Genomic DNA, 55134 nt, shown 5'->3' with positions numbered 1-55134 from the left:
CGTCGTGCGGGGGCCGGGTGACACCGGAGGGCCGGCCGGTGACGGACCGCCGGCCGCCGTTCCCGAAGCCCCGGCGGGCCGGACCGTACTGGCCGCAGACGACCTTCTGGCGTACGGCACGGCCGAGCCCGTCCGCCGGGCCCCCGGGGATCTGGCGCATCTGGCGTTCACCGGCGGCACCACCGGCCGGTCGAAGGCCGTCCGCGTGCTGCACCGCAATGTGATCGCCAACGTCGCGCAGACCGTGTGGGTACGGGCCGCCGGGCGGCTGTACGACGACGGCGGAGTGGTCGGCGTACTGCGCGACGAGGCGGCGGCCACACCGCACCACTCCGTGCACGGCGCCGATACGACGCTCTCCGTCGCCCCGCTCTTCCATGCGATGGGCCTGATCGGCATGGCCGCTCACACGGCCATCGGCACCACGGCCGTGCTGCACGACCGCTTCGACCCCGTGCGCTACCTGGACGACATCGAGGCGCACCGGGTGGGTTCGGTGGGTGGCTCACCCACGATGTACCGGGCCTTGCTGGCCTCTCCGGCCAGCGCCGGGCGGCGCCTGAAGTGCGTACGCCACATCAATTCCGGGGCCGCGCCGATGGACCCGGAGACGCGGCGGCGGCTCGCCGGTCTCTTCCCGGAGGCGCTGTTCACCGAGGGGTACGGGCTCACCGAGGCCACCATGGCGCTGGCGATGTGGCCGCTGGACGCCGAGGCCGGGACCCCGCACGGCACGGTCGGCGTCGCGCTCCCCGACACCCGGCTGTCCATCCGCGATCTGCTCGATCCGGCGCGCGAGCTGCCGGTGGGGGAGACCGGCGAGCTGTGGGCGCGCGGCCCGCAGATCACCGACGGGTACGAGGGGCACCCGGAGCTCACCGCAGAGCAGTACGCCGACGGCTGGCTGCGTACCGGTGACATCGGCCGGCTGGACGAGCGGGGTCACCTCTTCCTGTCGGGGCGCGCCAAGGACATGCTCATCTACAAGGGGTACAACGTCTATCCGCTGCATCTGGAGGACGTCCTGGCCGGGCATCCCGCGGTGGCGGCGGCCGCCGTGATCGGCGCGCCGGCGGCGGACGCGGGCGAGATACCGGCCGCCTATGTGGTGCTGCGGAACGGCGCGACGGCCACGGCGGAAGAGCTGATGGCGTACGTCGCCGAGCGGGTCGCGCCGTACCAGCGGGTGCGCGAGGTGCACTTCACCGACGCGCTGCCGGTGTCGGCGGCGGGCAAGGTGCTCAAGACCTCTTTGCGGGAGCGGCATGCCGCCCGGAGCGCCGAGTAGACCCCGTGCCGGACCCCGTGTCGTGAAGATCACGGCAGCTGGTCGGCACCGGTGCGGCGGCGTTGCCCGGCCGCTAGCGTCATGGCGTATGCAGACGACTCTGTACGGCACCGACGTGGTGCTGCGTCCCGCCACACCGGACGACATCCCGGCCCTGGCCGCGATCCGGGCCGAACCCCAGGTGTACGCGTGGTGGCGGGGCGGGAACGATCTGACGGCCGCGGTCGCCGATGATCTCGCCTCGTCCGACGCGTTCGCGTACGCGATCGAGTACGGCGCCCGGATCATTGGCGCGATCCAGTGGTCTCAGGAGTCGGATCCGGACTATCGGCATGCGAATATCGACATCTATCTGACGTCCGCGCTGCACGGCCGGGGGCTGGGGACGGACGCCGTGCGCACGCTCGCACGCCACCTGTTGACGGAGCGTGGTCACCACCGGATCACCATCGACCCGGCGGCGGACAACGGGGCGGCCATCCGCAGTTACCGGAAGGTGGGGTTCCAGCCGGTCGGGATCATGCGCCGGTACGAGCGCGGACCCGACGGCACCTGGCACGACTCGCTTCTGATGGATCTGCTGGCCGACGATCTGACGGACTGAACGGTGTCGTTGATCGTTCGGAGGGGTAGTGCGCCCGAGACCTTTGGCATATGCGGGAAGTCCTCGATCGGCGGTCGGAGGCGGTCGGGATGGCGACAGGGCGTGAAATATGCGCTGTCGACTTCGGTCGGGGAAAGGGGAATTAAGTTCACCATCGATCAGGACGAGCCGTTTCGCGGTGCGCCGAGACAGATATATGCGTAGTTGAATAGAGCGTCACACCGCTCGCCGGGGGGCGCGTCGCCGTCCGGTCGGACCGGCGTGCGCGCGGGGAACCGGAACCCGTCGGGCGGAAGTGACGTGGAGTGGCGCGAGACAACTGCGGCGGTCTGCCCGGTCGTCGGCCAGGCGCGGAGAGGAACGATTTTTCCCATGCATGATGTGACACGTTCGACCCCTTCCGCTGAAACGATTCCCCGCTACGCTCGCTGGTCCCCGGACGCCGTCGGCCCGGCCGTCGGCGCCCAACCGGAATGCCCCCTCGTCCCGTTGACGTCGAGAGAAACGAGCCCCGCGCGATGACGCACACCGCCAGGACCGCCTTCGGCTACTTCGACCAGGCTCTTGCCCTGGAACCCGGCCGCTACGAGAGGGCCCGGCGCCGGCACCGCCAGATCACCGCGGCGCTGAAGAACGCGGGCCTGATCGAGAGCAGCTGCCTGCAGGGCAGCTTCGCCCGCAAGACCCGTATCGCCCCGCTGGACGACGTCGGCATGGTGATGGTCTTCCACCGGCGCTTCGCCCGCCTCGTCAAGCGCCCCGGCGGCGCCGCCGACGCCATGGCGATGCTCTGCGACGCGGTCACCGAGGCGTTCCCCGGCTCCCGGTTCGGCGACGAGGACCGCACCTCCCGCGCCCTCCAGGTCACCTTCCCCGACCTGGACGTGACCTTCGGCCTGACGCCCGCGCTCGCCGACCCGCGCTGCACCGACCTGCTCACCGCCGACTGGGAGCGGGACTCCTGGGAGCGGTCGGCCGTCCGCACGCTCAACCGCGTCATCGGCAGGCACGACCACGCCACCGACGGCCGCTTCGTCCACCAGGTCCGGATGCTGAAGGCATTAAGGAACGGCCACCCGGCGCTGCGCGAGACGCGCGGCCTGCTGTGGGAGGCGCTCGCGTACGAGGCGGTCTCGGGGCCGCGGCAGCACACCGACGCGGTCGCCACGGCGCTCACGCACGGCGCGCAGGCCGTCTCCGGCCCCGTCCTGGACCCCACCGGCTCCACGGACCTGACCGAGGGCTGGTCGCGGGAGCAGCGCCGGGCCCGCGCCGAGGTACTGGCCGCGCTCGCCGCGCAGGCCGCCGAGGCCCGCCGCCGGGAACGGTCCGGTGACCACGAGGGCGCGATCCGCGTCTGGCACGGCGTGTTCGGGTCACCCTTCCCGGCCACGGCCGTCGGCGCCGAGCAGACCGCCGGCACCGGGCACCGCGCAGCGCGCCGGGGCAGCGCGCCGAGCCCGCGCGTCCGTACCTTCGGCCCCTTCACGACCCGCCCGGTGACCTGGTCCGTCTTCGCCGGCGCGACCCGGTCGCCCGTACGGTGAGGCAGGCCGGCGGGGCACCCGCCGGCCTGCCGCGCGCCCGCACGGACAGGGCGGCGGCCGCCGGGGCACCGTTCCTACGGGCCGTCAGGCGGTGTCCCCGGCCGGCAGGTCGCCGGCTTCCTGCAGATGCGCGCACCGGGGTGCCGCCGCGTGGGCGTCCGCGGTGTCCGGGGCCGGGGCCGGCGCGGTGACCAGGGCCAGGTCGTTGGCGTCGGTGAAGTAGGGGCGGACCCGCGCGCGGGCAGCGCCCTCGCCGCGGTACGCCGACGGGTGGGTGTCGATGTCCTTGCGGGCGACGATGTCCCCGCCGATCCGCCCGATCCGTACGGCCATGCCGTCCGGCAGCAGCAGCCGCAGGTCCCAGAACTCCCGGTCCCGCGGCGTCACCCCGGTCACGTGCCCGGTGAAGTCCACGTGCGGCAGCAGACAGCAGAACCGTCCGGCACCCAGCTCCGTCGCGGGCAGCCGCAGCACCATGGGCCGGTCGCCGCGGCGCGTCGCCGTCACCACCGCGCCCGGCGTCAGCACGGCGCCCAGCAGCTCCGCCTCGACGTACGTGACCGAGGGCCCGACCGCGACCCACACCGCCTCCGCGTGCGCGGCACGCCGCCACACGCGCAGCACCAGCCGGCCGCTGTCGGTGGCGTACGGGATCCAGGACCGTACGGCGTCGGCGGTCACCTCCGGGGCCCGGCCGACCAGCGCGGCCCGCTCGACCATCGGCGTGCGCACGTGCCGCTGCACCCCGTCGGCGCGCCGCCGTACCCACACCTCCCAGTACCCCTCGGCGAGTGACATGCGGGGCAGCCGCAAGCGGGTCCGGTACGGGCCGCCACGGCCCTCCCGGGCGGGCGGCGGCAGCGGGACCCGGATCTCCTCGGCGGAGTCGCGGCGGCGCAGTACGAGATCGGCGGGGCCGGCCAGTCCCGCGGCGGGGAAGGTCAGTTCCAGCGCACCGTCGTCGGCCGCCGCGCAGCGCGCCACGGGACGCAGCTTGCGCGCCGTGCCGTCGGCCCGTGCGGCAGCGGCGGGGGAGATCCGCCGCACCATGCCGAGCAGCGGTCCGGCCGTGGCGGGCCGCTGGAGGAGGGGGCGTACCGCGCGCCCGGCGAGCTCCCGGCCGGCGCGCAGCAGCCGGTCGTGCGGCGCCGGCCCGGTGCCTCCCCGCAGCGCGTGCGACCCGTGGGGCTTCTGCCGCGTCTGCGGTGCGCCGCCGCCCTTGCCGGTGCGCGCGGCGAGGTCCTCGAAGAGCTTGACGTAGGCGTGCGCGATCGCCGAGGGCGCGTAGTCCAGCGCCTTGGCGCGGGCGGCCGCGGCCATCGCGGCCCGCCGCTCGTCGTCCGCGATCAGGTCCAGCAGCGCCGCCGCGAAGTCGTCGGCGTTCCCCGGCTCGACGAGCAGCCCGTCCACCCCGTCGGCGATGATCTCGCCGGGTCCGAACGGGCAGTCCGTGGAGACCACCGGCAGCCCCGCGTGCATCGCCTCCACGATCGTCATGCCGAAGGACTCGCCGTCCGAGGTGACGGCCGCGATCGAGCCCTTGGCCCACTCCGGTTCGATCGGCGCGTGCGCGCCCATCATCGTCACCTGCTCGCACAGCCCCAGCTCGTGGATGCGCGCCCGCAGCGCCCGGGCTTCCGGGCCGCGCCCGTACAGCCGCAGCTTCCAGTCCGGCCGGTGCTCCACGACGCGCGCGAAGGCATCGATCAGCAGCCTGTAGTTCTTGATCCGGATGAGCCGGCCGGCCGCGACCACGAGCTTGTTCCGCCCGGAGGAGGGCGAGACGTCCGGCTGCGGCACCGCGTTGGGGATGCAGCGGATCTCGGTGGCGACGTCGGGCAGCGCCTCGCGGTAGATCCGGGCGTCCTGCCGGGAGACGGTGATGAACGCGTCCAGGTGCGCCACCGCCGCGTTCTGTGCCGCGCGCTGGTCCGGCCGGTGCATGTCGTGGGTGAGGTGTTCCTGGCCGACGAGGAGGGCCCGGGCGGGCCCGAAGCGGGCCAGGTAGACGTTGATGCCGGGACGGGTCCCGATGATCACGTCCGCGTCGGTGCGGCCGAGGTGGTTCTCGATCCGCTCGTCGACCAGCGCGCTGCACAGCTTGTACGGGCCGTCGCAGGCGGGATAGACGCGTGAGGGGTTGCCCTTCGGGTCGTGCGCGGGGTCGAAGCCGGGCTGGTCCCTGCGGGCCTCGACCAGCGGCACGACCCGTACCCGCGGGTGGACCGGCAGGGCCGGCGCCGACCGGGTCCGGATCATCGAGACGATCTCGACATCGTGTCCGGCCTCCGCCAGCGCGCCGGAGAGGTTGACGGTGGAGCGGATGGTGCCGCCGATGCCGTAGAGGTTGAAAAGGAGGAAGCACACCTTCAGCCGGCGTGCTGCCCATACGGGGGGCGCTGGACACGCCGCCGCTTCCGGAATCATGCCTGACACGACCACGTCGTCACGCTTCTGCACAGAACTGGAGAATATGACGCTAATTGTTACTCTATGAGTTTTCGCGACCGCGTGTCGCAAAGCGGCCCCCCAAACGGCCTATAAGCATCGGGCCTGGTGGCAGGGGGTGCACGAGGGATCCGCCCGGCCGCTGGGAGAGCCCGGAGGGCGTGGTGCGCACGGTACGGGCGGTCGCGCCGAGGCGCGGCGCGACCGGGATCTCCGGGCCCGCGGCGGCCGGCGCCAGGAACAGCTCCTCGGCCACCCGGGCGCGCCGTCCGGCGTCCGGAAGGCGGCTGCGCAGATCTGCGCCGCGGGCGGAAAACCCGTGGTCACCCTCGCCACGGTGTGCGAAAGTCCGGCCGTGACAGACATCGACGACATCCGGATCACCCCGCTCACGGAGCGCCCGTCGCTGGGCGCCCGGGTTTACGAAATAGCCGAGACCTGGCCGGCGTTCACCGCGCATGAGCCGGTCGTGGGCGCGTTGCTGAGCCGGGTCCTGGTGGAATTCCCCGAGTACTGCGTGGTGGCCACGGACGGCGACCGGATCGTGGCGCGGGGGCTCGCCGTACCGTTCGACGCGGCGGGCGAGGGGCGTACGGCGGCGCCGGAGCAGGGGTGGGACCGCGTGCTGGGGTGGGCCTTCGAGGACCGGCGGCACGGCCGCGCCCCGACGGCTGCCAGCGCTCTGGAGATCACGGTGGACACCGCGTACCTCGGCCGCGGCCTGTCGTACCGGATGCTGGCCGCGCTGCGCGACGCTGCCGTCCGGCAGGGCCATGACGTGCTGATGGCCCCGGTCCGCCCGAATGCCAAGCACCTGGAGCCTCGCGTGCCCATGGCCGAGTACGTCGGCCGGCGGCGTACGGACGGCCTGCCCGCCGACCCGTGGCTGCGCGTCCACGTCAAGGCCGGCGGCACCATCGAGCGGATCGCCCCCGCCTCGATGACCGTCGGCGGCTCGCTGGCCCAGTGGCGGCAGTGGACCGGCCTGCCCTTCGACCGCGATGGCGACGTCGACGTTCCCGGCGCGCTGACCCCCGTCCACTGCGACACCGCGCAGAACCATGCGGTCTATGTCGAACCCAACGTGTGGGTGCGGCACGATCTGCGGCCGCGCCCCGCCGGAGAACGGCGGGCGGCGGGCGGTTGACGGGCCGCCAGAGGGCCGTCGATCGTCCGGACGGGGCGGTGCACGGGTATGGACGCGGCCGGGTTCTATCGTGCTTTGATAGCACCATTGGACGGGTGGTGAGGGGGCGACTCGGCCGCGGCCACCCCGGACCGCGTCGGAAGGACGTCACATGACCGTGCACGACCGGCAGCAGCCCGCAGCAGCCCCGCTCCGCTCCCGCGCCTGGTTCGGCGACGGTGGCAAGAACGGCTTCATCACCCGGCACGCGCTGCGCGGCATGGGGCGCGGCGGGCACAATTTCGACGGCCGGCCGGTCATCGGCATCTGCAACACCTACTCCGAACTGAATCCCTGCAACGGCCACTTGCGGCTCATCGCGGACGCGGTGAAGCGCGGCGTGCTCCAGGCCGGCGGCTTTCCGCTGGAGTTCCCCGCCATGTCGCTGGGCGAGCCGATCATGCGGCCCACCACCATGCTCTACCGCAACCTCGCGGCCATGGAGATCGAGGAGCAGATCCGCGCCAACCCGATGGACGCCGTCGTCCTCCTCACCGGCTGCGACAAGACGACACCCGCGGCGCTCATGGGCGCCGCGAGCGCCGGTGTGCCAGCGATCGTCTTCACCGGCGGCCCGATGCTCAACGGCCGCTTCCGGGGGCGTGACGTGGGCTCCGGTACGGACGTGTGGCGGATGACCGAGGAACTGCGCGCGGGCACCATCACGCAGGAAGAGTTCACCGAGTTCGAGAGTTCGCTGAACCGCAGTGCGGGCCACTGCATGACCATGGGCACCGCCTCCACCATGGCCTGTCTCACCGAAGCGCTCGGCATGATGCTCCCCGGCGGCTCCGGGCTGCCCGCCGTCGACTCCCGCCGGGGCACCCTCGCCGAGGAGACCGGCGTCCGCGCCGTCGCACTGGCCGGCAGCGACCTCACCCCGCGGCGCATCATGACCCGCGCCGCCTTCGAGAACGCCATCCGCGTCAACGCCGCCATCGGCGGCTCCACCAACGCCGTCCTCCACCTCCTCGCCCTCGCCGGACGCCTCGACGTGCCCCTCGCGCTGGACGACTTCGACCGGCTCGGCGCCGAACTCCCGCTGCTCGTGGACCTGATGCCCTCCGGCCGCTTCCTGATGGAGGAATTCGCGTACGCGGGCGGACTGCCGGCCCTCATCAACGACATCGCGGGCCATCTGCACCGCGACACCGTCACCGTCACCGGCCGCGGCCTGCTGGACAACTGTGCCGGCGCCGAGGTGTACGACCGCGAGGTCATCCGCCCGCTCGACCGGCCCGTCCAGCCCGCCGGCAACGGCACGGCCGTACTGCGCGGCAACCTCGCACCCGGCGGCGCCGTCATCAAGCAGTCCGCCGCCGACCCCGAGCTGCTTGCCCACACCGGGCCCGCGCTGGTCTTCGACTCGCTGGAGGACTACCTCGCCGTCGCCGAGGACCCCGCCCTCGACGTCACCGCCGACACCGTCCTCGTCGTCCGCAACAACGGGCCGAAGGGCTACCCGGGCATGCCCGAGGTGGGCAACGTGCAGCTGCCGAAGAAGCTGCTCGACGAGGGCGTGCGCGACATGGTGCGGATCTCCGACGCCCGCATGTCCGGCACCGCGTACGGCACCTGCGTCCTGCACGTCGCCCCCGAGGCGGCCGTCGGCGGCCCGCTCGCCCTCGTCCGCACCGGCGACCCGGTACGCCTGGACGTGCCCGCGCGCCGGCTCGACGTCCTGGTCGAGGACGCCGAGCTGGAGCGCCGCCGCGCCGCCTGGCAGCCGCCGCGCGCGCACGCCGAACGCGGCTGGCGCTACCTCTACGACCGGCACGTCACCCAGGCCGACACCGGCGTCGACCTGGACTTCCTGCGCGGCGCCAGCGAATCGGCGCCGCCCCGCCAGGCGTTCTGACCCCGGCCCGCCGGGAGCCGTGGAAGGTGTGACAATCGGCGGGGCGGCCACCGGCCGTCCCGCGGCGGGGCACACGAGAAGACGGGGAACGGCGTGGAACTTCAGGGCCTGCACGGGCAGGTGGTCGACCGCATCGGCCGGTCCCTCGCCGCGGACGAGATCCGCGCAGGCGAGGTCCTGCGCCTGGAGGACGTACAGGAGCGGTACGGCGTCTCGCGCACGGTGGCGCGCGAAGCTGTCCGCGTCCTGGAGTCCAAGCGCGTGGTCACCAGCCGCCCCCGCGTCGGCATCACCGTACGCCCCCTCGCCGAGTGGAACCTCTACGATCCGCAGATCATCCGCTGGCGGCTGGCCTCGCCCCGGCGCGAGGCCCAGCTGCGCGAACTGGCCGAACTGCGGGCCGCCGTCGAGCCGTCCGCCGCCGCCCTCGCCGCCTCCGGCGCGGCACCCGGCGCCCGCTCCGCGCTGACCGGGCACGCCCGCGCCATGGCGGACGCCGCCCGGACCGGCGACCGCGCGGCCTTCGTCGCCGCCGACGCGGCCTTCCACCGCGCACTGCTCACCGCGTCCGGCAACGGCATGTTCGCCCAACTGGCCGAGGTGACGGAGGAGTTGCTGGTGTCCCGGCGGGAGCTGGCACTGATGCCGACCGCCCCGGACCCGGCCGCCGTGCGCTGCCACCAGGAGGTCGCCGACGCGGTCGCCGAGGGCCGCCCCGCCGACGCCGCACAGGCCGTCATCCGCATCCTCGACGCGGCCCGGGACGAGGTGGAACGGCTGCTGGAGGACGGGGCAGCAGGGGCATGCGCGTACCCGGCCTGAGTCCTGACGCTTCGAGGCGCGGGGGCGTCGCCCGGCAGCAGAAGCTCAGAAGCAACGGTCAGAAGTAGACGATGCGTACGACCGTGACCGTCAGCACGCTCTCGCTCACGTAGTAGCGGATCACGACGCCGGCGACGGTCGCCTCCCGCCGCTCCCGCTCCTTGTCGATCGCCGCGGAGCCGTGCCCGTAGGGATCATCGGCGAGCCGGCGCATCCCCGCGTCGAAGCGGGTGCGTAAGGAGGTGTCCATGGCATCGCGGGCCTGGTCGGCCGGCGGCGCGTACTGCAGGCGACGACGGCTCACGCCACCTCCGGCCGGCTGTCGTCGGCCGGTACGGCACCGATGTCCTCGCCGCGCTCCAGACGCTCGAAGAGCTCCTGGTCCTCCAGGTCGGCGCCGGTGCCCCCCAGGGCCCAGCGAGCCAGGCGGGCGGGCAGCTCGGCAGCCGGAACGTGCGGGATCTCCTGGTCGAACGCGCGTGCCTGCTCCTCGTCGAGAACGGCCCGGATCCCCGCGATGGTGCCGGGCAGCTCCACGACCTCGCCGCCGATCACGGTCTTCAACGTCGCTTCCACGGCCGACCTCCTCGCGCGACCTTCGTCGCGCCGGTGACCACCGTACGCCCATCGGACCCGGTCGTGTCCCGTGTACCGGCAAGACCCGGGGCCCCTGGGCAGCCGTGCGGCGCGGCAGGGCCGTGGACCCGCGGCACGGGTCCACGGCGGGCGGGGGACGGTGCGGGGGAAGGGAGCCGGTCAGCGCTGTGCCGTGATGCTCTGGGTCCAGTCGGCCATCTGGTCGTCCGTGAGGTGACCGGCCAGATCGGCCTCGCTGATCATGCCGACCAGCCGCTTGTTCTCGATCACCGGGAGCCGGCGGATCCGGTGGCCCCGCATCTCGTCCAGCACCTCGGTGACGTCGGCGTCCGCGTCGATCCAGCGGGGTGTGCCCTGCGCCATCTCTCCCGCGGTGACGCGGGTCGGATCGTGGCCCATGGCCACGCAACCGATCACGATGTCGCGGTCGGTGAGGATGCCGCACAGCCGCTCGTCCGCGTCGCTGATCGGCAGGGCGCCCACATCGAGCTCCCGCATCAGCTGCGCCGCGCGGTCCAGGGTCACGTCCTCGGGAATCCACTGGGCGCCGGGATGCATGATGTCTCCGGCAGTGGTCATGGAGGTACCTCCCATGCCGGACGGCCGGCGCGACGCCGGGCGCGCCGCAGGTCCCGACCCTCCCATTCTCATCCTCGGCCGGCGCCCCCGCATGTCCGCACGGGGTGCCCGCGGGCCGTACGGACCGGAACGCCCCGCGGGGCACCCCCGTCGCCGTGACGGTGGTGCCCCGCGGGGTGCTGCGGATGCGATCAGCCGTTTCCGTTGCCGTTCCCGGACAGGATCGGCACGTCGTCCACGATGTGCGACAGCGGCTCGTCGCCCTTGTTCTGCGTGGAGTTCTCGGTGCACTGCTGGTTCTGCGGGTTCGACAGCACGTTGACGTCCTGCACGGCGATCGGCACGAGGCCGACCAGCGCACCGACGTTGGCCTTCGCCGGAAGGCCGATGCACAGGTCGTTCAGCGAGTTCTGCACCAGGCCCGCCTGCGGGCTGAGGTTACCGCCGGTGGCCGAGTTGCCGTACGACGTCGAGGCGCCGTTGCCGCTCGCGTTGGTGGCCCCGTCGTCGTGGCCGAGGGCGACGGCACTGCCCGCACTGGCGGCGAGGCCGGCGGTCGCGAAGGTCAGGGCGGCCAGGGTGGCACGGATGCGCATTTCTCTCCTATGGACAACATAAGGAAGGGAGGAAGGCCCCAGTACATCCCCATCCGCGTACTGTCCTGTCTTATTCACCCGTTCATCGGCGTGTCCGCGTTCGTATCCCTTGGTATGCCGACATGGATACCTGGGCAGTGGTGACACCGTGTCTCACAGTGTCGGCGACACCGGAGACCGGGCCGGCGGGCCGCCGCGCCACCACGCCACCCAGACCCCGTGACCAGGTGGTTCTGCGGCCCGCCGGTCACCCCGCCCCGCCTGCCCGTCAGGTCCCCCTGCCACGGCCGGAATGCGTCGTACGAGCGGGCAGGCATCGGGTACTCTGACCGACGCCGGTGATCATGCCGGCCCAGGACCGAGGAGGTGAGACCCATTACCGCTGCAACAGGACGGGTCCTCCCTGCTCGCGTCCGCACGGTCCCCGCGGCACCCCTGCCGTAGCGACCGGAGGAGGGAGCCCGCCCGGCATCCGCCAGGCACCCGAAAGGCTTCCCGTGTCGCTTCTCGTTTCTCCTCGTATGCGCTCCCTCCGTTCCGCCGCCGTCAGCCGCCTCCGCGAAACCGGCTCGGTCTTCGCCGAGGACGAGGCGGACCTGCTGCTCGCCACCGCCGCCACCCCCGCCGACCTCGACGCCATGGTGGAGCGACGCGCCGCCGGCCTGCCGCTCGAACAGGTGCTGGGCTGGGCGGAGTTCTGCGGCCTGCGAGTGGCCGTGGCCCCCGGCGTCTTCGTGCCCCGCAGACGTACCGAGTTCCTCGCGGACCGGGCCATCGCGCTCGCCACCGCAGCCCCGCCCGGTGCACGCGCGGTCGTGGTCGACCTGTGCTGCGGCTCCGGCGCGGTGGGCGCCGCGCTGGCCGCCACCGTCCCGGCCCCCGGCGCGGAGCTGTACGCGGCCGACATCGACCCGGCCGCGGTCCGCTGCGCCCGCCGCAACATCCCCGCCACCGTGGGCCAGGTGTACGAGGGCGACCTGTACGAAGCGTTGCCGGACACCGTGCGCGGCCGGATCGACGTCCTCGTCGCCAACGTCCCCTACGTCCCCACGGACGAGGTCGGGCTGCTGCCGCCGGAGGCCCGGGACCACGAGCCGCTGGTCGCCCTGGACGGCGGCGCCGACGGGCTGGACATCCTGCGCCGGGTGACGGCCGGGGCGCCGGGCTGGCTGGCGCCGGGCGGCCACCTCCTCGTCGAGACGAGCGCACGCCAGGCGGCGTCGGCGGCCGGGGTGTTCCGCCGCAGCGGCCTGGCACCGCAGGTGGTCACGTCGGCGGAGCAGTACGCGACCGTCGTCATCGGCACCCCCGCCGCCTGACCCCCCGGTGCCCCACGGCGCGCCCGGAGCGGCCGGTCGCGCCACAAGGGCCGATGTGCGGTGAGGATCGGATCATGGCGGGAACCCTCCCCCCAGAGACCGGCCACCCGCACACGGGAAGGAGACGGACCGCGATGACCGCGCACCGTTCCGCCGACGCCAGCACACATCAGGACGACGAAGCACCAGGGAGCGCATCCGACGGCAACACCGAGTACGGCAGGAAGTCCTTCAAGCGGTCCCGGAGCCATTTCGCCGACCGCATCACCGCCGACGGCCGGGACGGCTGGCCCGTCGAGCCCGGCCGCTACCGCCTGGTGGTCAGCCGCGCCTGTCCCTGGGCCAGCCGCGCCCTGGTCTCACGCCGGCTGCTGGGGCTGGAGGACGCACTGTCGCTGGCCGTCACCGACCCGATCCAGGACGACCGCAGCTGGCGCTTCACCCTGGACCCGGACGGCCGCGACCCCGTACTGGGCATCCGCTACCTCAGCGAGGCGTACGACGCGCGCGAGACCGGCTACCCCGGCGGCGTCAGCGTGCCCGCGATCGTGGACGTGCCCAGCGGCAAGCTGGTCACCAACGACTTCCAGCAGATCACCCTCGATCTCGCGACCGAGTGGACCGCGCTGCACCGCCCCGGCGCGCCCGATCTCTACCCGGAGCCGCTGCGCGACGAGATCGACGAGGTCATGGACGGCGTCTACCGGGACGTCAACAACGGCGTGTACCGGGCCGGGTTCGCCACCGGGCAGCGGGAGTACGAGGAGGCGTACGAGGACGTCTTCCGGCGGCTGGAGTGGCTGTCGCAGCGGCTCGCCGACCGCCGCTACCTGGTCGGGGACACCCTCACCGAGGCGGACATCCGGCTCTTCACCACGCTGGTGCGGTTCGACGCCGTCTATCACGGCCACTTCAAGTGCAACCGGTACAAGCTGGCCGAGGACCCGGTGCTCTGGGCGTACGTGCGCGACCTCTACCAGACGCCCGGGTTCGGCGACACCGTCGACTTCGACCACATCAAGCGGCACTACTACCAGGTGCACACGGGGATCAACCCGACGCAGGTCGTGCCCCGCGGCCCCGACCTCGCAGGCTGGCTCACCCCGCACCACCGCGAGCAGCTGGGCGGCCGCCCCTTCGGCGACGGCACCCCGCCGGGACCGGTACCGCCCGGCGAGGAGGTGCCGCCCGCCGGGCGCCCCTGACGTCTCCGGGACGCATGGTCCTCAGGCGTCGTCGGCCGCGTGCACGCGGACGCCGCCGACGTACGTCTGAAGGACCCGGGCCGCCGCGATGTCCGCCGGGTCCTCGAAGGGATCGCGGTCGAGGACGGCGAGATCGGCGAGGTTGCCGGCGCGGATCGTGCCGGTGTCGTCGAGGTGGTTCACGTAGGCGCTGCCGGCGGTGTACGCGGCGAGCGCGGCCCCGAGGCCGAGGCGCTGCTCGGGGAGGAACGCCGGGGCCTCGGGCCCGGCGCCCGGCTGGCGGCGGTGGACGGCGGTGTGCAGCGCCGCCATCGGGGCGGGGCTGCTGACCGGCCAGTCGCTGCCGGCGGCGAGCGTCGCGCCGGAGCGGTGCAGGTCGCCGAAGGGGTACTGCAGGGCGGCCCGCTCCGCGCCCAGGAACGGGATGGTCAGGACGTCCATCTGCGGTTCGTGGGCGGCCCGCAAGGTAGCGGCGCGGAGGTGATTGACTGGGCCGCGCACCCGGGCACCGCCCGGCTCCGACGACGAAGGGCTGACCGACCGTGGCACCACCCGACCGCGTCACACCCGACCGCGTGACCGCCGAGCGCCGGCGGCGGCGCCCCACCAAGAGCGGTGTGGTCCTGTCGGCGGAGATGATCCTCGACAAGGCGCGGGAACTCCTCGACGAACACGGCGCGGAAGCCCTCACCATCCGCAGGCTCGGCACCGCCCTCGGCGCCGACCCCAGCGCGGTCTACCGCTACTACCGCGGCGCCGAGGACCTGCTGCTGGCCCTGGGGGACCGGCTCATCGGCGAGGCCCTCGACGCCTTCCGGCCCGACAACCACGAGGACTGGGCCGAAGCACTGCGGGAGTTCGGCCGGTGCGCCTACCGCGCGGCGCTGCGCCACCCACGCGTAGCCGCCCTCAGCACCTACCGCGTCACCCGCCGCCCCAACGAACAGCGCGCGGTGGAGACGGGCATCGGCCTACTGCGCCGAGCCGGCTTCGACGACGCCACCGCCGTACGCCACTACCACGCCTTCATCGACACCGTGCTGGGCCACGCGGCACTGGACGCCGCGGTACTGCGCCTCCCGGAGAACCAGCGTGCGGGCGACGCACAAGCCTGGAGCGAGGCCTACGCCGAACTCCCAGCCGACGACTTCCCCCACCTCCACGCGGTACGCACCCACCTCCCCACCATGGCGACCCCCGCCGTCGAACACACCATGGACCTACTACTGACAGCCCTACGAGCACAGGCCCCGGCCTAGCCGACCGACCACCCGTTCAGACATTCCATTCCAACAACTCCAATGCGAGCAGTGAGGGCACGGATGTGCGGGGCACCATCAGGCAATTCGCCCGAGGAGACATGGAAGACTCCACCGGCGCCACCGCCGCTCCACGGCCATGAGCCCTTCGCGGGGCTGGACGGCGCGACAATCGCCGACTTCTGGCGCTTCGCGCTGCCCGACTTCAAGATGAACAACGCCCGCGGCTACCTGGCCGAGTTCCTGGTCCATCGGGCCATGGGATCCTCGCACTCCCGGGTGGAGTGGCACAGCCACGACGTGGAGACCGAGAACGGGCTGCGCATCGAGGTGAAGACGAGCGCCTGCCTCCAGGCATGGGAGCAACGCCGACTCTCGCCCATCAAATTCACCGGCCTCCGCAGCAAGCGCTGGAACCCCCGCACCGGCTACGCCGACGAGGAGACGTACAACGCCCACGTGTACGTCTTCGCCGTACAGACGGCGCGCACTCACGAAGAGTACGACCCACCGGACATCACCCAGTGGGAGTTCTCCGTCCTCGGCCGCCCGCTGATGGAGCGCCTGGCCCAGAAAAGCATGAGCTATTCGACGGTACGCCGCCATGCCGGCGACAGCGTTCCGTACAGCGGACTGGCGGACCGCATACGCGCTGCCGATCCTCGTGAGCAAACTGCTTGACGGCCCGCGTGACTCGGCGGTGGTGACTGGCACTCAGGGCTGTAACCGGTTACCCGCGAGAGCTCCGATGCCGTGATCAAACCCAGCCAGTACCGCTGAACGATGGACTCAACAGACTCGGATCTATCAGTAACCGCCCGGCGGAGCAGTGTGCGGGCCCGCCTGTCAGCCCCTCAGCCCTTCAGTGCTGCGCGCAGTGCTGAGTACGCCGCGTCGTTTGCCTTCGTGGCGGCTGTGAGGTGGCCTGGCATGCCGAAGAAGCCGTGGAAGACGCCGTTGTAGCGGTGGATGTCCACCGGCACGCCGGCCTGTCGGAGGCGTAGTGCGTATGTTTCGCCCTCGTCGCGCAGGGGGTCGTACTCGGCGGTGAGGATGTGGGCCGGGGGGAGGGCGGTGAGGTCGGGGGCGGCGAGGGGGGAGGCATAGGGGTGGGTGGTGTCGTCGGGCTGGTCGCCGAGGTATTGCTGCCAGTACCAGCGGAGGTGGTCGGCGGTGACGAAGTAGCCGTGGGCGTTGTCGCGGTAGGACGGGGTGTTCTGCGCGGGGTCGAGCATCGGGTAGATGAGGAGTTGGAAGACGGGCATCGGGCCGCCGCGGTCGCGGGCCATGAGCGGGAGCACGGCGGCGAGGTTGCCGCCGGCGCTGTCACCGGCCACGGCGATGCGGGTGGGGTCGCCGCCCAGGTCCGCGGCGTGCGCGGCGGTCCAGCTCAGCACCGCGTACGCGTCCTCGGCCGCTGCTGGGAAGCGGTCTTCGGGCGCCCGTCGGTAGTCCACGGAGATGACGAGCGCGCCCGTCGCGTTGGCCATCTCCCGGCACATCCGGTCGTGCGAGTCCAGGTCGCAGATCACGAAGCCGCCGCCTTGGCAGAACACCACCACGGGCAGGGGGGCGTCGTCCGCCGCCCGTGGCCAGTACAGGCGTACCGGGACGTCGGGGGCGCCGGCCGGGCCGGGCAGCCGCCGGTTCTCGACGCGCGCGACCGGTACGGGCTCGGCCTGTGGGGCCGGCTGGGCGGCGAGGATGCGGCGTGCCTCGGCAGCGTCGAGCACCTCGGTGCCCAGGCGCGGGAAACGCGCCTCGGTCAGGTCGATGATTGCCTTGGCCACGGGATCCAACGGCACGTGCGCTCTCACCTCGTCGTGTGGTCGAGCCGGAAGCAGTATCCGGAAGCGGTACCTGGAAACGGTACTTAGGAGCGGTACTTAGAAGAAGTGTTTCGATTGGAAATAGTGCTGATCGAGATGGCAATGCTTCCGTGACCACGCCGCACGGAGCCCAACACCCTTCGGCAGGCGTCAGTCCGTCTTCTTGCCGCGTCTGCGCGGGCCCGATCCGGACGCGGGTTCCTCGGCCGCGCGTACCGTCGCCGCCACCTCGTCGAGGTCGCGCAGCGCCGACTCGGCGAACTCCCGCTCCGCTTCGTAGTACTTCTCCGACCACCGCAGGACCAGCTCGGTGTACGCCCAGGACGGCTCCTTGGCCGAGCCCTCGGCCGTGGCGCGGGCCCGGTGCGTCATCTTCTCGGCGTACGCGCGGTGCTGTTCGAGGATGTCCCGCAGCTGCTCGGGCTCCGTCATGTGGCCGAGCCACAGCCGCAGCATCACCCCGTGCTTGAGCACCGGCGGCTCGACCGGCGCTTCGCTCACCCAGCGGGCGGCGGCCTCCTTGCCGCTCGCGGTGATGCTGTACATGCGCTTGCCGCGCACGCCGTCGTCCTGGGACACCGTCCGCGAGGTGACGTAACCGTGCTTCTCCAGGCGCTTGAGCTCGCCGTAGACCTGGCTGGCCGACGGGCTCCAGTAGAAGAAGTGCAGGCTCGCGTCGGCCCACTTCTTCAGGTCGTAGCCGGACAGCTCCTCCCCGAAGGAGAGCAGCCCCAGTACCGCCCAGCTGGTGGGCGGCAGTCCGGCGGGGTCGAAGGGTGCGGTGGACTCGGTCACGGGCGCGAGTATAGGACCGATGCCGCAGGTGAGCGGCGGTGCGTCAGCCGGAACCGGGATCGTCCCGCAGCTCCTCCCGGGCCGCCCGGCGCAGTTCGGTCTTCAGGACCTTGCCGCTCGCGTTGCGCGGGAGTTCCGGTACGAGGTGGAAGCGGCGCGGGACCTTGAAGTTGGCGAGGCGCTCGCGGGCCCAGGCCGTGAGCGCTTCCGGGGCGGGCGGTCGCTGTGCGGGATCGGGGACGACGAAGGCGACGCCGACCTCGCCCAGCCGCTCGTCCGGCGCCCCGACGACGGCCACCTCGGCGATGCCGGGATGGGTGCCGAGGATGTTCTCCACCTCCGCCGGGTAGGCGTTGAAGCCCCCGACGACGTACATGTCCTTGAGGCGGTCGGTGAGGGCCAGATAGCCGTGCGCGTCCAGTACGCCGATGTCGCCGGTGTGCAGCCAGCCGTCGGCGTCGACGGTGCGCGCGGTGGCCTCCGGGTCGTCGAGGTAGCCGGCCATGACGTGGTAGCCGCGGGTGACCACCTCGCCGGGCCGGCCGGGCGGCAGCACCCGCCCGTCCGGGGCGACGACGCGCAGCTCGGTGCCGGGCAGTGCGACGCCTACCGTCCGGGCCACCGTCGCGGCGTCGGCGTCAGCGGGACAGATCGCGGTCACCCCGGTCGACTCGCTGAGCCCGTACGCGGTGAAGACGTCCGTGGCGCCGAGGTCCCGGCGGATCTCCTCGATGAGCGTGGTGGGGATCATGGCGGCGCCCGTACCGGCCAGCCGCAGTGCCGACAGGTCGTACCGTTCGCGCTCGGGGTGCCGTACGAGGCTGTGGAAGACGGTCGGCGGGCCGAGCAGCACGCTCACCCGCTCCGCCGCCATCCGGCGCAGGACGCGGTCGGTGTCGAAGACCGGCTCGGGGAGCATCGTCACGCCCCGCAGGAGGCAGCCGAGCACCCCCGCCTTGTAACCCATCGTGTGGAAGAAGGGGTTGACCAGCAGATAGCGGTCGCCGGGGCGCAGCGTCACGGTGCGGGACCAGGTCTCGTAGACCCGGACGGTCTGCCCGTGCGTGATCATCACACCCTTGGGCCGGCCCGTCGTGCCGGAGGTGTAGAGGATGTCGGAGAGGTCATCCGGGCGTACGGCGGCGGTGCGGGCGGCCCGTTCGGCGTCCGGTACCGCCGCGCCCGCGGTGAGGTAGGCGTCCCAGGGCACCGCGCCGTAGGACGGACCGGTGGACGCGGCGCCCTCGCGCAGTACGACGGTGTGCCGCAGTGCGCCGAGGTCCGCGCCCGAGCCGTGCAGCATCGCCACGTAGTCCGTGCCGAGGAAGTCCCGCTCGGTGAAGAGGAGTCGGGCACCGCTTCGGCGAATGATGTCGGCGGCCTCGGCCGCCTTGTAGCGGGTGTTCACCGGCACCAGCACGGCCCCCGCCGCGACCGCGCCGAGCGCCGCCACGATCCACTGCCGGCTGTTCGGCGCCCAGACGGCCACCCGGTCGCCGGGCGTCACACCGTGGGCCATGGCGGCCCGCGCGGCCGCGTGCACCTCGTCCCGCAGCCGCGTGAAGCTCCACCGCACCTCGCCGTCCGCCAGCGCCTCGGCCGCGCCGAACGCGTCCGCCGCACGGTCCACCAGCTGCGCGACCGTGCCGTGCCGCACCGGGTCCGGCTGTCGTCCTCGGGGGCTGTCCGCCTCGACCTCGACCTCGACCACGCTCACGCCCTCCCGCTCCGCCGCGTTCCGCGGCGTCCGCCGCTGTCGTGCGGGCCATCACACACGGCGCCCGCCGGCTGTGGCTATGACGAAGTCCCGTCCAGTGGGAGAAGCGGGACGTCCGCTCCCTAGACTGCCGGAGTGGCGGAAGAGCGAAGCACTGCCGGGGTGGCGGAAGAGCGGAACACTGCCGGGGTGGCGGAAGAGCGGGACGGCGGCCTGGCGCGGCGGCTCCCGGCGACGAGCTGGGCGGTGCTCGGACTGCTCTCGTTCGGCGAGGAGCTCTCCGGCTATGACATGAAGAAGTGGTCGGACTGGTCGCTGGGGTTCTTCTACTGGAGCCCGTCGTACAGCCAGATCTACGGTGAGCTCAAGCGGTTGGAGAAGGCCGGTTACGCGGCCTCGCGCACGGTGGTGCCGGAGAACGGCGGGCGCGGCAAGCGCGTGTACCGGATCACCGAGGAGGGCAGCGCGGCGGTCAGCGCCTGGACACGGGAGGCACCGGTCGAGCCGCCCGTACTGAAGCACGGCGTCATGCTGCGCCTCTGGCTCGGGCACCTGACGGGCCCGGACCGGCTGCGCGAGGTGCTCGGCCGGCACAAGGAGTACGCGGAGACCATGCGGCGGCGGGCCGCGGCCGACGCCGAGGGCGCCGGCACGGAGGACGCCTGGGCGTACACCGCGCTCACCCTGAAGTGGGCCGAGCGGTACTACGCCGCCGAGCGCGACCGGACCGCCGCGATGCTCGCCGACCTGGCGGAGCTGGGGGAGCGGCAGGACCGGGAACTGCCGGAACGGCGGGACCGGGAAGAGGGCGGCGGGGCCTGAATCATTCGGCGGGCCAATCCGGCCGGTCAATCAGGCCGGTCAATCAGGCCGGTCAATCCGGCAGGCCGATCCGGCAGGCCCTGAGAAAACTCCCGCGGACAGCTACCCCGCTCGGTCTCAGGAGGCTGCGCGAGCATGGCGTTGAGGCGCTGCAACACGTCGAGTTGTGCGGGGCTGTACAGGTCCCTCAGGCCCTTTCCGGCCGTCTTCTTGGCGAAGGCCTTGCCCCGAGGGGCGTCGGCGTGCGGTGTGTTCAGGTGCGGGTGCTCCGCGAACAGTTCCCGGACGCCGGGCAGCATCCGCTGCCGGGCAGCATCCGCTCGGCGAGTCCTGGCGGTCCGCTCGTCGGCATCGGCGGGCAGGGCGTCGAACTCCCTGTTCATCTCGTCGTCGGCATCCGCATCAGCGCGGCGTAGGTCCGCCGCGGGGCGGGCCCGGCGACGCGCGTCAGCACGGTGTACAGGGAGCGGTCGGCCTCGGACAGCCGCGCCCGGCCGGCGCGAACTCGGGCGGCAGGTCGGCCGGCAGGGCAGCTGGGGTGCCGAAGCGGTGAACGCGGCCGTCCTGCGCACCATGGCGGCGGTCTCCGCGGGAACCGCCGCCGCTGTCACCGATTAACCCCACAGCCCCAGTTCGGCGGCGAGCCGGGCGCGGTGCTCGGCCGGCGGGCCGAAGAGCTGTCCGGTGGCGTGCGCGCGCTTGAAGTACCGGTGCGCTTCGTGTTCCCAGGTGATGCCGATGCCGCCGTGCAGCTGGATCATCTCGGCCGCCACCACAGAGAAAGCCTCCGAGCAGACCGACTTCGCGACGGCCGCGGCCCGGCCCGCCTCCGGCGCCCCCGCGTCCGCCGCGAACGCCGCCCCCAGCGCGGCCGACCGGGCCGACTCCACCAGCACGTACGCGTCCGCCAGCCGGTGCTTGACCGCCTGGAAGGAACCGATGGGACGGCCGAACTGCACGCGGTCCTTGGCGTGCGCGACGGTCAGTTCCAGGCAGCGCTCGGATGCGCCGACCTGCTCGGCGGCCAGTGCCGTACAGGCCGCGTCCCGTACCTGCCGCAGGACCCGTTCGCCGTCGCCCGCCGTACCGAGCAGCCGTCCCCGCGCACCGTCGAGGACCACCCGCGCCAGCGCCCGCGACTGATCCATCGTCACGGCTGCCTCGCGCAGCACGCCCGCGCCGTCCGCCGCCACCTCGAAGAGCGACACCCCGGCATCGGTACGCGCCGCCACGAGCAGCACCTCGGCCGCGGCGCCGTCCAGCGCGTACTCCTTGGTCCCGGTGAGGGCCCACGCCCCGTCCGGTCCCCGCTCGGCCCGTGCCCGGACCGCCGCCGGATCCCAGGACCCCCGCTCGGCCCACGCCAGCGCCCCGACGGCCCGGCCCTCGGCCAGCCGCGGCAGCAGTTCCTTGCAGGCCGCCCGGTCGCCCGAGGCCAGCAGGGCCTGAACGGTGAGCACCGCCGACCCGAGATACGGCACGGGGGACAGCGCCCGGCCCAGCTCGGCCATGACGACATGGACCTCGCGCGCCCCGCACCCGGCCCCGCCGTACTCCTCGGGAACGGCGAGCCCCGCGACGCCGATCTGCGCCGTCAGCGGGTGCCAGGCCGCCGCGCCCTCGTGGCGCGCGAGCAGCGCCCGTACCGCGGACCGCAGCTCCTCCTGTTCCTCCGTCGGTGTCAGTTCCCGCATTCCCCGGCCCCTTCCGGCGTGTGCTCCGGTCCGGCGGCCGCGGTGGCGAGGACCCGGGCGCGGCAGGCGGCGGGGGTGCCCCAGGCCGAGCGCAGGGCCCTGGCCTTGCGGATCCAGAGGGAGAGGTCGAGTTCCTCGGTGTAGCCGACCGCTCCGTGCAACTGGAGGGCGGTGCGGGCCGCGGCGTACGCGGCTTCGCAGGCGGCGACCTTCGCCGCGGGCACGTCCGCCGGGGCGCCCGCGGCCATGCCCAGCGCCGCCCCGTACAGCAGCGGCTCGGCGAACTCCACGCCGATGAGGGTGTCGGCCAGCCGGTGCTTCACCGCCTGGAACGACCCGACGGCGACTCCGAACTGGGTGCGCTGCCGGACGTAGGCGACGGTGTGCGCCAGCAGCGCGCGGGCCAGGCCCAGCGCCTGTGCCGCCGTGGCGAGCGCGGCGACATCGGTGGCGTACGCGGCCGCCGCGGTCACCTCGGGCCCGTGCGCCAGTACGGTCCCGCCGACCGGCTCGGCCAGCCGGCGCGCCGGATCGGTGGACGGCTGGACGGGGCCCGTGCTCCCGGCCCGCCGTACGGTCTCCCCGGACACGGCGAGCACCAGGTCAGCGGCGTCGGCGTCCAGCGCGTACGGGCCGCCGCCGATGCCGCCGGCGGGGGAGAGCAGGCAGAACGAGGCGACGGTCGCGCCCGAGGCGACGCCGGGCAGCAGCTCCGCTGCCGTCGGCTCGTCCCCGAGCCGGTCCAGGAAGGCCGCAGCGGCCACCGTCTCCACGACCGGGCCGGGCACCGCATGACGGCCCAATTCGATGAAAGATACGACCAGTTCGACTGGCAGAGGGCCCATGCCGCCGTGCTTCTCCGGTACGGAGAGGGCGAAGACGCCGGCGTCGGCGAGCCGGGACCACAGTGCGCGGCCGGGCCCGGTGTCCCCGGCCGACCAGGACCGGACCACCGCGGGCGTGCCGGCCGCGGTGAGCAGGGCGTCCAGGGAACGGGCGAAGTCCCGTTGCGTTTCGTCGAGGAGGAACCGCATCACCGGCGTCCTTTCGGCAGACCGAGCAGCCGCTCGGCGATGATGTCGCGCTGGATCTCGTTGGTGCCGGCGTAGACCGGCCCGGCCAGCGCGAAGGTGTACCCCTCGGCCCAGCCTCCGTGCCCCGGCGCGTCACCTGCGGTGTCCGCCAGTTCGCCGTACGGGCCGAGCAGGTCGAGCGCTGTCTCGTGCAGCGCGATGTCGTACTCGGACCAGAAGACCTTGTTCAGGCTGGACTCCGCCCCCAGGTCCCCTCCGGCCGCGATACGGGACGCGTTGCGGTACGTGAAGAGCTGGTAGGCACGGGCACCGATCACCGCGTCGGCCACCCGGTCGCCGAGCGCGGTGTCGGCCGGGTCGGCCCGCTCGCGCCACAGCGCCACCAGCCGGTCGGCCGCCGCGCTGAAGCGGCCCGGACTGCGCAGCGTCAGCCCGCGCTCGTTGCCCGCGGTGCTCATTGCCACCCGCCAGCCCTGCCCCGGCTCCCCGATCACGTCCGCGTCCGGCACGAACACCTCGTCGAGGAAGAGTTCGGCGAAGGCGGGCTTGCCGTCGAGCCGCCCGATGGGGCGCATGGTCACCCCCGGCGTGTCCAGCGGGAACATCAGGTACGTCAGTCCCCGGTGCGGCTTGCCCTCGGCGGCGCCGGACGGGTCGCTGCGGAAGAGGCCGAAGGCCCGGTCGGCGAAGGCGGCCCGGGACGACCAGGTCTTCTGGCCGCTGAGCAGCCACCCCCCGTCGGTCCGCACCGCCGTCGAGCGCAGCGACGCCAGGTCCGAGCCCGCCTCCGGCTCGGACCACGCCTGGGCCCAGACGGTCCCGCCGCTCGCCATGGCCGGCAGGATGCGGGCGAGCTGTTCCGGGGTGCCGTGCTCGAAGAGGGTGGGGGCCAGCAGGTTGATGCCGTTCTGGCTGACACGGCCGGGCGCACCGGCCGCGTAGTACTCCTCCTCGAAGAGCAGCCAGCGCAGCAGGGACGCGCCCCGGCCGCCGTACTCCTCGGGCCAGGAGACCACCGACCAGCGCCCGTCGGACAGTTCGCGCTCCCATTCCCGGTGGGCGGCGAAGCCCTCCGCCGTCTCCAGGGAGGGCAGCGGGGTGCGCGGCACGTGTGCGGCGAGCCAGGCGCGGGCCTCCGCCCGGAACGCCTCGTCCGCGGGGGAGAGGTCCAGGTCCATCAGGAGGACGCCTCCTTCATGCCCCGGATGTCCATGCCGCCGAGGGAGTCCCGCGCGGTCTCGGCGTTGTGTGCGTGGGCGAGGTGGTGCAGGCCGAAGACGGAGTCGAGTCCGGTGTGCAGGCCCTGGAGGTCCTCCGCCTGGTTGACCGCGCGCTTGGTGAGGGCGAGCCCCATGCGCGGCATCTCGGCGATCCGGTGGGCCAACTGCTGTGTTTTGTCGGCCAGTTCCTCGCGCGGCACGACACGGTTGATCATGCCGATCTCGTACGCGCGCTGTGCCGTCATCCGGTCACCGGTGTAGAGGAATTCCTTGGCGATGCGGGGCGGCATGACCCAGGGGTGGGCGAAGTACTCCACGCCCGGTATGCCCATGCGGACCACGGGATCGGCGAAGAACGCGTCCTCGGAGGCCACGATCAGGTCGCAGATCCAGGCGAGCATCAGGCCGCCCGCCACGCAGGCGCCCTGCACACTCGCGATCACCGGCTTGGGCAGTTCGCGCCAGCGGCGGCACATCCCGAGGTAGACCTCGGACTCGCGGGCGAAGCGGCTCTCCGCGCCCTCCTTGTCGCTGTGGTCCCACCACAGGCCGGCCTTGCGGTCGAAGGGCAGGTGCGCGTCGCGTTCGGGGGTGCCGATGTCGTGGCCCGCGGAGAAGTGCTTGCCGTCGCCCGCGAGGACCACGGCCTTGACCTCGTCGTCGTCGGCCGCGCGGTAGAAGGCGCGGTCCAGGGCGTACGTCATCGCGGAGTTCTGGGCGTTGCGGTAGGCGGGGCGGTTCATGGTGACCGTCGCCACCGGTCCCTGCCGCTCGTAGCGTACGGGCTCGTCGTCGGGCACAGCGGGCATCTGCGACTCCTTCCCTAACAAGTGTTTGGTAGGTTAACTTAGCGGCATGAGCAGCGTCGAGGAGTTCCGCACCGAGGTCCGCACCTGGCTGCGGGATCATCTGGCGGGCGAATTCGCGGAGTTGCGTGGCCGTGGCGGACCGGGCCGGGAGCACGAGGCCTTCGCCGAACGTCTCGCCTGGGAACGGCACATGGCGGCCGAGGGCTGGACCTGCGTCGGCTGGCCCGAGGAGTACGGCGGCCGCGGCGCGACCCTCGCCCAGCAGGTCGCCTTCCATGAGGAGTACGCCCTCGCCGACGCCCCCGCACGCGTCAACCACATCGGCGAGCAGCTGCTCGGCCCCACCCTCATCGCCTTCGGCACCCCCGCGCAGCGGGACCGCTTCCTCCCGCGGATCGTCTCGGTCGAGGAGCTGTGGTGCCAGGGCTACAGCGAGCCGGACGCCGGCTCGGACCTGGCCAACGTACGGACCCGGGCCGAGCGGGACGACAAGGGCTGGGCCGTCACCGGGCAGAAGATCTGGACCTCGCTCGCGCACGAGTCCGACTGGTGCTTCGTCATCGCCCGCACCGAGCCCGGCTCGACCCGCCACCACGGCCTGTCCTACCTGCTGGTGCCGCTCGACCAGCCGGGCGTCGAGGTCCGGCCCATCACCCAGCTCACCGGCACCTCGGAGTTCAACGAGGTCTTCTTCGACGGAGCGCGCACCGACGCGGCGAACATCGTCGGCGAACCGGGCGACGGCTGGCGCGTCGCCATGGCCACCCTCGGCTTCGAGCGCGGCGTCTCCACCCTCGGCCAGCAGGTCGGCTTCCGCCGCGAACTGACGGCCGTCACCGAACTGGCCAAGGCCAACGGCGCCGCCGCCGACCCGCTCATCCGCGACCGGATCGCCCGCGCCTGGACCGGACTGGAGACCATCCGCTGCAACGCACTGCGGATGCTCGACGGCGTTGCTTCCGGGGCGCCCGGACCCGAGGCCTCCATAGGAAAGATCGTCTGGGCGACCTGGCACCGTGAGCTGGGCGAACTCGCCATGGACATCTGCGGCGCCGACGGCATGCTGGCCGCCGGCGAACCGTACGACCTCACCGACTGGCAGCGGCTGTTCCTCTTCTCCCGCGCCGACACCCTCTACGCCGGCTCCAACGAGATCCAGCGCAACGTCATCGCCGAGCGCGTCCTCGGCCTGCCCAAGGAGGCACGCCCGTGACCCCGCCGCCCTCGTACGTACCCGGCCACGCACTCCTCGCCGGCCGCACCGCCGTGGTCACCGCCGCGGCGGGTGCGGGCATCGGCGGTGCCACGGCCCGCCGCCTCCTGGAGGAGGGCGCCGGCATCGTCGTCTCCGACGCGCACGTCCGCCGGCTCAAGGAGTCCGAGGCGGCGCTCGCCGCGGAGTTCGGCGCGGACCGGGTCGCCGCGCTGCCCTGCGACGTCACCGACGAGGACCAGGTCACCGCGCTCCTCGACCTCGCCGAGGAACGCCACGGCCGTCTCGACATCGTGGTGAACAACGCCGGGCTCGGCGGCACCGCGGACCTGGTCGACATGGCCGACGAGCAGTGGGACCGGGTCCTCGACGTCACCCTCAACGGCACCTTCCGCTGCACCCGCGCCGCACTGCGCCGCATGAAGGCCGCAGGACAAGGCGGTGCCGTCGTCAACAACGCCTCGGTCGTCGGCTGGCGCGCCCAGCGCGGCCAGGCCCACTACGCCGCCGCCAAGGCCGGCGTGATGGCCCTGACCCGCTGCGCCGCGGTGGAGGCGGCCGAGTACGGCGTCCGGGTCAACGCCGTGTCGCCGAGCCTGGCCATGCACCCGCACCTGGCGAAGGTCACCACCCCCGAACTGCTGGCGGAGCTGACCGAGCGCGAGGCGTTCGGCCGGTACGCGGAGCCCTGGGAGGTGGCCAACGTCATCGTCTTCCTCGCCAGCGACTACGCGTCGTACATGACCGGCGAGGTCGTGCCGGTCAGCAGCCAGCGCGCGTGAGGGGCGGGCGACAATGGTGCGGTGCCAACCGCCAAGAAGAAGTCGAACGTGAGCCCGTCCCCCGAGCGCCGCCGCGAGCTGCTGGACACCGCCGCCGAGGTGTTCGCCGAGCAGGGCTACAACGCCACCACCGTACGGAAGATCGCGGACGCGGCCGGCATGCTGGCCGGCAGCCTCTACTACCACTTCGATTCCAAGGAATCGATGCTGGACGAGATCCTCGCCACCTTCCTGGACGAGCTGTGGGCCGGCTACGACACCGTGCTCGACGCCGGCCTCGGCCCCCGGGAAACCATCGAGGCCCTGGTCACCGAGTCCTTCCGGGAAATCGACCGGCACCGCGCCGCGGTCGCCATCTACCAGAAGGAGGCCCGGGCCCTCGCCGCGCAGCAGCGCTTCTCCTACCTCGCCGATTCACAGGTGAAGTTCGAGAAGGCGTGGCTGGGCACGCTGGAGCGGGGGGTGGCCGCGGGAGTGTTCCGCGCCGACCTCGACATCCGGCTCACCTACCGCTTCATCCGCGACACCGTCTGGGTCGCGGTGAGCTGGTACCGCCCGGGCGGACAGCACAGCCCGGAGGAGATCGCCCGCCAGTACCTGTCCATGGTCCTGGACGGCGTCGCCGTACGCACGTAATCCCACGCGCCCCTGCGAACCGACCGAGGAGCAGCAGCCATGGCCGAGGCCTACATCATCGACGCGATACGCACGCCCGTCGGACGGCGGAACGGCGGGCTCGCCGCCGTCCACCCGGCCGACCTCGGGGCCCATGTGCTCAAGGCGCTCATGACGCGCACCGGCATCGACCCGGCCGCCGTCGAGGACGTGGTCTTCGGGTGCCTGGACACCGTCGGGCCGCAGGCCGGTGACATCGCCCGCACATGCTGGCTGGCGGCCGGGCTCCCCGAAGAGGTGCCCGGTGTCACCGTCGACCGGCAGTGCGGTTCCTCCCAGCAGGCGATCCACTTCGCCGCGCAGGGGGTGCTCTCCGGCACGCAGGACCTGGTCGTCGCGGGCGGCACGCAGAACATGTCGATGATCCCGATCGCCTTCGCCAGCCGGCAGGCAGCCGAGCCGCTCGGGCTGACCGAAGGGCCCTACGCGGGCAGCGAGGGCTGGCGGGCCCGCTACAGCGACGCGCCGGTCAACCAGTTCCACGGCGCCGAACTGATCGCCGAGAAGTGGGGCATCACCCGCGAGGCCATGGAGGAGTTCGCGTTCCGCTCCCACCAGCGGGCCGTCCGCGCCATCGACGAGGGCCGCTTCGAACGCGAACTCGTCCCGTACGGGGACGTCACCGCCGACGAAGGGCCGCGCCGGGACACCTCGCTGGAGAAGATGGCCGGGCTCAAGCCGGTGGTCGAGGGCGGCCGGCTGACCGCGGCCGTCTCCTCGCAGGTGTCCGACGGCGCCTCGGCGATGCTCCTCGCCTCCGAACGGGCCGTACGGGAACACGGCCTGACCCCGCGCGCCCGCGTCCACCACCTCTCCGTACGCGGCGAGGACCCGATCCGGATGCTGTCCGCGCCGATCCCGGCCACCGCGCACGCCCTGAAGAAGACCGGCCTGACCATCGACGACATCGACCTGGTCGAGATCAACGAGGCATTCGCGCCGGTCGTACTGGCCTGGCTGAAGGAGACCGGCGCCGACCCGGACAAGGTCAACGCCAACGGCGGCGCCATCGCCCTCGGCCACCCCCTCGGTGCCACCGGCACCAAGCTCATGACCACCCTCCTGCACGAACTGGAGCGCACCGGCGGCCGCTACGGCCTCCAGACCATGTGCGAGGGCGGTGGCCAGGCCAACGTGACCGTCGTCGAACGGCTCTGACCGCGGCCGGTGCGGGCTCGCTCCTCTCCGGCCGCCACGACCTCGCGGGCCGGCGCCAGCAGGTCCGCGACGGCCGGATGGCCCGGGCCTTCGCGGCGGGCGAAGACGACGGGGACCGGCGGGGCGTCCGAGAGCGGGCGGTGGACCACCGACGGACGGGTGTGGTTGCGCGGGGTGGCCGTCGTGGAGATCCCCACGGCACGGCCCGCTGCGCCGCAGCAGCGGCACGGTGTGGTCGCCGAACGCCTCGCCGGTCTGCTGTGGGCGGGACTCGCACTCGCCGGTGTCTACCTGCTGAGCGACGGCGGCTTCCACGGGCTCGCCCCTTCGGGCGTGCCCTACGCCCTGGAGCCGCTCGCCCTGCGCCGGCTGCCTGCCGCCACGTTCGCGGTGCTCACCAGCCTGGCGCCGGCCGTCGGGGCGGCGGCCGGCTACTTCGTACTGGGCCAGGGACTGACGCTGCCGCAGTGCGCCGCGATCGGGACGGTGATCGCGGCGAGCGCGGGAGCGGTACGGACGGGCCGGCGCTGAGCCCTCTCAGCCGCGCGGTTCAGTCCACCAGGCGGGAGCGGAGCCTCGCCAGGGTGCGGGAGTCCAGGTCCAGCCCCTCGGTGAGGTAGCCGTCGAGGCCGCCGTAGTCCCGCTCGGCCTGGTCGACGGCGGCCCGGAGGTAGTCCTTGCGGACGGCCAGCAGCGGGGTGAGCAGGTCCGCGTCGCGCATCTGTCCGCTCTTCTCCAGCCCCGCGCGGGTCCGGCGGTCGGCCGCGGCCCGCAGGTCGTTGGAGAGGAGGTAGTCACCGGTCGCGGTGGCGTCCGGTACGCCGACGGCGCGGAGCAGTACGTAGCTCAGCCAGCCGGTGCGGTCCTTGCCCGCGGTGCAGTGGAAGAGCAGCGGAGTGCCTCTGCCGTCCGCGAGGTCGCGCACGGTCGCCGCGAACTGGCGGCGGCTCTGCGCGGCGGTGACGAACGACCGGTACGTGGCGCGCATCAGCCGCTCCGCCCGGCCGCCCCCGAGCAGCCGCCGCTGCGTGTCCGGATCCTTGCTGCCCAGTGCCTCGTTGGTCGTGTCGTTCAGCCGGCGGTCCTGCACGGGCCGGGAGACCAGCTTCAGGCCGCGCGGCAGCCGGTCGGCGCCGTCGCGCGCGGTCTCGGCGGGGACGCGCAGGTCCACGACGGTGCGCAGGCCCAGACCGGTGAGTTTCTTGCCGTCCGCGGGGCTCAGTTTTCCGAGCCCGTCGGCGCGGAAGACCCGGCCGTACCGGACGTGATGGCCGTCGCGGGTGCGGTAGCCGCCGAGGTCGCGCACGTTGACCGCGCCCCGCAGCTCGACGCGGTGGACGGTCTCGGCGGCGGGGCCGGGTGAGGAGGTGGGCGAGGAGGCGGGCCGGTCGGGGGCCGGGTCCGCCGCACAGGCGGGGAGGAAGCCGAGGGCGGTGGCGAGCAGCACTGCCGCCGTACGGCGGAGGTGAGTGGCGCGCATGGGTCACTCCAAGGGGGGGAGGGGATGTCCGGGGTGCGGTGTGCCGGAAGTTCCTTGGGAGGGGGAAGCGCGGGGCCGCCCCGGGCCATGGCGCGCCGGAGTCGGCCCGTGGCGGGCAAACGGAGCGGACCGGGGTCAGTCCGCTGCGGGCAGGGCGCGGAGTGTGGCGTGAGCCTCCGCCATGACGCGGTCGACCAGCTCGGCGCAGGACGGCAGGTCGTCGATGAGCCCCGCGACCTGCCCGGCCGCCATCACGCCCAGGTCCGTACGGCCGTCCACCATCGACCCCTTGAGCAGCATGGGCGTATTGGCGGCCAGCAGCACCTGACTCCAGGTCAGGTCCCTGCCGTGCTTCATGGCCAGGCCGTCGCGGACCATCCGGCGCCAGCTCATGCCGGACTCGCGCTTGAAGGCCGCGGCGTGGCGCACCGCGCGCAGCAGCGATGCGGCCCGGCCGGAGCGCTCCAGCGCGTCGACCAGTTCGCTGCGCAGCATCCGGTGGGGAAGGCCGTCGACGGCGGTGGTGACGGTGACGTCCTTGACGGTCGCGGCGAGGTACCGGGCCTTGACCGCGTCCGGGACGGTGCTGTCGGAGGTGAGGAGGAAGCGGGTGCCCATGGCGATGCCGGCGGCGCCGTATGCCAGCGCCGCCACCAGCCCCCGCCCGTCCCGGAACCCGCCGGCCGCCACCACCGGGATGTCCACCGCGTCCACGACCTGCGGCAGCAGTACGCCGGTGGCGACCTCCCCGGTGTGGCCGCCGCCCTCGCCACCCTGCACGATCACGGCGTCGGCACCCCAGGCGGCCACCTTCTCCGCGTGCCGCCGGGCGCCGACGGACGGCATGACGATGACGCCGGCGTCCTTGAGCCGGGCGATCAGCTCTTGGGAGGGGGCGAGGGCGAAGGAGGCGACCCGTACGCCCTCCTCGATGATGATCCGGACGCGGTCGGCCGCGTCGCCCGCGTCCGCACGCAGGTTCACCCCGAACGGCGCTTCCGTACGCGCGGCGACCTCCCGGACGGCAGCGCGCAGCTGGTCCACGGTCATGGTGGCCGACGCCAGAATGCCCAGCGCGCCCGCGTTCGCCGCGGCCGAGACGAGCCGGGGGCCCGCGACCCAGCCCATGCCGGTCTGCACGACGGGGTGCCGCACACCGACCAGCCGTGTCAACGGCGTGGCGAGCGTGGCCTCCGCCGTGCGGGGGCGCTCCGGTGCCGTCATGCGGGGACCTCCCGGTCCCGCAGCCCGTCGGGGTCGATGACCTCACGGATCAGGCGCAGCTCTGCGGCCGTGGGTTCGCGGGTGTACGGCACCGGGGCGGGGACGTCGAGCGGGAAACCGGTGGCCTCGCGGACCTGCTCGACCGTGACACCGGGGTGCAGCGAGCGCAGCCGCAGGGTGCGGTCCGGGGTCTCGAAGTCGAAGACGCCCAGGTCGGTGACGACCTCCGGGATGCGGTGGTACCGGGTGGCGGAAGGGCCGGCCGCGGCAGCCCGGTCGTACCCGACCCCGCTCACCATGTCGACCCGCTCCACGAACACCCGGCGCGAATGCCGCGGAACCCAGTAACTGGTGGGATTATTAAGGGTATTGACCGGCGCTCCCCGCACTCCGAGCAACTGGCGCTTCGGCCGGCCCCAGTCGCCGATGCAGCTGATGTTCTGATTGCCGTACCGGTCGAGCTGGCTCGCGCCCATCATCACGTGCCGCCGCCCGGTGGCCACCAGCGCCAGGTGCTGCCGATAGGGCAGCCAGCCCTCGGTCACCTCGGACCGCGCCCCGACCGCCGGCACGTCCGCCATCAGCAGTGCCTCCCCGTCCGTCAGCAGCAGGTCGGGGGAGAAGGTGCGCTTCGCCAGCCGGGCACCGATCGACGGGACGGTACCCATCGGACTGGCCAGCACCTCGCCCGCGTCGCGCCAGACCTCCGCGCAGGCCAGTACGCAGTACTCGGCCCTGGTCGCCTTCACCGTGGTCATGCGGACCCCTCCTCGTGGAACGCCGCGACCGCGGCCTGGTACGTCTGCTCGTCACCGGACAGGAACCGCCGGACGAAGGCCTCCCAGGCCTCCGGGTCCTTGGCGGCCCGCACGTACGCCCGCTGGAACGCCTCGTCGCGTCCGTGGTCGGGCTCGCAGGAGGTGAAGTGCGCACCGTTCGGGGTCTCGGTCACCCCGGTCACGAACGCCCGCTTGACCAGCAGTGACTGTGGTCCGGCGGCCTTGAGCAGCTCCGCGGTGTCGACGATGCGCTCGCAGGACAGGTACGCGGCGTCCGCCGCCTGGCAGAACAGGTCGTCGAAGTACGGGTCGGGGCCGAGGTACTGGCCGTTGCCGCGCGCGTCGGCCCGGTCGAGGTGCACCAGCGCGGCGTCCAGCCGCAGCGCCGGCACGGCGACCAGCTCCTCGCCGTCCTCGTACGGCGAGGTGACCGTGCGCAGGGACGGGTTGACCGTCATCACGTCCGAGCCGAGCCCCGCCCGGATCGGCATGAACGGCAGCCGGTGCGCGGCGGCGGTGAGCCCCCACATGACCATCGCCTCGTCCAGCTCGGTCAGTTCGAGGCCGCCACCCTGCCGGGCCGCGCAGAAGTGCGGCTCCAGCGGGACGGAGTCCAGCGTGCCGAAGGCGGTGACCAGTCTGCGGATCCTCCCGGCGGCCGCGAGCAGCCCGACGTCCGGGCCGCCGTAGGACACCACGGTCAGGTCGGTGACGTCCGAGCGCAGCAGTGCACGCACCAGCGCCATCGGCTTGCGCCGCGAACCCCACCCGCCGATGCCGAGCGTCATGCCGCTGGAGAGGCGGCCGACCACCTCGTCGGCGGTCATCGTCTTGTCCGCGCTCATGACGGCTGCTCCTTTGCTGTGCTGGTTCCGGTGTTGGTGCTGTCGCCCTCGCCGTCGCTGCTGCTGCCGCTGCCGCTGCCGCTGCCGCTGCCGAAGGTGTCGCGTACGCGGTCGGCGATGCCACTGAGGTTGGCCTCGAAGGTGAAGCCCTGCTCGAAGCGGTAGCTGCGGCGTACGTCGACCGGATCGATGCCGTTGATGGCGGCCTTGGCGAGACGGATCAGAGTCCCGTCCTTGGCGGCGATCTCGCCCGCCAACTCACGTGCCGCGCCGTCCAGTTGTCCACGTGGTACGACGCGCCAAACGGAGCCGTACTGCCGCAGCTGCTCGGCGGTGACGGTGCGCGAGGTGTAGTAGAGCGTCCGCATCACGTGCTGCGGGACCAGCCGGGCGAGATGGGTGGCCGCACCCAGCGCGCCGCGGTCCAGCTCGGGCAGGCCGAACGTCGCGTCGTCGCTCGCCACGATGGCGTCCGCGTTGCCCACCAGCCCGATGCCGCCGCCCAGACAGAAACCCTGCACAGCGGCGACCACCGGCACTTCGCAGTCGTACACGGCGGCGAACGCTTCGTAACAGCCTCGGTTGGCGCCGAGCAGCGCGTCGTGACCGGGCGTGCGCTGCATCTCCTTGATGTCCACACCGGCGTTGAAGCCGCGCCCGGCGGCGGCAAGGACGACACAGCGCACCTTCGGATCGGCCCCGGCGGCGCGTACCGCTGCGGCCAGGTCGTACCAGCCCTGCACGGGAAGGGCGTTCACCGGTGGGAAGTCCACGGTGACGACCGCGATGCCCTCTTCGGGTGTGGAGGTGGAGACACTCATGAGCAGATCAGCTACCTTTCCACCAAACGTTTGTTAGGGCGCGTGCAGGCAAGGTAGCAGCGGTCGGCGCGCCGCGGGAGGTGCTCAATGCCAGCGATCATCGATCTCACCGGGTCCGTCGCCGTCGTGACGGGCGGGACGCGGGGCGTCGGCGCGGGAATCGGCCGCGCCCTGCTGGAGGCCGGGGCCGAGGTGGTGACCTGCGCTCGGCGGCCCCCCGACGAGCCGGTGCGGGCGGCCGGGCGCACCGCCCGCTTCCTCCCCGTCGACCTGCGCGACCCCGATGCCGTCGGCGCCTTCTTCCGGCGGGTCGGGGACGAGTACGGCCGCTTGGACACCCTGGTGAACAACGCCGGGGGCACCCCGTTCCGTACCCTCGCCGACGGCGGTGCCCGGCCTGCCGCCCGGGTCGTCGAACTGAACCTGCTCGCCCCGCTGACCGCCTCGCTCGCCGCGTACGACGTGATGCGCGCGACGGGGACGGACGGCTCGATCACCATGATCGGCAGCGTCAGCGGTACCCGACCCTCACCGGGCACCGCGGCCTACGGCGCCGCCAAGGCGGGCCTGGAGAACCTGGCCCGCTCCATGGCCGTGGAGTGGGCCCCGGCGGTACGGGTCAACACCGTCGTCGTCGGCATGGTCCGCACCGAACTGTCCCACCTGCACTACGGGGACGAGGCCGGCGTGGCCGCGGTCGGCCGCACCGTCCCGCTCGGCAGGCTCGCCGAACCCACCGAGATCGGCGACGCCTGCGTCTTCCTCGCCTCGCACCGGGCCGCGTACATCAGCGGCGCGAGCCTGCACGCACACGGCGGCGGCGAACGCCCGGCATTCCTGGACGCCGCCACTGTCAACAACTGACTGGGCTGTTACGGGTCGACCCGCGGCTGGTACGGACCGACTCGCACCCGTTGTTCCGAAAACCCCGCCCCCGCCTCGAAAGGCAGGATCACCATGACCGGACTGTGCACCGGACGCGTCGCCGTCGTCACCGGAGCGGGCCGCGGCCTGGGCCGTGCGCACGCCCTCGCCCTGGCCGCCGAGGGCGCCCGGGTCGTCGTCAACGACCTCGGTGTCGGCCTGGACGGCAGCGGCGGCGCCGCCGGCCCCGCCCAGGAGGTCGTCGACGAGATCCGGGCCCGCGGCGGCGAGGCGGTCGCGCACGGCGGCGACATCGCCACCACGGACGGAGCCGCCTCACTCGTCGCCGCCGCGCTCGACACGTACGGCCGGCTCGACACCCTCGTCAACAACGCCGGGTTCCTCCGCGACCGGATGCTGATCAACCTCGACGAGGACGACTGGGACGCCGTGATGCGGGTCCATCTCAAGGGCCACTTCCTGACGCTGCGGCACGCCGCGGCGCACTGGCGCGCGGAGGCCAAGGCCGGCCGTACGCCCACAGCCCGGGTGATCAACACCAGTTCGGGCGCCGGCCTGCTCGGCAGCGTCGGCCAGGGAAACTACGCGGCCGCCAAGGCCGGCATCGTCGGGCTCACCCTGGTCGCCGCCGCGGAGATGGCCCGGTACGGCGTCCAGGTCAACGCGATCGCCCCAGCTGCCCGTACCCGGATGACCGAGCAGGCCTTCGCCGAGACCATGGCCGCGCCGGGCGAGGGCGCCTTCGACGCGATGGCCCCGGAAAACGTCTCCCCGCTCGTGGTTTGGCTCGGCTCCGCCGACTCCGCCGGGGTGACCGGCCGGGTCTTCGAAGCGGAGGGCGGACGCATCACCGTCATGGAAGGCTGGCACCCCGGCCCCACCGCCGACAAGAACGCCCGCTGGACCCCGACAGAAGCAGGCGAAGCAACCCGCAAGCTCCTCGCCGAGGCCGAACCTCCGCAGTCGGTGTACGGGGCACAGTGACGCGGTGGACGGGGCGCGGGCTCGACCGCCGAGCGGGTCGCGGAGGGGCAACGCGATCATTCATGGATGTACACAAGATTTGATAGAGGATCTTGAGGACTCGCTGGCGATCGCCGAGCGCGAGCGGCGCGAGGCCGAGGGAACTCAGCCGGAGGAGCGGCCGAGGCGAGTGAGCAGAATGCGGACCGCCGCCTCAGGGTTGGCAGCCACCGGGCACTGTACGTCATCGACGACGACGCGATCAGCACATCGCGAAGCCCCGGGCCGTACGCGAACCCATGTCAGGGGCGCGCCGCGGCAGGCTGGGCAGAGGCAAGCCCGGCTGGACGGGGGAGACCAGCCGGGCTTGGTTCGTGGTGTCTGCGCAGCAGGGCGCGTGGGGGTTTGTCAGTGGCGTCCGTGGGCGGAGCTTGCGGCGCCGCTGAACAGTCGGGCCACGGCCCGGAACGGCAGGGTGACGACGGTGGCGATGGCCCCGCCGATGGATCGAAGAACGTCTGCGATTGCGCTCAGCATGGTGGACCTCCGTCCTCCTCAGCGCGGTGCGCCGGGTCAGGGCTTGCCGCTGCACGGCCGATCACTGGGGCAGGTGCCCGGTGATCGGCCGAGGAAACGTAGCCGGTGACCATGTACAGAACACCGTCGGAATGACCTGCGAAAAAACCTGATGGGCCGATCGGCAGGGAAGCGGCGAGCACTGTCAGTGACTGCCCATACTCTGTCGTCCATAGAAGATCCACATGGAAAGCAGATCGGCAAGAAGGCCTTGAACATCCGCGCCGTCCGAGATGGGCACGGCCAAACGCTCGGCGTCGGACTCGCTCTTGCCCGGCGCATGCTCCAGTTCCTGAACTACGCGGTCTTCGGGCTGGGCTGGTGGTGGGCCATCTGGGACGCCAAGAGCCAGACGTTCGCCGACAAGCTCACCAACGTGGTCTCGTCCAGGCCGAGACCCCTGCCGCCTCTCACGTCCCCGGCCCCGGCTCCTGGTAGTACCCCCCTGTCAGAACACGGACTCCAACAACCGTCGCCCCCGCGGCCCGCTATGACGTGGGGACGGGAGCTGGCCGGCCTCAGCGTCATGGTGCGGGAGACCACGTAGATGCGCCGACAGGCAGTGGGTGGTTAGCACCCGGCCCGGTTTCCCGCTCACTGGGAAAAGCGTCTCCCGTGGTGGGTCCGGGGCGGCCTAGCCTCGCCGGACAGGCCGTCGCCGTGCAGGAGGACGAGAAGATGACTGCTCCCCATGACGAGGTCCGCGTCATCGACGCGGGTCGCCCGCCCGCCCGCTTCGCTCGCGGCTGGCACTGTCTCGGTCTCGCCGACGCCTTCAAGGACGGTGTGCCGCACGAGGTCGAGGCGTTCGGTACCAGGCTGGTGGTGTTCCAGGGGGAGAGCGACGGGGCGCTGCATGTGCTCAATGCTTACTGCCCGCACATGGGCGGCAATCTTGCCCATGGTTCGGTGAAGGGTGACGCCGTTGCCTGTCCGTTTCACGACTGGCGATGGTCCGGCAATGGGCGGTGCGCCGGTGTGCCGTATGCCCGTCGGGTGCCGCCGCGGGCCCGTACCCGCGCGTGGACCACGCTGGAGGAGAACCGCCAGCTGTTCGTCTGGTACGACCCCGAGGGCAATCCGCCGCCGCCCGAGGTGACCATCCCGCGTATCGAGGGCGCCTTCAGCGACGAGTGGAGCGGCTGGACCTGGCACACGATCCGGGTGGAGGGCGCCAACTGCCGCGAGATCGTGGACAACATCGTGGACATGGCGCACTTCTACTACGTGCACTACTCCTTTCCCACGTACTTCAAGAACGTCTTCGAGGGGCACATCGCCACCCAGTACATGGAGAGCTCCCCGCGCGAGGACGTCGATCTCGGCGGGCTCAGTGCCCCGCTGCGCTCCGACGCCTCCTACTACGGCCCCTCCTACATGATCGACTACCTCTGGACGCCGGTGGCCGAGGGTGTCGAGACGGAGATGGTGCTGATCAACTGCCACTATCCGATCGACGCGGACAGCTTCCTGCTGCAATACGGCGCCATTGTGAAGAAGCTGCCGGGGATGACGGACGCGGAGGCCGCGGAGGCCGCCCGGCTCACCGCCGAGGGGTTGGCGACCGGGTTCGAGCAGGATGTCGAGATCTGGCGTAACAAGACCCGGATCGACAATCCGTTGCTGACCGAGGAGGACGGCCCGGTGTACCAGCTGCGCCGCTGGTACGAACAGTTCTACGTGGACGCCGGGGAGGTGCGGGACGAGATGGTCCAGCGGTTCGAGTTCGAGGTCGACACCGAACGGGCCAACAAGGCCTGGCGCGCCGAGGTCGACGAGAACCTGGCGCGCCGGGCGGCGACCGTGCCCGACGCCTCGGAAACACGGACCGTGCCCGATGATGCCAAGGAAACGCGGGCCGTGCCCGACGCCGCGGAATCGCGGACCGCGAGCGGTGCCTGACGTGCAGCCGGTGGAGTGCGCGGCCTGCGGCAACCAGGTCCGCTGCGAGAAGTTCAGCCATGCGCACACGTCCGTGCAGTGGACGGCCGAAGCGGCCGCCGTCTGCCCGGAGTTCGGCAGCCGCGTCGCGGCGGGCGAGACCGGCGCCCGGATCCGGACGTGCCCGGCGCTGCGCGACAGCATCGGCAGAGCGGTGGCGGCGGGCGTTCTGACGGTCACCCGCCGGGACGACGCCGGTCCGGAGGCCGCCGATGCCTGAGCCGCGTACGTACCGGCTGCGCGTCACCGAGGTGATCGACGAGACGGCCGACGCTCGTTCTTTCGTGCTCCAGCCGCCGGACGGGGCGGCGGACCGGTTCGCCTACCGTCCCGGGCAGTTCCTGACGGTGCGGTTGCCGGGGTCCGGCGGCGACGGGGCGGCGGCCGTGGCGCGGTGCTACTCCCTCGCCAGTTCACCGGATACCGGTGAGCCGCTGAGGATCACTGTCAAGCGCGTGACCGGGGGGTACGGGTCGCACTGGCTCTGCGACCGGGTCGCGGCCGGGGACGAGCTGGAGGTGTTTCCTCCGGCCGGCACCTTCACGCCGGACTCCCTCGACTGCGACCTGCTGCTGGTCGCGGGTGGGAGCGGCATTACGCCGGTCCTCTCCATCGCCAAGTCGGCTCTGGTGCGGGGGCGGGGCCGGGTGGCGCTGTTGTACGCCAACCGGGACGAGGCTGCCGTCGTCTTCCGGAACGAACTGCGGGAGCTGGGTGAGGACTTCCCGAGCCGGCTGGTGGTGATCCACTGGCTGGAGACGCTCCAGGGGCTGCCCACGGCCGATCGGCTGGCGGCGGTGGTTGCGCCGTACGCCGGACGGGACACCTACGTCTGCGGGCCCGAGCCCCTGATGGACGCGGTGCAAGCCGCGCTGGACGGTACCCGCGTGCACCGGGAGCGGTTCTTCTCCCTCGGCGCCGATGTCTTTGCCGCACCGGCCGCACCGGCCGCCCCGACCGCCGCGGGGCCCGTACCGGCGGTCGACGGGGAGCCCGTACCGGCGGTCGACGGGGAGCCCGTGGCCGAGGTGGAACTGGACGGTGTGACGCATGTCGTCGGCTGGCCCGAGCGGACGACACTGCTCGACGCCCTGCTCGCCGCCGGCGTCGACGCGCCGTACTCCTGCCGGGAGGCGGCCTGCGGCGCCTGTGCCTGCCGGGTCGTTTCCGGCGAGGTGAAGATGGCCGGCAATGACGTGCTCGACGAGCAGGACCTCACCGAGGGCTATGTCCTGGCCTGCCAGGCCCTGCCCGTCACCGACCGGGTCGGGATCAGCTACTCCTGACCACTGACCCCTGCCCCGCAGCGTCGGCGTCGGCACCCGCCTCAAGGCACCCGCCTCAAGTCACCCGTCCCGAGGCACCCGCCCCGAGGTTCACCTCCACGCGGTTCACTTCAACACCGCTCACCTGCACACCGCTCACCTGCACACCGTTCACATCCACTCGGCGAATCGCAGCCACGACATCAGTGTGTCCATCTGGCCCGGTTCCAGGGGCGGGGCCACCTCCTGGGCCGCGCGCGGCTGCACCGCGCGCCCCGGCCCGTACAGGGCTCCCCACACCGACCGCGCGGTCCCGAGCACCATGGGCGCCAGCCGCTCCAGTTCGCGGTGGATGCCGTTGCCGCACACCGAGATCGCGGCGACCGCGCGCCCGGCGCCCCGCAGCGGTGCCGCCACGCACGACACGCCGCGGAAGGCCTCCTCCCGGTCGTAGGCCACGCCGCGTTCGCGGACACGCGTCAGCTCCGCGCGGAGGGACCGCGGCCGGACGAGCGTGTACGGCGTACGCGGCCGCAGCCCGGCCCGCAGCACCTCGGCGACCAGCGCCTCCTCGCTGAAGGCCAGGATCGCCTTGCCGGTCCCCGTGCAGTACGCCGGCTGCCGGCCGCCGATCCGGGACGGTACCGAGGCGTCCGCCGTGCCGCCGAGCCGCTCCAGGTACACCACTTCGGGGCCGTCGAGAACCGCGAGGTGCACCACGTGCCCGGCCCTCTCGTGCAGCGCGTGCAGATGCGGCAGCGCGGCCCGGCGCAGCCGGTTGTGGTGCGCGGCCGACGCGCCCAGCTCCAGCATCCCCATGCCCAGCCGGTAGTCCCGGCCGTCGCGTTCCAGCCAGCCCAGCCGCACCAGTTGGTCCAGTATCCGGTGCACGGAGGAGCGGGGAAGCCCGGAGCGGCGTACCACCTCGGTGAGTGTCAGCCGGGGCGTGGCGCCCTTGAAGGCGCCCAGGACGAGTGCGGCCTTCTCCAGAAGCGACGGCGCTTGCACGGTCATCGGCGACTCCTGTGAGGAGCGGGGGAGGGGTGCCGTGAGCCTGCCACGGTTCCCGCTGAGCGGGAACCCACTATTTCTAAAAGAAATAGTCAGCCGTAGATTCGCCGCACCTTCGCACCTTCGCACCTTCGCACCTCCGCATCGCACGGCCGCATTCACGGCTTGAGACACGACTTGAGAGGGGACGCCATGAGCGAAGACGCCATGAGCGCGCACGCGGTCCTCGCCGCCGTCCGGGAACTCGCCCCTGTGCTCCGGGAGCGCGCCCCCGAGGCCGAGCAGCTCTGCCGGGTGCCCGACGCCTCGATCAAGGAACTGGAGGAGACCGGCTTCTTCCGGCTGCTCCAGCCGCGGGCGTACGGCGGCCACGCGGCGAACCCGGCGCTCTTCTACGAGGCGGTCAAGGAGATCGCCAAGGCGTGCGGCTCCACCGGATGGGTCGCCTCCGTACTCGGCGTCCACCCCTGGCACGTCGGCCTGTACGACCCCAGGGCCCAGGAAGAGGTCTGGGGCGTCGGCCGCGGCACCCGCATCGCCTCCTCCTACGCCCCCACCGGCAAGGTCACCGTCGCCGACGGCGGCTTCCGGATCTCCGGCCGCTGGCACTTCTCCTCCGGCTGCGACCACGCCGACTGGGCGCTGCTCGGCGGGCTGATCCTCGGCGAGGACGGCACGCCCGTCGACATGCGGACCTTCCTCGTGCCGCGTACCCAGTACACCGTCGACCGGGTCTGGGACACCGTGGGCCTGCGCGGCACCGGCAGCAACGACATCGTCATCGAGGACGCCTTCGTGCCCGAGCACCGGGCGCTCAGCTTCGGCCCGGTCAGCGCGCTGCGGACACCGGGCCAGGCACTGAACCCCGAGCCGCTGTTCCGGCTGCCGTACGCCTCCGTCTTCACCACCGCGATCTCCACCCCGCTCGTCGGCATCGCCGAGGGCGCGTACGAGGCGTACGCGGCGGTCACCCGGGAACGCATCCGGGTCTCCTACGGCCAGAAGGTCGCCGAGGACCCCTTCGCGCAGGTCCGGATCGCCCGCGCGGCCGGCGACATCGACGCGGCCTGGCTGCAACTGCGCCGCAACATGAGCGAGCTGTACGGGTGTGCCGAGCGCGGCGAGGACCCGACGCCGGAGCTGCGCGCCCGCGTCCGCCGCGACCAGGTGATGGCCACCGAACGGGCCGTTTCGGCGGTGGACCTGCTGGTGGAGAACGCCGGCGGCAGCGCGATGCGCAACGGCCCGAGCCCCGTGCAGCGCGCCTGGCGCGATGTCCACACCGGCCGGGGGCACGCCGCCAACGACCCCGAGCGGGCGCTGGTCCTCTTCGGGCAGGCGGCGCTCGGCATCGAGATCCAGGACACGATGCTCTGATGGGGGAGCAGATGACCGCGCAGCTCACGTACGAGTCGACGTCGCGGACGGCCAAGGCGGCCGGGATCGCGCTGCACTACCACGAGGCGGGGCCCGCCGACCGCCCGGACGCACCGGTCGTGATCATGCTGCACGGCGGCGGCCCCGGCGCCTCCGGCTGGAGCAACTTCGGAGCGAACCTGCCCGTCTTCGCCCGTACCTTCCGTACTCTCCTGGTCGACCAGCCCTGCTTCGGCCGCTCCGCCAAGCCCGAGCTCGACCGGGACTACTTCAGCTACAGTGCGGGCGCCGTTGCCGCCCTGATGGACGAACTGGGCATCGAACGGGCGCACTTCATCGGCAACTCGCTCGGCGGCGGCACCTCCGTCCGCATGGCGCTGAACCACCCGGACAAGGTCGGCAAGCTGCTGCTGATGGGCCCGGGCGGGATCTCCCTCAACCTCTTCGCGCCCGACCCGACCGAAGGCATCAAGCGGCTCTTCGAGTTCCAGTCGGCACCCGAGCCGACCAAGGAACAGCTGCGCGCCTTCCTGAGCGTCATGGCGTACGACCAGTCCATCGTCACCGACGAGCTGGTCGAGGAGCGCTGGGCCTCGGCCACCGACCCCGAGACGAAGCTCGGCAACGCCCGGATGGCCGCCGCATTCGCCAACCCCGCCTGGGCGCAGGACTGGATGCTCTGGCGCGAGGCCCACCGCATCACTCAGCCTGTCCTCCTCACCTGGGGCCGCGAGGACCGCACCAATCCGCTCGACGGGGCGCTGGTGGCCCTCAAGACCATCCCCGACGCCCGGCTGCACGTCTTCCCGCACTGCGGCCACTGGGCGCAGACCGAGCAGGCGGATGAGTTCAACCGGCTCGCCGCCGCCTTCTTTTCCCAATGAACAGCAGCTTCTCGCACTGACCACCCCACCGACAGAGAGGTGTTCCCCATGGACATCCGTGCCCTGGGCTATCTGCGGGTGGAGACCACCCGGTTCGAGGAGTGGCGCACCTACGCGCTGGACCTCCTCGGCATGGTGGCGGCCACCGGCACCGACGACGACACGCTCTACCTGCGGATGGACGACCGCGCCCACCGCATCGCCGTCGTCCGTTCCACCACCGACCGGCTGCAGGCGGCCGGCTGGGAGGTCGCCAACGCCGCCGCGCTCGCGGCGGCGGCGCGGGAGCTGGAGGAGGCCGGCGTCACCGTGAAGCACGCCGATGACGCACTGCTGGCCGAACGCCGCGTGCAGGGCCTGATCCAGTGCGCCGACCCCTGCGGCAACCCCCTGGAGATCTTCTGGGGGCAGGCGCAGGACCACACCCCGCTCGGCACTCCGTACGGCAACCGTTTCGTCACCGGTGGCCTCGGCCTGGGCCACGTCGTCCTGCCGGTACCGGACATCGAGGCGGCGCTGGACTTCTACGAGAACCTGCTCGGCTTCCAGCTGCGCGACTCGATGCGGCTGCCGCCGGAGGGCGTACCCACCGCCACCGAGCAGCGGGACTTCCACTGGATGCACTTCCTGAGCCCCAACCGCCGCCACCACAGCCTGGGCCTGTACCCCGGCGCGCTGCCCCCGGGCATCGTGCACTTCATGGTGGAGCTGGAGACCCTGGACGACGTGGGCCGCGGCCTGGACCGTATGCACGTCGCCGACATCCCCATCGCCTCCACCCTCGGCCGGCACACCAACGACCGGATGGTCTCCTTCTACGCCCAGGCGCCCGGCGGCTTCCAGGTCGAGTACGGCTGGGACGGCCTGATCGTGGACCCGGCCACCTGGGTGGCCAAGGAGATCACCGCCGACAGCTTCTGGGGACACCGATGGAACGGCTGAGCGAGCGTGCCGTGGATGCGGCCGACTTCCGGGACGTCCTGGGGCGCTTCGCGACCGGGATCACGATCGTGGCGGGGCTCGGCGCCGACGGGCGGCCCGCGGGCTTCGCCTGCCAGTCCTTCGCCTCGCTCTCCCTCGACCCGCCGCTGGTCATGCTGGCGGTGGGCAGGGCGTCCACCAGCTGGCCGCTGATCGAGCGGACCGGCCGGTTCTGCGTCAACATCCTCGCCGAGCACCAGCGCGAGACCTGCGCGGCGTTCGGCCGCAGCGGCCCCGACAAGTTCGCCGGCGTGCCCTGGAGCACCGGCGAGCACGGCACCGTACGCATCGACGGCGCGCTCGCCTTCGTGGAGTGCGAGCTGGAGGCCGTGTACGAGGCGGGCGACCACCACCTGGTCACCGCGCGCGTCCTGGCGCTCGACGCCCGGGAGGACGGCCGGCCGCTCCTGTACTTCCGCAGCCGCTACGCCGTGGGAGCCTTCTGATGACGAGCGATGCTTCCGCTTCCTGGGGCCACACCTACGACGTGGTGGTGATCGGGTCCGGTGCCGCGGGCCTGGCAGCGGCGCTCACCGCCCGGCTGCGCGGCCTCACCGTGCTGGTGGCCGAGAAGACCGACCGGTACGGCGGGTCCACGGCACTGTCCGGCGGGGCCGTCTGGATACCGGGCAACTTCCATCTGGACGCCGCGGGACTCGGCGACACGAGGGAGAAGGCGCGCGCGTACCTCGACGTGACCGTCGGGGACCGGGTGCCCGCCGAGCGCAAGGAGGCGTACCTGGAGTACGGCCCGGCGATGCTGCGCGAGTTCCACGACCGCACCGCGGTCCGGTTCCGGTACACCCCTGGCTACAGCGACTACTACCCGGAGCGGCTCGGCGGCGCCTCGCAGGGCCGCTCCGTCGAACCGGAGGTCTTCGACCTCAAGCGGCTGAATTCGGAACAGCTCCGCACCTTGCGGCGCGCCGGGCTGCCCACCTACGGCCTCACCATCACCTCCTACGACTTCCGCTTCCTGAACATGGCGGCCCGCACCTGGGCGGGCCGGCGCACCTCGCTGAAGGTGGGCCTTCAGGCGCTGCGGGACCGTGCCACGGGCCGCAAGCCGGTCGCGCTCGGGGAGGCGCTGATCGCCCGCATGCGCCACTCGCTCGACCGGCTCGGCGCTGACCTGTGGCTCTCCGCGCCGCTCACCTCCCTGGTGACCGAGGACGGCCGGGTGACGGGCGTACGTCTCGACCGTGGCGGGGGCGAGGTCACCGTACGGGCCGCCGGCGGTGTCGTCCTGGCCTCCGGCGGCTTCTCGCACAGCACCCGGCTGCGGGAGAAGTACCTCCCGGCGCCGACCTCCCCGGAGTGGTCGGCGGCGGCCGAGGGCCAGACCGGGGACGCGCTCGAAGCGGCCGTCGCGGTGGGCGCGGCGACCGACCTGATGGACAAGGTGTGGGGCGCGCCGTCCGTGGTGGCGCCGGGCGAGAAGCCGTTCTTCCTGGTCGCGGACCGCGGCATCCCCGGCATGGTGATCGTGGACCAGGCGGGCGAGCGGTACGCCAACGAGGCCGCGCCGTACCACGAGTTCGTGGACGCCATGTACGCGCACCACCGGCCGGGCGCCTCCACCGTGCCGTCCTGGCTGATCCTCGACGCCACCTCCAAGGCCCGCTACGTCATCATGGGCCTGCTGCCGGGACAGCCGTTCCCCAGGAAGTGGCTCGCGAGCGGCTTTGTGAAGAAGGCCGGCACGGTGGCGGAACTCGCCGCGCAGACCGCACTCCCCGCCGAGCGGCTGCGGGCCACGCTCGACCGCTTCAACGGCTTCGCCCGCGCGGGCCACGACGCCGACTTCCGGCGCGGCGCGAGCGTGTACGACCGCTACTACGGCGACCCCACCCTGCCCAACCCCAACCTGGCGCCGCTCGAAAAGCCCCCGTACTACGCGATCCCCGTCCACCCCGGGGACATCGGTACCAAGGGCGGCCCGGTCACCGACGCGTCGGCTCGCGTGCTGCGCGCCGACGGCTCGGTCATCGAGGGCCTGTACGCCTCCGGCAACGCCTCGGCGGCGGTGATGGGGGAGACCTATCCGGGGCCGGGCGCGACCATCGGGCCCGCGATGACGTTCAGCTGGATCGCGGTCAACGACATCGCGGAGGCGATGGACTCGCGCTGAGCACCGTATGACGTACGAAGCCGTACGACGCATGAGGAAGCCCGCCGGTCGCCGCCGGCGGGCTTCCTCGTGTGCTGCCTACTGGGCGGTGAGCCCGCCGTCGACGGCGAACTCGGCGCCGGTCACGTACGCCGAGGCGTCCGACACCAGGTACAGCACCAGCTCCGCCACCTCCTCCGGGCGGCCCATCCGGCGCAGCGGCACGTTCGGCCACTCCTGCTTCCCGGCGTCCGCACCGAGCGCGCCGGCGACCATCGGGGTGTCCACCATGCCCGGGTGCACCGAGTTGACCCGGATGCGGTGCCGGGCCAGGTCGAGCGCGGCGGACTTGCTGAGCCCGCGCAGCCCGAACTTCGTCGCCCCGTACGAAGCATGGCCCTGGATGCCGACCAGGCCCGCGGTGGAGGAGATGTTGACGATCGAGCCGCCGTCGCCGGTCGCGCGCATCGCCGGCACCACCGCCTGGATGCCGAGGAACGGGCCGACCAGATTGACCTGGAGGAGCCGCTGGAGATTCGCCTCGGTCTCCTCCTCGATCGGCGCGGTGCGCCACAGGGCCGCGTTGTTCACCAGCGCGTCGATCCGCCCGAAGGCGTCCAGTGCTGCCGTGACGACCCGCTGCCAGCCGGCCGCGTCGGTCACGTCGTGCGGGACGAACAGCCCCTGGCCCCCGAGCTGCGCTGCGGTCTCCCGGCCCGCCTCCTCCGTGATGTCCGTGAGCACGACGCGCGCGCCGTGCTCCGCGAACAGCCGTGCCTCGGCGGCGCCCTGCCCGCGGCCCGCTCCCGTGACGAGGACGGTCCGGCCCGCCAGCCGCGCGGACATCAGCCCGCCGCCGCTTCGAGGGCGCGGAAGTGCGGGATGACCTTCTCGCCCCACTGCCGGATGGTCTCCATGCACGCCTCCTGCGGCACGGTGCCCATCTGGATCAGGCACATCACCTCGTCGACGCCGATCCTGCGCAGCTGCTCGACGTAGTCGATCGCGGTCCCGGCGGTGCCGTAGGCGTGCTCGGCGTTGTAGGTGCCGGTGTCGGCGGGCCGCGCGGGGATGTCGGCCTCGTGCAGTTTGGCGACCAGTTCGTCCCGTCGGCGGGACATCGCCGCTGCGTGGTCCTCGTCGTCCTCGTAGACCACGGTGGGCTTCGGGCCGTTGCCGTACCAGTGGGCGATGGACTCGGCGAAGAAGCGCTGCCCCCGGGTGCCGATGCGGTAGGCCGCCTCGGGGTCGTCCAGGACGATCGTCGGGCAGAGCGCCGAGAAGTGGTTGTTGACCTCGGTGGAGACGAAGCGCTCGGTGCCCCGTACGGCGATGGCCTCGTCGTAGACCTTGCGCATCTCGCGGATGTCGTCGGCACCCGCGAAACCCAGCACCAGCGCGCCGATGCCCAGTTCGGCGGCGAGCTTGAGCGTGTCGTGCTTGCTGCACGCCATGAACAGCGGCGGGTGCGGGGCCTGTACGGGGCGGGGCAGCACCGCGCCGGGGCCGATGTCGAGCGAACCGTGCCACTCGAAGGCCTCCTCGCGCCAGGCGTTGCTGACGATGCGCAGCGCCTCCTCCATCTGCGGATAGGTGTCCTCCGGCCGCACGCCGTACATGGACATCTCCTGCTTGGTGGCGCCGCGTCCGGAGCCGATGTCGACGCGGCCGCCGGAGAGGACGTCGAGCATGGCGGCGCGTTCGGCCACCCGTATCGGGTGCTGGTAGCCGAACGGCATGGTGACCACGCCGTGGCCGATCCGGATGCGGGAGGTCTTCGCCGCCACCCAGGAGAGGAAGACCTCGGACGCGCTCATGTGTGCGTACTGCGTCAGGGAGTGGTGTTCGACCGCCCAGATCCGGTCAAAGCCCATCTCCTCGGCGTACACGGCTTGTTCGACGCAGTCGTGGATCACCTGGCGCTCGTGCGCGGGGGACGGGTCGGCCATCTGGGCCTCGAAGATCATCGAGAACTTCACGACGGGCTCCTCCTCATCGAGTGTCTCCGAAGTAGTTCTAATAGAAATACTCCTATCAGAACTATCGAGGTGGAGGAAGGGAGTCGGAGATGCGGTGAGGGGTACCGGAGGGTGCCAGAAAACGCCGACGGGCCACGGCCGTTGGTGTCGGCCGTGACCCGTGTGTGGTGGGGAGGGGGAGTTGCGGGCTCAGATCCCGCAGGGGCAGGAGCACTCGCACCCGCAGTCGCTCCGCTCCGGTTGGAGCAACCGGGCGAGGCCGGCGCGGAGATGGGTGTGGAGCGAGGCTTCCGAAGCGGAGTCCAGCGCCGGGGTGCGGAAGGCCTTGCGCATCAGGCTCGTGCCGAGGAGCCAGGCGGCCAGCAGTTCGGCGCGGAGCGGGGCGTCCGGCCCCTCCAGGCGCTCGGCGAAGTTGCGGGAGAACACCTCCGCCACCCCCTCGCGGAACTGCTCCACCGCCTCTCCGCGGCTGGAGGAGCGGAGCACCGACAGCACCGGGTGCGGCACCTCCTCGTCCGTCGGCCCGTTGGTGACGAAGTCGCATACCCAGGCCGCGACCTCGTCGAGCGGCACCCGCAGCAGCGGGTCGAATATCGCGGTGTCGATGGAGACCGCGGCGAACAGGGCTTCCTTGGAGCCGAAATAGCGGTACACCAGGGCCGCGTCCACCCCGGCGTCCTTGGCGATGTCCCGGATGCTGGCGCCGTCGTAGCCGTACCTCCCGAAGCGCAGCGCCGCCGCCTCCAGCAGGGCACCGCGGGTGGCGGTGGCGCAGTGTTTGCGCGTTCGCGCGGGCCGCCCGCCGGTCTCGTCCGTTGCCTTCGCTGTCGATCCGTCCACGTGTTCGTACCTTCTTCGGCTCGTCGTTCAGGAGCACATGGTCCAGGTTCCGGCGCGTGTCCGGAAGTCATCGTTCGTTGTCATCAATCGTTGACCGCTGCGGGCCTGTGTGTCGTAGGGTCGAACCGCCGACGATCATGCGAAAAGGTGATTATCAGTGAGTGAGAGGCGTGTCGCGGTCATCGGGACCGGATATGTGGGGCTGACCACCGGGGCCTGTCTGGCCTCGCTCGGGCACCGGGTGGTGTGCGCGGACGCCGACCCGGGGAAGGTCGAACGGCTCCGGCGGGCCGAGGTCGACATCCTGGAGCCGGGTCTGCCGGAACTCGTCCAGGACGGGCTGAAATCGGACCGTCTCGGCTTCGTCGGGGACACCCCCGCGGCGGTGCGCGACGCCGATGTGGTGTTCCTCTGCCTGCCGACGCCGATGGGCGCGGGCGGCGCCGCCGACCTGGCCGCCGTCGAGGCCGTCGCGGCGGAGATCCGTACCGAACTGCCGCACCGCGCGGTCGTCGTCAACAAGTCGACGGTACCGGTCGGGACTTCCGAGCGGGTCGCCGCGCTGCTCGCCCGGCCGGACGTGGCCGTGGTCAGCAACCCGGAGTTCCTCCGCGAGGGACGCGCCGTGCACGACTTCCTGCACCCGGACCGCATCGTGGTCGGGAGCGCGCACGCCGAGGCAGCGCGGCGGGTGGCGGAGCTGTACGCCGACCTCGCGGCCCCGCTGGTGGTCACCGACGCCGCCAGCGCCGAACTCACCAAGTACGCGGCCAACTTCTTCCTCGCGATGAAGCTGTCCTTCGCCAACAACCTGGCGACGCTCTGCGAGCGCTTCGGCGCCGACATCGGCGACGTGACCGCGGGCATCGGCCACGACCCGCGGATCGGCGCCGCCTTCCTCCAGCCCGGGCCCGGCTGGGGCGGCTCCTGCCTGCCCAAGGACACCCACGCGCTGCTCTCCGTCTGCGAGGCCGCCGGCATCGACTTCCCGCTGCTGCGCGCCACCATCGAGACCAACGTCGAGCACCAGCGCCGCCTCGTGGAGCGCGTCGCGGCACAGTCCGGCGCGGGCGACGGTTCGCTCGACGGCGTACGGCTGGCCCTGTACGGCCTGGCGTTCAAGGCCGGCACCTCCGACCTGCGCGACTCGCCCGCCCTGGCCATCGCGCGGCAGCTGCGCGAACGCGGCGCCGAGCTGTACGCCTACGACCCGGCGCTGTGCGAGACCCGGCCCGACCTCAGCGACCTGCTCACCCTCACCGACGACCCGCTGAAGGCGGCCGAGGGTGCCGCGGCCTGCCTCGTGCTCACCGAATGGCCGGACTTCCTCGAACTCGACTGGGACGCGGTCGCCGCCCGCCTCGACGGCCGGATCGTCCACGACTTCCGCAACTTCCTCGACCACGACCGGCTGGACCGCGCCGGGCTCGTCCGGCAGAGCATCGGCAGCCCGTACACGCTGGCGGGCTGACCGCCGCCGCGCGCCCGGCCCCACCCCACGACAGACCGACCCGAAAGGTCTCTTGATGCGAGTCCTGTGCACCACCATCGGCAGCCCCTCGCACGGGCGCGCCCAGCTCCCGCTGCTCCGGGCTCTCGCGGCCGCCGGACACGAGGTACGGGTGGCGACCACCGAGGAGGTGGCGCCGCTCTTCGCCCACGACGACCTCACCGTCGTGACCTGTATGCCGTCCTTCACGCCGCAGCTGTTCATGGATGAGGAGTTCGACCTGGGCGACGACGCGCCCGGTGCCGGGGCCGGGGAGCCCGATCCGGAGCAGCAGCAGGCCGCCATGATGCGCTTCATGGTCCGGCTGCTCTCGGGCCCGATGGCCAGGAAGCTGCGGGAAATCATGCTCCCCCTGGCGCGCGACTTCCGCCCCCACCTCATCCTGCGTGACGGCATGGATCTCGGCTCCGTGCTCATCGCCGAGGAACTGGGCCTCCCCCAGCTGCCCACCCCCTCCGGATCCAGCAACATGCTGAACCCGGAGGAGATCCACCCCGGTCTCACCGCTCTGCGCGCGGAGTTCGGGCTGCCCGCGCAGCAGGATCCGCTGTCGGTCGTCCCGCACGGGCGCGTCGACTACGTGCCGGCGGACTTCTCCTTCGCCCGTTACCTGCCCGGCTCGCTGTCGTACCGCCAGACGGTGCAGGTGGAACGCGACTCCACACTGCCGGAGTGGGTTGCCGAACTGCCCACCGACCGGCCGTTGGTGTGGGCGGCCATCGGTACGGCGCTGCCCATGATCCAGCAGCGCAAGGAGCAGGGCGAGCAGCAGCCCCCGGAGATGCCGTTCGAGTTCCCCGACCCCGTCAAGACGCTGCAGAGCATCATCGAGGCGGCGGCGAAACTGTCGGAGTGCACCGTCGTCGTCGCCACCGGGGGCGTACCGGTGGACACCACCGGGCTGCCCTCGCACGTCCACCTCACCGAGCGGCTGCCGCAGCCGCTGCTGCTGGAGTCCGTCGACCTGTTCCTCACCCACGGCGGCTTCAACAGCATCCGTGAGGCGATGCGTACCGGTACGCCGCTGGCGGTGCTGCCGCAGTTCGGCGACCAGGGCCCCAACGCGCAGCGCGTCGAGGAACTGGGGCTCGGCCGGGAGATCACCGACCGCACCCCGGACGGCATCGCCGCGGTCTGCCGCGCGGTGCTGGCCGACGCCGGCGCCGCCGCCACCGCCCGCCGGGCGCGACTGCGGATGCTGACCCTGCCGGCGGTCGAGCACGCGGTGGCCGACCTGGAGAGGCTCGTCGGAGACCACGCGTGACCTCTTCCGACGCGCTCCGCAAGGGGGAGCCGCAGCCCGTGGGCGGACCGGCCGAGCAGGCCGGGCCGCCCGCGCGGCTGTCGCACCGCGAGGTCGTCACCGTCCTGTCCGGCCTGATGCTCGGGATGTTCCTCGGCGCCCTGGACCAGACCGTGGTCTCCTCAGCGCTCCGCACCATCGCCGACGATCTGCACGGACTGACCGCCCAGGCCTGGGTGACCACCGCGTACCTCGTCACCGGCACCATCGCCACCCCGCTGTACGGCAAGCTGTCCGACATCCACGGCCGCCGGCCGGTCTACCTCGTCGCGATCGTGCTCTTCGCCGTCGGGTCGCTGCTGTGCGGATGCGCCGCGTCCATCCACCAGCTCGCGGTGTTCCGCGCGGTCCAGGGGCTGGGCGGCGGCGGGCTGATGTCGCTCGCCATGACCGTCATCGCCGACATCACCTCGCCGCGCGAACGGGGCCGCTACCAGGGCTGGTTCATGGCCGTCTTCGCCGGGGCCAGCATCGTCGGGCCCGTCGTCGGCGGTGTCCTCGCGGGCAGCGGCAATGTGCTCGGCATCACCGGCTGGCGCTGGATATTCCTGGTCAACGTGCCGCTGGCGGCGCTGGCCCTGGCCGTCATCATGCGCGTACTGCGCCGGGTGCCGCACCTGCCCGTACGGCACCGCCTGGACTACGGCGGCGCCCTCACCCTGGCCGTCGGCGTCGTACCGCTGCTCGTCGTCGCCGAACAGGGCCGCGGCTGGGGCTGGGTCTCGCCCCCGGCGCTCGTCCTGTACGCGACCGGCGCCGCCGGACTCGTGGCCTTCGTGCTGATCGAACGGCGCATGGGTGAGGCGGCGCTGCTGCCGCTCCGCCTCTTCCGGGTCCGCAGCTTCCGGCTCGGCACGCTGCTGCACTTCATCGTCGGCATCGGCATGTTCGGAGCGATGACGACGCTGCCGCTGTACCTCCAGCTGGCCCAGGGCATGAGCCCGATGGCGGCGGGCCTCGCGATGCTGCCCACCACGGTCGCGAACGTCGCGGTCACCCTCACCGTCGGCCGGCTGATATCCCGTACCGGACGCCTGAAGGTGCACCTGGTGACCGGCGTCGGCTGCTTCACCGCCGCCATGCTCGTCTATGCCACGCTGCGGGCCGACAGCCCGCTCTGGTACGTGGCCATCGGCATGCTTTTCATGGGCGCGGGCCTGGGCGCGGCGATGCAGACCATGACGACGCTGGCCCAGTCCGAGGTGCCGCGCACGGACATGGGCGCGGCGACCGCCTCGGTGAACTTCTTCCGTTCCAACGGCGGCACGGTCGGCGCCGCCGCCTTCCTCTCGATCCTCTTCTCCCTGGCCGGCTCGCGCATCGGGGAACGGCTCGGCGCGGCGTTCCACGACCCGTCGCTGCGCCGGCTGGCGGCGGAGCCCGAGAACGCGCGGGCCCTGAGCGGCGTACTGCGCCCGCACGGCGGCCTGAACCTGGAGGACTCCGCCTTCCTGCACACCCTCGACCCGCGCCTGGCCGCGCCCTTCCTGGAGGGCTACGTCGCCGCCATGCGCACGGTCTTCCTGACCGGCGCCGCGGTGACCCTGCTGGCCTTCGTCATCGCGGCCTGGCGCGTGCCGAACATCAAACTCTCGGACGAGTAGGGAGCGCCGCTGTAGCCTCGCACGGTGCCCGGCCGGGGCGGCCGGGCACCGGAAACGGGGGAGACGATGACAGCGCCGTTCGCCGTGGACATCACCGTCCGCGGCCACGAGACCGACGCGCAGGGGCACCTCAACTCCAGCGTGTACATGCAGTACGCCGAGCACGCCCGGTGGTCCCTGCTCCAGGCGGCCGGCATCCGCCAGTCCGACCTGCTCGACCGGGGCATCGGACCGGTGAACCTGGAGACCACCGTGCGGTTCCGGCGTGAGCTGCGCGCCGGGGACCGGATCTCGGTGAACTGCCTCTTCGAGTGGGGAGAGGGGAAGACCTACCGGACCGAGCAGCGCATGGTGCGCGCGGACGGCGAGGTCGCCGCCGAGGTGGGCAGCGCGTGCGGGCTGCTGGACCTCACGACCCGGCGGCTCGTGAGCGATCCGGCGCGGTTCTTCCGTGCGGCTGCCGAGGACGCGGGTCTGTTCAACCTCTGACACGCCGCGGCCGCTTCCGTCGCACCTCTTGACCCGCCCGTCACTAGATTTTAACGTCCATTCACCTTCTGAATTCAGGGCGGGCGATGAGGCCTGCCCATTGCCGAAGAGGTGAACCCATGCAGGGGATGCGACGACGCACGCTTCTGAGTGCGGCCGGTGGTACGGCCGTTGCCGGCGGGCTGCTCGGGGCGGGGAGCGCGCAGGCCGCCGCCCCGGCCGCCGGAGGAACGGCCATGGCCACGGACGCGGCACAGGGCGCTGCGGCGGACGGCCCCCGGGCGTCCGGGCCGTACGACCGGAAGATCCGGAAACTGCTGGGCCGGATGACGGTCGACGAGAAGTTCGGCCAGCTCCAGCAGCTGCCGTGGACCTGGGACACCGGCCCCGGCGGCGGCGAGACCAAGGCAGTCGAGGACGCCGCACGGAAGGGCATGCTCGGCTCCGTCTTCAGCATCTTCGGCGCGAAGACCACCAACGCCCTGCAGAAGATCGCCGTCGAGGAGTCCCGGCTCGGCATCCCGCTGGTCTTCGGCCTGGACGTGATCCATGGCATGTGGACCAACTTCCCGATCCCGCTCGCCCAGGCGGCGAGCTTTGACCCCGAGGTCACCGCCGCCGACGCCGAGGTGTCCGCGAAGGAGGCCCGCTCCAGCGGCGTGCACTGGACGTTCGCGCCCATGATGGACGTCACCCACGAGCCGCGCTGGGGCCGCATCGCGGAGGGCAACGGCGAGGACCCGTATCTCACCTCCGCGTTCGCCGCCGCCAAGGTACGCGGGTACCAGGGCGAGGACGCCAAGAGCCTCAAGGACAAGGACCGGCTGGCCGCCTGCGCCAAGCACTTCGTCGCGTACGGCGGCGCGGAGGGCGGCCGCGACTACAACACGGTCGACGTCTCCGAGTCCCGGCTGCGCAACCTCTACCTGCCGCCCTTCAAGGCCGCGCTCGACGCGGGCGCCGTGACCGTCATGGCCTCGTTCAACACCATCAGTGGCGTCCCGGCGCACGGCAACCCCCACACCCTCACCGACATCCTCAAGCAGGAGTGGGGCTTCGACGGCCTGGTGGTCAGCGACTTCACCGGCATCCAGGAACTCATCCCGCACGGCTTCGCCGAGGACGGCGCGGACGCCGCGCGGCTCTCCCTGAACGCCGGCGTCGACATGGAGATGACCAGCACGCACTTCGTCGACAACGGCAAGAAGCTG

At 72.3% G+C, this 55134-nt stretch carries 55 protein-coding genes and 1 pseudogene (2 of these 56 only partly in view); 32 read left to right on the top strand and 24 right to left on the bottom strand.

Annotated elements, in window-relative coordinates; genetic code table 11:
• The 3 genes from ACIGQF_RS09765 to ACIGQF_RS09755 all read left to right on the top strand — a co-directional run.
• A protein-coding gene (locus ACIGQF_RS09765) for a class I adenylate-forming enzyme family protein (protein ID WP_399707593.1) crosses the window boundary here: on the top strand, positions 1–1288 show its 3' portion. It extends 401 nt beyond the left edge of the window; only the last 1288 of its 1689 coding nucleotides appear in the window; its start codon lies off the left edge, out of view; its stop codon occupies positions 1286–1288.
• Between the two features lie 88 nt (positions 1289–1376).
• Positions 1377–1892, top strand: a complete 516-nt coding sequence (locus ACIGQF_RS09760; RefSeq protein ID WP_399707591.1) for a GNAT family N-acetyltransferase — start codon at positions 1377–1379, stop codon at positions 1890–1892.
• Between the two features lie 518 nt (positions 1893–2410).
• On the top strand, positions 2411–3439 hold the full coding sequence (locus ACIGQF_RS09755) for a hypothetical protein (RefSeq protein ID WP_399707589.1): 1029 nt from the start codon (positions 2411–2413) through the stop codon (positions 3437–3439).
• Between the two features lie 84 nt (positions 3440–3523).
• On the opposite strand, the gene ACIGQF_RS09750 is transcribed toward ACIGQF_RS09755, so the two are convergent.
• Positions 3524–5899: a glycosyltransferase family 4 protein gene (locus ACIGQF_RS09750; RefSeq protein ID WP_399707587.1), complete on the bottom strand. Its 2376-nt coding sequence runs from the start codon at positions 5897–5899 to the stop codon at positions 3524–3526.
• 343 nt (positions 5900–6242) lie between these two features.
• Between ACIGQF_RS09750 and ACIGQF_RS09745 the strand changes: the two genes are divergently transcribed.
• The 3 genes from ACIGQF_RS09745 (at position 6243) to ACIGQF_RS09735 (ending at position 9753) form a co-directional block, all read left to right on the top strand.
• Entirely contained in the window at positions 6243–7034 is a 792-nt protein-coding gene (locus tag ACIGQF_RS09745) for an N-acetyltransferase (RefSeq protein ID WP_399707586.1), read from the top strand.
• Between the two features lie 151 nt (positions 7035–7185).
• Entirely contained in the window at positions 7186–8931 is a 1746-nt protein-coding gene (locus ACIGQF_RS09740) for an IlvD/Edd family dehydratase (RefSeq protein WP_399707584.1), read from the top strand.
• Positions 8932–9024: 93 nt separating this feature from the next.
• Positions 9025–9753, top strand: coding sequence for a FadR/GntR family transcriptional regulator (locus ACIGQF_RS09735; RefSeq protein ID WP_399707582.1), 729 nt, complete (start codon positions 9025–9027; stop codon positions 9751–9753).
• A 58-nt stretch (positions 9754–9811) separates the two neighbouring features.
• Here ACIGQF_RS09735 and ACIGQF_RS09730 read toward each other — a convergent pair whose 3' ends face one another.
• The 4 genes from ACIGQF_RS09730 to ACIGQF_RS09715 form a co-directional block, all read right to left on the bottom strand.
• Positions 9812–10003 carry a hypothetical protein gene (locus tag ACIGQF_RS09730; protein ID WP_052864541.1) on the bottom strand — a complete coding sequence of 64 codons (192 nt, stop codon included), beginning with the start codon at positions 10001–10003 and terminating at the stop codon, positions 9812–9814.
• A gap of 50 nt (positions 10004–10053) precedes the next feature.
• On the bottom strand, positions 10054–10329 hold the full coding sequence (locus ACIGQF_RS09725; protein WP_399707580.1) for a hypothetical protein: 276 nt from the start codon (positions 10327–10329) through the stop codon (positions 10054–10056).
• Positions 10330–10509: 180 nt separating this feature from the next.
• Complete coding sequence (locus tag ACIGQF_RS09720; protein ID WP_399707578.1) at positions 10510–10929, bottom strand: CBS domain-containing protein; 420 nt, start codon at positions 10927–10929, stop codon at positions 10510–10512.
• Between the two features lie 191 nt (positions 10930–11120).
• Positions 11121–11525, bottom strand: coding sequence for a rodlin (locus ACIGQF_RS09715; protein WP_399707576.1), 405 nt, complete (start codon positions 11523–11525; stop codon positions 11121–11123).
• Positions 11526–12046: 521 nt separating this feature from the next.
• Here ACIGQF_RS09715 and ACIGQF_RS09710 point away from each other — a divergent pair.
• The gene (locus tag ACIGQF_RS09710; protein ID WP_399707574.1) at positions 12047–12844 is read left to right on the top strand and encodes a putative protein N(5)-glutamine methyltransferase; all 798 of its coding nucleotides are present in this window, start codon (positions 12047–12049) and stop codon (positions 12842–12844) included.
• A gap of 134 nt (positions 12845–12978) precedes the next feature.
• Positions 12979–14049, top strand: coding sequence for a glutathione S-transferase family protein (locus ACIGQF_RS09705; RefSeq protein ID WP_399707572.1), 1071 nt, complete (start codon positions 12979–12981; stop codon positions 14047–14049).
• A 21-nt stretch (positions 14050–14070) separates the two neighbouring features.
• Here the strand turns inward: ACIGQF_RS09705 and ACIGQF_RS09700 are convergent, their stop codons facing one another.
• Complete coding sequence (locus ACIGQF_RS09700; RefSeq protein ID WP_399707570.1) at positions 14071–14598, bottom strand: amidohydrolase family protein; 528 nt, start codon at positions 14596–14598, stop codon at positions 14071–14073.
• On the opposite strand from ACIGQF_RS09700, the gene ACIGQF_RS09695 reads away from it, so the two are divergent.
• Complete coding sequence (locus tag ACIGQF_RS09695; RefSeq protein WP_399707568.1) at positions 14592–15308, top strand: TetR/AcrR family transcriptional regulator; 717 nt, start codon at positions 14592–14594, stop codon at positions 15306–15308. The genes ACIGQF_RS09700 and ACIGQF_RS09695 overlap by 7 nt on opposite strands.
• Before the next feature lie 51 nt (positions 15309–15359).
• Positions 15360–15989 carry a hypothetical protein gene (locus tag ACIGQF_RS09690; RefSeq protein WP_399707566.1) on the top strand — a complete coding sequence of 210 codons (630 nt, stop codon included), beginning with the start codon at positions 15360–15362 and terminating at the stop codon, positions 15987–15989.
• 173 nt (positions 15990–16162) lie between these two features.
• On the opposite strand, the gene ACIGQF_RS09685 is transcribed toward ACIGQF_RS09690, so the two are convergent.
• The 3 genes from ACIGQF_RS09685 to ACIGQF_RS09675 form a co-directional block, all read right to left on the bottom strand.
• Complete coding sequence (locus ACIGQF_RS09685; protein WP_399707564.1) at positions 16163–17113, bottom strand: alpha/beta hydrolase; 951 nt, start codon at positions 17111–17113, stop codon at positions 16163–16165.
• A gap of 174 nt (positions 17114–17287) precedes the next feature.
• A complete protein-coding gene (locus tag ACIGQF_RS09680; protein ID WP_399707562.1) occupies positions 17288–17932 on the bottom strand; it encodes a PadR family transcriptional regulator in 645 nt (214 codons plus the stop codon).
• A gap of 43 nt (positions 17933–17975) precedes the next feature.
• On the bottom strand, positions 17976–19649 hold the full coding sequence (locus ACIGQF_RS09675) for a FadD3 family acyl-CoA ligase (RefSeq protein ID WP_399707560.1): 1674 nt from the start codon (positions 19647–19649) through the stop codon (positions 17976–17978).
• Positions 19650–19784: 135 nt separating this feature from the next.
• Between ACIGQF_RS09675 and ACIGQF_RS09670 the strand changes: the two genes are divergently transcribed.
• A complete protein-coding gene (locus ACIGQF_RS09670) occupies positions 19785–20471 on the top strand; it encodes a PadR family transcriptional regulator (RefSeq protein ID WP_399707558.1) in 687 nt (228 codons plus the stop codon).
• A gap of 26 nt (positions 20472–20497) precedes the next feature.
• On the opposite strand, the gene ACIGQF_RS09665 is transcribed toward ACIGQF_RS09670, so the two are convergent.
• The 5 genes from ACIGQF_RS09665 to ACIGQF_RS09645 all read right to left on the bottom strand — a co-directional run bounded on the left by ACIGQF_RS09665 (position 20498) and on the right by ACIGQF_RS09645 (position 25228).
• The gene (locus ACIGQF_RS09665; RefSeq protein ID WP_399707556.1) at positions 20498–20854 is read right to left on the bottom strand and encodes a hypothetical protein; all 357 of its coding nucleotides are present in this window, start codon (positions 20852–20854) and stop codon (positions 20498–20500) included.
• Between the two features lie 231 nt (positions 20855–21085).
• Positions 21086–22156: an acyl-CoA dehydrogenase family protein gene (locus ACIGQF_RS09660; protein WP_399707646.1), complete on the bottom strand. Its 1071-nt coding sequence runs from the start codon at positions 22154–22156 to the stop codon at positions 21086–21088.
• Positions 22153–23199, bottom strand: a complete 1047-nt coding sequence (locus ACIGQF_RS09655) for an acyl-CoA dehydrogenase family protein (protein WP_399707554.1) — start codon at positions 23197–23199, stop codon at positions 22153–22155. The genes ACIGQF_RS09660 and ACIGQF_RS09655 overlap by 4 nt, the downstream gene beginning before the upstream one ends.
• Positions 23199–24377 carry an acyl-CoA dehydrogenase family protein gene (locus tag ACIGQF_RS09650; RefSeq protein ID WP_399707552.1) on the bottom strand — a complete coding sequence of 393 codons (1179 nt, stop codon included), beginning with the start codon at positions 24375–24377 and terminating at the stop codon, positions 23199–23201. The genes ACIGQF_RS09655 and ACIGQF_RS09650 overlap by 1 nt, the downstream gene beginning before the upstream one ends.
• The gene (locus ACIGQF_RS09645) at positions 24377–25228 is read right to left on the bottom strand and encodes an enoyl-CoA hydratase (RefSeq protein ID WP_399707550.1); all 852 of its coding nucleotides are present in this window, start codon (positions 25226–25228) and stop codon (positions 24377–24379) included. Before ACIGQF_RS09645 ends, ACIGQF_RS09650 begins: the two co-directional genes overlap by 1 nt.
• A gap of 46 nt (positions 25229–25274) precedes the next feature.
• Between ACIGQF_RS09645 and ACIGQF_RS09640 the strand changes: the two genes are divergently transcribed.
• The 5 genes and pseudogenes from ACIGQF_RS09640 to ACIGQF_RS09620 all read left to right on the top strand — a co-directional run.
• Complete coding sequence (locus ACIGQF_RS09640) at positions 25275–26441, top strand: acyl-CoA dehydrogenase family protein (protein ID WP_399707548.1); 1167 nt, start codon at positions 25275–25277, stop codon at positions 26439–26441.
• Complete coding sequence (locus ACIGQF_RS09635) at positions 26438–27223, top strand: SDR family oxidoreductase (RefSeq protein ID WP_399707546.1); 786 nt, start codon at positions 26438–26440, stop codon at positions 27221–27223. Before ACIGQF_RS09640 ends, ACIGQF_RS09635 begins: the two co-directional genes overlap by 4 nt.
• A gap of 21 nt (positions 27224–27244) precedes the next feature.
• Positions 27245–27859, top strand: coding sequence for a TetR/AcrR family transcriptional regulator (locus tag ACIGQF_RS09630; RefSeq protein WP_399707544.1), 615 nt, complete (start codon positions 27245–27247; stop codon positions 27857–27859).
• Positions 27860–27898: 39 nt separating this feature from the next.
• Complete coding sequence (locus ACIGQF_RS09625; protein WP_399707542.1) at positions 27899–29056, top strand: acetyl-CoA C-acetyltransferase; 1158 nt, start codon at positions 27899–27901, stop codon at positions 29054–29056.
• Positions 29057–29287: 231 nt separating this feature from the next.
• Positions 29288–29587, top strand: a pseudogene (locus ACIGQF_RS09620) (EamA family transporter); the annotation flags it as partial.
• Between the two features lie 19 nt (positions 29588–29606).
• On the opposite strand, the gene ACIGQF_RS09615 reads toward ACIGQF_RS09620, so the two are convergent.
• The 5 genes from ACIGQF_RS09615 to ACIGQF_RS09595 form a co-directional block, all read right to left on the bottom strand.
• Positions 29607–30536 (bottom strand): tyrosine-protein phosphatase, encoded by a 930-nt coding sequence (locus ACIGQF_RS09615; protein WP_399707539.1) that lies wholly within the window; start codon positions 30534–30536, stop codon positions 29607–29609.
• 135 nt (positions 30537–30671) lie between these two features.
• Positions 30672–31760 (bottom strand): NAD(P)H-dependent flavin oxidoreductase, encoded by a 1089-nt coding sequence (locus ACIGQF_RS09610; protein ID WP_399707537.1) that lies wholly within the window; start codon positions 31758–31760, stop codon positions 30672–30674.
• On the bottom strand, positions 31757–32518 hold the full coding sequence (locus ACIGQF_RS09605; protein ID WP_399707535.1) for a CoA-transferase subunit beta: 762 nt from the start codon (positions 32516–32518) through the stop codon (positions 31757–31759). Before ACIGQF_RS09605 ends, ACIGQF_RS09610 begins: the two co-directional genes overlap by 4 nt.
• Complete coding sequence (locus ACIGQF_RS09600; RefSeq protein WP_399707533.1) at positions 32515–33384, bottom strand: CoA transferase subunit A; 870 nt, start codon at positions 33382–33384, stop codon at positions 32515–32517. Before ACIGQF_RS09600 ends, ACIGQF_RS09605 begins: the two co-directional genes overlap by 4 nt.
• Entirely contained in the window at positions 33381–34205 is an 825-nt protein-coding gene (locus ACIGQF_RS09595) for an enoyl-CoA hydratase family protein (protein ID WP_399707531.1), read from the bottom strand. The genes ACIGQF_RS09600 and ACIGQF_RS09595 overlap by 4 nt, the downstream gene beginning before the upstream one ends.
• 87 nt (positions 34206–34292) lie before the next feature.
• On the opposite strand from ACIGQF_RS09595, the gene ACIGQF_RS09590 reads away from it, so the two are divergent.
• Both ACIGQF_RS09590 and ACIGQF_RS09585 read left to right on the top strand, forming a co-directional pair.
• Entirely contained in the window at positions 34293–35069 is a 777-nt protein-coding gene (locus tag ACIGQF_RS09590) for an SDR family oxidoreductase (RefSeq protein ID WP_399707529.1), read from the top strand.
• A 93-nt stretch (positions 35070–35162) separates the two neighbouring features.
• Positions 35163–36074: an SDR family oxidoreductase gene (locus ACIGQF_RS09585; RefSeq protein WP_399707527.1), complete on the top strand. Its 912-nt coding sequence runs from the start codon at positions 35163–35165 to the stop codon at positions 36072–36074.
• Between the two features lie 387 nt (positions 36075–36461).
• Here ACIGQF_RS09585 and ACIGQF_RS09580 read toward each other — a convergent pair whose 3' ends face one another.
• Positions 36462–36590 (bottom strand): LPFR motif small protein, encoded by a 129-nt coding sequence (locus ACIGQF_RS09580; RefSeq protein WP_399707525.1) that lies wholly within the window; start codon positions 36588–36590, stop codon positions 36462–36464.
• A 151-nt stretch (positions 36591–36741) separates the two neighbouring features.
• Between ACIGQF_RS09580 and ACIGQF_RS09575 the strand changes: the two genes are divergently transcribed.
• The 4 genes from ACIGQF_RS09575 (at position 36742) to ACIGQF_RS09560 (ending at position 39856) form a co-directional block, all read left to right on the top strand.
• Positions 36742–37176, top strand: coding sequence for an RDD family protein (locus ACIGQF_RS09575; protein WP_399707522.1), 435 nt, complete (start codon positions 36742–36744; stop codon positions 37174–37176).
• 131 nt (positions 37177–37307) lie between these two features.
• Entirely contained in the window at positions 37308–38531 is a 1224-nt protein-coding gene (locus ACIGQF_RS09570) for a Rieske 2Fe-2S domain-containing protein (protein ID WP_399707520.1), read from the top strand.
• On the top strand, positions 38524–38790 hold the full coding sequence (locus ACIGQF_RS09565; protein ID WP_399707518.1) for a hypothetical protein: 267 nt from the start codon (positions 38524–38526) through the stop codon (positions 38788–38790). Before ACIGQF_RS09570 ends, ACIGQF_RS09565 begins: the two co-directional genes overlap by 8 nt.
• Positions 38783–39856, top strand: a complete 1074-nt coding sequence (locus tag ACIGQF_RS09560; protein ID WP_399707516.1) for a 2Fe-2S iron-sulfur cluster-binding protein — start codon at positions 38783–38785, stop codon at positions 39854–39856. Before ACIGQF_RS09565 ends, ACIGQF_RS09560 begins: the two co-directional genes overlap by 8 nt.
• Positions 39857–40006: 150 nt before the next feature.
• Here the strand turns inward: ACIGQF_RS09560 and ACIGQF_RS09555 are convergent, their stop codons facing one another.
• Positions 40007–40849, bottom strand: coding sequence for an IclR family transcriptional regulator (locus ACIGQF_RS09555; protein ID WP_399707514.1), 843 nt, complete (start codon positions 40847–40849; stop codon positions 40007–40009).
• A gap of 189 nt (positions 40850–41038) precedes the next feature.
• Here ACIGQF_RS09555 and hsaA point away from each other — a divergent pair, with 189 nt between their 5' ends.
• Genes hsaA through ACIGQF_RS09530 form a run of 5 tightly spaced genes read left to right on the top strand, consistent with a single transcriptional unit; the run spans position 41039 to position 46219 of the window.
• Positions 41039–42223 carry a 3-hydroxy-9,10-secoandrosta-1,3,5(10)-triene-9,17-dione monooxygenase oxygenase subunit gene (gene hsaA / locus ACIGQF_RS09550; RefSeq protein WP_399707512.1) on the top strand — a complete coding sequence of 395 codons (1185 nt, stop codon included), beginning with the start codon at positions 41039–41041 and terminating at the stop codon, positions 42221–42223.
• On the top strand, positions 42223–43107 hold the full coding sequence (hsaD, locus tag ACIGQF_RS09545; RefSeq protein WP_399707510.1) for a 4,5:9,10-diseco-3-hydroxy-5,9,17-trioxoandrosta-1(10),2-diene-4-oate hydrolase: 885 nt from the start codon (positions 42223–42225) through the stop codon (positions 43105–43107). Before hsaA ends, hsaD begins: the two co-directional genes overlap by 1 nt.
• Before the next feature lie 48 nt (positions 43108–43155).
• Entirely contained in the window at positions 43156–44049 is an 894-nt protein-coding gene (locus tag ACIGQF_RS09540) for a VOC family protein (protein ID WP_399707508.1), read from the top strand.
• Positions 44037–44534, top strand: coding sequence for a flavin reductase family protein (locus ACIGQF_RS09535; RefSeq protein ID WP_399707506.1), 498 nt, complete (start codon positions 44037–44039; stop codon positions 44532–44534). The genes ACIGQF_RS09540 and ACIGQF_RS09535 overlap by 13 nt, the downstream gene beginning before the upstream one ends.
• Positions 44534–46219, top strand: coding sequence for an FAD-dependent oxidoreductase (locus ACIGQF_RS09530; RefSeq protein WP_399707504.1), 1686 nt, complete (start codon positions 44534–44536; stop codon positions 46217–46219). The genes ACIGQF_RS09535 and ACIGQF_RS09530 overlap by 1 nt, the downstream gene beginning before the upstream one ends.
• 78 nt (positions 46220–46297) lie before the next feature.
• Here ACIGQF_RS09530 and ACIGQF_RS09525 read toward each other — a convergent pair whose 3' ends face one another.
• The 3 genes from ACIGQF_RS09525 to ACIGQF_RS09515 form a co-directional block, all read right to left on the bottom strand.
• The gene (locus tag ACIGQF_RS09525) at positions 46298–47044 is read right to left on the bottom strand and encodes a glucose 1-dehydrogenase (protein ID WP_399707502.1); all 747 of its coding nucleotides are present in this window, start codon (positions 47042–47044) and stop codon (positions 46298–46300) included.
• Positions 47044–48177 carry an LLM class flavin-dependent oxidoreductase gene (locus ACIGQF_RS09520; RefSeq protein ID WP_399707500.1) on the bottom strand — a complete coding sequence of 378 codons (1134 nt, stop codon included), beginning with the start codon at positions 48175–48177 and terminating at the stop codon, positions 47044–47046. Before ACIGQF_RS09520 ends, ACIGQF_RS09525 begins: the two co-directional genes overlap by 1 nt.
• A gap of 189 nt (positions 48178–48366) precedes the next feature.
• Positions 48367–49017: a TetR/AcrR family transcriptional regulator gene (locus ACIGQF_RS09515; protein ID WP_399707498.1), complete on the bottom strand. Its 651-nt coding sequence runs from the start codon at positions 49015–49017 to the stop codon at positions 48367–48369.
• 157 nt (positions 49018–49174) lie between these two features.
• On the opposite strand from ACIGQF_RS09515, the gene ACIGQF_RS09510 reads away from it, so the two are divergent.
• From ACIGQF_RS09510 to ACIGQF_RS09490, 5 genes are all read left to right on the top strand, one after another.
• The gene (locus tag ACIGQF_RS09510; RefSeq protein WP_399707496.1) at positions 49175–50488 is read left to right on the top strand and encodes a UDP-glucose dehydrogenase family protein; all 1314 of its coding nucleotides are present in this window, start codon (positions 49175–49177) and stop codon (positions 50486–50488) included.
• 55 nt (positions 50489–50543) lie between these two features.
• Positions 50544–51791 (top strand): glycosyltransferase, encoded by a 1248-nt coding sequence (locus ACIGQF_RS09505; RefSeq protein WP_399707494.1) that lies wholly within the window; start codon positions 50544–50546, stop codon positions 51789–51791.
• Positions 51788–53434: an MDR family MFS transporter gene (locus ACIGQF_RS09500; protein ID WP_399707492.1), complete on the top strand. Its 1647-nt coding sequence runs from the start codon at positions 51788–51790 to the stop codon at positions 53432–53434. The genes ACIGQF_RS09505 and ACIGQF_RS09500 overlap by 4 nt, the downstream gene beginning before the upstream one ends.
• Positions 53435–53500: 66 nt before the next feature.
• Complete coding sequence (locus tag ACIGQF_RS09495) at positions 53501–53923, top strand: acyl-CoA thioesterase (RefSeq protein ID WP_399707490.1); 423 nt, start codon at positions 53501–53503, stop codon at positions 53921–53923.
• Between the two features lie 236 nt (positions 53924–54159).
• Positions 54160–55134 carry the 5' portion of a glycoside hydrolase family 3 N-terminal domain-containing protein gene (locus tag ACIGQF_RS09490; protein ID WP_399707488.1) on the top strand. Its footprint extends 1245 nt past the window's final position, so the window shows 975 of its 2220 coding nt (coding positions 1–975); the start codon lies at positions 54160–54162; its stop codon lies beyond the right edge, outside the window.

Source organism: Streptomyces sp. NPDC053560 (genome assembly GCF_044544605.1).
GTDB lineage: Bacteria > Actinomycetota > Actinomycetes > Streptomycetales > Streptomycetaceae > Streptomyces.
Note: the sequence above shows the minus strand (reverse complement) of the source record. Positions and strands in the feature narration are given on the sequence as shown.

What these genes read in the sequence shown, in the direction of transcription:
- ACIGQF_RS09705 (WP_399707572.1), top strand. Translation starts at nt 12,979, where the DNA reads ATGACCGCGCACCGTTCCGCCGACGCCAGCACACATCAGGACGACGAA.
- ACIGQF_RS09535 (WP_399707506.1), top strand. Translation starts at nt 44,037, where the DNA reads ATGGAACGGCTGAGCGAGCGTGCCGTGGATGCGGCCGACTTCCGGGAC.
- ACIGQF_RS09605 (WP_399707535.1), bottom strand. Translation starts at nt 32,518, where the DNA reads ATGACCACGGTGAAGGCGACCAGGGCCGAGTACTGCGTACTGGCCTGC.
- ACIGQF_RS09600 (WP_399707533.1), bottom strand. Translation starts at nt 33,384, where the DNA reads ATGAGCGCGGACAAGACGATGACCGCCGACGAGGTGGTCGGCCGCCTC.
- ACIGQF_RS09730 (WP_052864541.1), bottom strand. Translation starts at nt 10,003, where the DNA reads ATGGACACCTCCTTACGCACCCGCTTCGACGCGGGGATGCGCCGGCTC.
- ACIGQF_RS09740 (WP_399707584.1), top strand. Translation starts at nt 7,186, where the DNA reads ATGACCGTGCACGACCGGCAGCAGCCCGCAGCAGCCCCGCTCCGCTCC.
- ACIGQF_RS09540 (WP_399707508.1), top strand. Translation starts at nt 43,156, where the DNA reads ATGGACATCCGTGCCCTGGGCTATCTGCGGGTGGAGACCACCCGGTTC.
- ACIGQF_RS09710 (WP_399707574.1), top strand. Translation starts at nt 12,047, where the DNA reads ATGCGCTCCCTCCGTTCCGCCGCCGTCAGCCGCCTCCGCGAAACCGGC.
- ACIGQF_RS09720 (WP_399707578.1), bottom strand. Translation starts at nt 10,929, where the DNA reads ATGACCACTGCCGGAGACATCATGCATCCCGGCGCCCAGTGGATTCCC.
- ACIGQF_RS09595 (WP_399707531.1), bottom strand. Translation starts at nt 34,205, where the DNA reads ATGAGTGTCTCCACCTCCACACCCGAAGAGGGCATCGCGGTCGTCACC.
- ACIGQF_RS09610 (WP_399707537.1), bottom strand. Translation starts at nt 31,760, where the DNA reads ATGACGGCACCGGAGCGCCCCCGCACGGCGGAGGCCACGCTCGCCACG.
- ACIGQF_RS09645 (WP_399707550.1), bottom strand. Translation starts at nt 25,228, where the DNA reads ATGCCCGCTGTGCCCGACGACGAGCCCGTACGCTACGAGCGGCAGGGA.
- ACIGQF_RS09585 (WP_399707527.1), top strand. Translation starts at nt 35,163, where the DNA reads ATGACCGGACTGTGCACCGGACGCGTCGCCGTCGTCACCGGAGCGGGC.
- hsaA (WP_399707512.1), top strand. Translation starts at nt 41,039, where the DNA reads ATGAGCGAAGACGCCATGAGCGCGCACGCGGTCCTCGCCGCCGTCCGG.
- ACIGQF_RS09575 (WP_399707522.1), top strand. Translation starts at nt 36,742, where the DNA reads ATGGGCCGATCGGCAGGGAAGCGGCGAGCACTGTCAGTGACTGCCCAT.
- ACIGQF_RS09625 (WP_399707542.1), top strand. Translation starts at nt 27,899, where the DNA reads ATGGCCGAGGCCTACATCATCGACGCGATACGCACGCCCGTCGGACGG.
- ACIGQF_RS09640 (WP_399707548.1), top strand. Translation starts at nt 25,275, where the DNA reads ATGAGCAGCGTCGAGGAGTTCCGCACCGAGGTCCGCACCTGGCTGCGG.
- ACIGQF_RS09495 (WP_399707490.1), top strand. Translation starts at nt 53,501, where the DNA reads ATGACAGCGCCGTTCGCCGTGGACATCACCGTCCGCGGCCACGAGACC.
- ACIGQF_RS09560 (WP_399707516.1), top strand. Translation starts at nt 38,783, where the DNA reads ATGCCTGAGCCGCGTACGTACCGGCTGCGCGTCACCGAGGTGATCGAC.
- ACIGQF_RS09580 (WP_399707525.1), bottom strand. Translation starts at nt 36,590, where the DNA reads ATGCTGAGCGCAATCGCAGACGTTCTTCGATCCATCGGCGGGGCCATC.
- hsaD (WP_399707510.1), top strand. Translation starts at nt 42,223, where the DNA reads ATGGGGGAGCAGATGACCGCGCAGCTCACGTACGAGTCGACGTCGCGG.
- ACIGQF_RS09655 (WP_399707554.1), bottom strand. Translation starts at nt 23,199, where the DNA reads ATGCGGTTCCTCCTCGACGAAACGCAACGGGACTTCGCCCGTTCCCTG.
- ACIGQF_RS09715 (WP_399707576.1), bottom strand. Translation starts at nt 11,525, where the DNA reads ATGCGCATCCGTGCCACCCTGGCCGCCCTGACCTTCGCGACCGCCGGC.
- ACIGQF_RS09615 (WP_399707539.1), bottom strand. Translation starts at nt 30,536, where the DNA reads ATGCGCGCCACTCACCTCCGCCGTACGGCGGCAGTGCTGCTCGCCACC.
- ACIGQF_RS09555 (WP_399707514.1), bottom strand. Translation starts at nt 40,849, where the DNA reads ATGACCGTGCAAGCGCCGTCGCTTCTGGAGAAGGCCGCACTCGTCCTG.
- ACIGQF_RS09760 (WP_399707591.1), top strand. Translation starts at nt 1,377, where the DNA reads ATGCAGACGACTCTGTACGGCACCGACGTGGTGCTGCGTCCCGCCACA.
- ACIGQF_RS09755 (WP_399707589.1), top strand. Translation starts at nt 2,411, where the DNA reads ATGACGCACACCGCCAGGACCGCCTTCGGCTACTTCGACCAGGCTCTT.
- ACIGQF_RS09570 (WP_399707520.1), top strand. Translation starts at nt 37,308, where the DNA reads ATGACTGCTCCCCATGACGAGGTCCGCGTCATCGACGCGGGTCGCCCG.
- ACIGQF_RS09590 (WP_399707529.1), top strand. Translation starts at nt 34,293, where the DNA reads ATGCCAGCGATCATCGATCTCACCGGGTCCGTCGCCGTCGTGACGGGC.
- ACIGQF_RS09525 (WP_399707502.1), bottom strand. Translation starts at nt 47,044, where the DNA reads ATGTCCGCGCGGCTGGCGGGCCGGACCGTCCTCGTCACGGGAGCGGGC.
- ACIGQF_RS09505 (WP_399707494.1), top strand. Translation starts at nt 50,544, where the DNA reads ATGCGAGTCCTGTGCACCACCATCGGCAGCCCCTCGCACGGGCGCGCC.
- ACIGQF_RS09665 (WP_399707556.1), bottom strand. Translation starts at nt 20,854, where the DNA reads ATGAACAGGGAGTTCGACGCCCTGCCCGCCGATGCCGACGAGCGGACC.
- ACIGQF_RS09530 (WP_399707504.1), top strand. Translation starts at nt 44,534, where the DNA reads ATGACGAGCGATGCTTCCGCTTCCTGGGGCCACACCTACGACGTGGTG.
- ACIGQF_RS09650 (WP_399707552.1), bottom strand. Translation starts at nt 24,377, where the DNA reads ATGGACCTGGACCTCTCCCCCGCGGACGAGGCGTTCCGGGCGGAGGCC.